Here is a 55,365-nt window from a genome sequence, read left to right on the forward strand (position 1 = left end):
CCGGCTACTCGCCGATCCCGATGCCGGCGATCTGTTCTACCGGCTCACGTACACTGAGGCGGTCGCGTCGGTCTGTCGATGCGTCTACACGCACGGCGGCACAGTACTCGACGCGCAGGTATCGGACGGCCAGTGGACGCTTCGGCTGCTCTTTCCCCATCGCGAGGAACTCTCGACTGCCGTCTCGGACATCGAGGAGCAGGGCGTCCGCATCGACGTCAGGCGCATGGTCGAGGCCGGTCAGGACGAGGCCCTCGAGACGACGGCCGCACTGACCGAACCCCAGCGGGAGGCCATCGCCGAGGCCTATCGGCAGGGCTACTACGACGTTCCTCGAGCGATCTCGCTCGAGGAACTCGCGAACGAACTCGACATCTCCCACCAGGCGCTTTCCGAGCGGCTCCGCCGGGCGAACCGCGTGCTCGCGGGCGAGCAGTTGGACGAACCGACGGGCGAAACGGCGACCCTAGACTAACGCCGAGTGCGACGGCAATCGTCGGCCGGGCGACGAGCAGGGCCGACACGGAAGCGAGCTGAAACTGGGGGACCGGTTCGGTTCAGACGAACGCTACTCATCGATCCATTTGTAACCGATCGTGTTTCGTTCTCCGAACACGATCTCGACCGTTCTCGGCTTCCGATCACTGTCGACATCGATCGTCGTGGTGTCCCCCTCCGAGACCGTCTCCTGATCCTCCCAGCCGCGGGGCTCGCTGTTGGACGGCTCGACGACGACACCGAGGTCGGCGGCATCGATCTCGTCGCCGCCCGCGTGTTCGACGGTTACCGTCTCCGCATCGGCGTCGTATTCGACGTCGAAATCGGCGTCGGGGGTGACGACGTGATCGCTGACCTCGTATGGTTCATCGGGGACGACCCACTCGACGGTAACCTCGGTTCCGTGATCGAAGTGTCCCAGTTCGATCTCGTCGTCGGTCGTCAACGTGTCGTACTGATCGGCCGGCTGAACATCGCTTGGTTCCCCGTCGACTCGGAACTCGAAGGCCTCGGCGTCGCGGTCGTCCTCCCCGCGGTAGACGGCGACGAGCCCGTCCGCCCGATCCTCGAGCGCAAACGCCCGTCGCGGAGCCGGCGTGAAATGATAAATCGACCGGCTGGAAGTGTAGTTGTCTCCCCGCTGAACCAGCATAACGGTAATGCGGTCGTCGGCCGCCACGTCGTCGATCACTACGCTGTCGCCCGTCGTCAGCGTGTCGTACTCCTGGGAGAAGTACTGGAGCCCCTCCCGGTTGTCGGACCGAGAGCGATCACCGCTGGTGTAGTCGATCGACAGCACCGATGGGTCGGCCGGTTGCTCGCCCGTGTAGACGAGTTCGACCGTCTCGGCGTCGGGATCGTAGGTGGCATCGAGCGACTCCTGACCGGCGAACGTCCGGCCCAGAACGTCTTCGGTGTCTTCGGGACCCATCCAGACGAGTTTGACCGCCGCGAACGGAGTGACAGCGGTGCTGATGTCGTCACCTGGTGCGAACGTCTCGTATTCGTCGGCCGGCTGCCGGTCCGCCGGCTCGGTGTTGATCCGTAGTTCGAGGTCGTCGGCGGCGAGTTCCTCTCCTTCCTTGTAGTCGACGACAGCCGTCCCGTCATCGTCGTCGTACGTGATATCGACGTGTGCGTGGGGACGGAGGACCCGCTCTTCGATGACGGCCGGGTCGTCGGGCTCGAGCCACTCGACAGCGACGGTGGTGCCGTGCGGGACTTCGCCGAACTCGAGTTCGGTATCCGAGGAGAGGGTATCGGCCCGATCGGCGAACTGCGTGTCGGCGGGTTCGTCGTCGAACAGCAGGCGAAAGTCGTCGGCGTCGCGTTCCTGCTCGTCGTGATACCCCACGACGAGGGTTCTCTCGTTGCGATGGAGATACAACTGTGGCGGCCGAACGCGGACGTGAGCCAGCGACCGCTGTCCGCGGTTCGGGTTGGGCGGTGCCGTCAACTCGAGGGAGACCTGATCGCCGTAAGTAACGCCGTCGACCGTGATCGTATCGCCCCGAGTGAGCGATCCCGATACGTCCGTCACGGCTGACCGGTCCGTGTCGGGCCGTCGATCGCTCTGGTATTCGTCGCTTTGCCGGTGGACCACCTCGAGACGATCCGGGTCGGCCGCGAGGTCCCCGACGTACGTGATCTCCGCGGTCTCCGTCTCGGCGTCGTAGGTCGATTCGAACGACTCCGCCCCGACGAGCGTCCGATCGTAATAGTAGTAGACGTGCTCGCTCTCGTCGAACCATCGGAGCCCCACGTCGGCGATCGGCCCGGTGTCGAGTTCGACGGCATCGCCCTCGGAAAACGAGTCCCGATCGTCGGCGAGTTGCACGTCCGCGAGTTCGCCGTCGACCCACACCTCGAGCTCGGCGGTGTCGACCGATTCGCCGCCGACATGTTCGATGGTCGCGAGCCCGTCGTCCGCGTGCGAACGAACGCGAATGCGTGCATCGGGAGCCGCATCGCGGTCGCGTTCGGGCGGCTGGTCGATGACCGCGTCGACGTGGACGAACGCGCTCTCCCGAGTGACCGTCGTTTCGACGAACTCGCCCGGTTCGAAGCGCTCGAGGCGCTCGATAGCCCAGTCGTCGTCGACAGTGGCGTCCGATGTGGGTTCGATGACGTACTCCGACTCGACGGTTCCCGGACCCGTATCCCGGGGCTGATCGAATCCGACGGCGAGTGACGCGACCTCACCGTTGAACTCGAAGTGGCGTCCCTCATCGAGATTGGGGAAAAAGACGACGTGGTTCGAATCCTCGAGCCGGTCGAAGACCGGCCCAGTCGCCTCGGGATCGACCAACACGGTGTCCGTCTCGCCGGTGGCGGCGTCGACAACCGTCTCGGCGATGTCGGTCGGGTTCCGCTCTGAGGCGGAGACGGAGACGACGACGAGACGCCCGTCGGCGGACGCGAACGCGGCATCGCTGTCGAGGGTTCCGATCCGCCAGTCACCGCGTTCGACAGCGTTGCCGGACGTCAGCCGGTCGAACGACCCGGTTGCGGCGCTAATCCCGAAGTCATCGCTTCCTGCAATCACCGAAACCGCCGCGGAGGCCGCGTCGATATCGAACTCGCCGTCGATATCGGCGGCGTGGTCCGTGATCTGTCGGGTCAGATATTCGAATTCGGAACTGGACGTCTCATCGAGGCTGACATACCCAAGTCGGCGATAGGTCGCGTCGAGGGCCGATTCTGCGGGGAGCAGTTCGAGGAGGGTCTCGTGATCGGATGACAGTCCCGACCGGTTGGCGTCGGCGGTGTCGTCTGCGACCGCGCCCGCGTACCCGGACAACGCAACGGCCGCGGCGGTTCCGCTTCCGACGAGCAGTTCGCGTCTTCGCATGCCCGGTCGTTGAGTGGTTGCCTCCTTTAACCCTCTGAACTTCTGAAACGTTCGGCAATCATCGCACGGGAGTCGGTCGAGCGACGACGATCTGAGACCGCTCCCTTGCTCGGCGGGGCCGTGACCGAAGTCCCTATTCTGCTGCCGCTCGTATCGGCGGCCGTGACCGAGTACGACGCCGTCGTCTACGACCTAGACGGCACGCTCGTGGATCTCGATGTCGACTGGAACGCCGTCGCCGTCGACGTCCGCGCGGTGTACGACAACGCGAACGTCGAGCCGCCGAGCGACGGCCTCTGGGACATGCTCGAGGCCGCGGACGAGGTCGGACTGGCCGCCGAGGTGGAGTCGGCCATCGCGGCCCACGAACACGACGGGGCGCGAACGTCGCGCCGACTCGTCCGCGCCGACGACCTGCTCGAGCGATCGCCGCCGGCCGGCGTCTGTTCGCTGAACTGCGAACGGGCGTGTCGGATCGCGCTCGAGGAACACGCGCTGACGATGGCGGTCGACGCCGTCGTCGGCCGCGATACGGTCGCGACGTGGAAGCCGGACCCGGAACCGCTGCTCGCGACCGTCCGGGAACTCGAGGCCGACCCCGAGCGGGCGCTGTTCATCGGTGACTCCGCGCGCGACCACCGGACCGCAGAACGGGCGGGGATCGATTTCGAGTACGTCGGCGACGGACCGTCCGGTATCTGACCCCGCACTCCCGCTCGGGTGCTCGAGTCGACTACGTCTGGTTTCGTTTGGCGTACGCGAAGACGACGACCGACGTGACCAGCCAGACGGGAGCGCCGACCCGGATCGCGAACTCGACGCGGTCGGCCCACGTGGGGAGCGCCGTGGTCGCCGACAGAGCGGCGACCAGCGGCGCTCCGACGAGGATGGTGACGACGAACGTCGTCTGCATCACCCAGCCGTAATCGACCCCGTCGGGCGTGGTCGTTTCGACGCGTTCAGGCACGCGTGAGTATGACGACCGGTCCCTCTTAAGCGCGCCGGGTGTGCCCGAAGGCGGGCACGGCGGATGTCGAGACGCTGGAGTGTCGCCGAAGAACAACGACGTTTAATCGTGGGCCCCCAATCTGTGGGTATGCCTAGCGTCCGGGATCTCCGAGCGAAGGCTGGCGAGGAACCGATCACGATGCTGACGGCCTACGACGCGCCAACGGCGTCGATCGTCGACGAGGCCGGCGTCGACGTTATTCTCGTCGGCGACAGTCTCGGAAACACCAGTTTGGGCTACGAAACCACCCTCCCGGTGACCGTCGACGACATGGCTCGCCACACCGGCGCGGTCGCCCGCGCGACCGACGACGCCCTCGTCGTCGCCGACATGCCGTTCCTCTCGGTCGGCGTCGACGAAACGGCGAGCCTCGAGAACGCGGGCCGGATGCTCAAAGAGGAAGACGCCCACGCGGTCAAACTCGAGTGTGGACCCCACACCGTCGATCTCACGGAGAAGCTGGTCCAGCTCGGCGTTCCGGTGATGGCCCATCTGGGACTGACGCCCCAGCACGTCAACCAGTACGGTGGCTATCCCCGTCAGGGAACGGACCAGGAGGCCGCGGAACGCATCCTCGACCTGGCCGCGGCCCACGAGGACGCCGGCGCGTTCGCGCTGGTCCTGGAACACGTCCCGTCGAACCTCGCGGCGGACGTCACGGCAGCGCTGGACATCCCGACGATCGGGATCGGTGCCGGGCCGGACTGCGACGGGCAGGTGCTCGTGGTCGACGACGCGATCGGCCTCAGCGAGTGGTCACCCTCGTTCTCGAAGCAGTTCGGCGACGTCCGCGGGGAGATGGAGTCCGCGATCGGAGCGTACGTCTCGGCGGTCGAGTCCGGCGAGTTCCCCGCCGACGAACACAGCCACGAGGAGAGCGACCTCGAGGACATCTATTGAGCGACCGCCGATCGATCCCGGCCGGCCCCCTCGACACGATGACGTAGAGCCCGTCTCGAGATCGGCGGCGCGGTATCGGCGCGGAGATCACTGGGATCACGGCCGCGCTCGTCTTCCGAGTGGTACTGGAGCCGGAGAGCGCCGTCCGGTCGCGGACCGTTCGTTGCGGCAACCGTTTTCGCCGCGTCGCAGTCTCAATCTCGGTTTCGATCGTCGGCGATCCCCGCCAGAAAGCCCTCGATAACGCCGTTGAACGCAGCGGGCTGCTCGGCCATCGCCAGATGGGCGGCGTCCTCGATCTCGCCGAGGCTGGCCCCGTCGATTTCGTCCGCGAGATACTCGTGGAACCACGGCGGCGTCAGCTGGTCGTACTCCCCGCACACGGCGAGCGTCGGGGTATCGATCTCGGCGACGCGGTCTCGGACGTCGAACTCGTGGCAGGTCAGGAAGTCGCGGCTCGTGACCGCCTGTCCGGTCTCGTGCATTCGTTCCATCGATCGCTCTCGGAGCTCCGGATCGGGGTCGTGAAAGAGTCGGTCCGGACCGTGCAGGAACTCGACCGCCCGCTGGAAGTCGGACTCGAGCCAGGTCAACAGGTCCTCGAGCACGCCGAGTCGCGCACCGGTACCCGTCAGCACGGCCGCTTCGGGGTCGTACTCGCGCTCGAGTAGGATCTGGAGGACGACGGCACCGCCAAGCGAGTTACCGACGAGGTGTTCCGAATCCGTCGCTTCGACCACGGCGAGTACGTCGTCGGCGTAGGCCGACAGCGCCGAGTAGCCGGCGCTCGCGTCGATGTCGTCCGAGTCGCCGTGGCCGCTGAGATCGATCGTAACGATCGGATGAGAGGTCGCCAGCGACCGCTGGCCCGCCCAGATATCGCTCGATCCGCCGCTCCCGTGGACGAAACAGATCGGCGGGCCATCCCCGCCTCGGTCGACGATGTCGTACGCCGTCTCTCGACCGTGGTGCGTTACTGTTTCCATACGCAACGCAACACCGGGGACGGGCATAAAGACTCGATTCGACGGCAACCGGCGACCGCCGGAGCGGGGCGTTGCTCCGTCCGTCATCTCGCCACCCGTACCAGTCGACGCGAGCTTCCGCGTCGGGGTCCGCTGTGAACTGCGAACAAGCACTTCATCGACATCCCTCTTGCCGTCATGCGATTATTCGGCGAAGGGTTTAAATACTAGCGGTGCTTACCTTGGGTTAGTTAGAGCATGACTCTCGACCAATTCACCCCGGAGGAGGGGCAGGTAGCCCGTCGGTACGACTACGACGACGGCACGGTGATGGCCGTCGACTTCGGTACCGAGCAGGCCGACGCGTCGGTCGATATCGTCGACGGCACGGTCATCGTCGTCCTCGCCGACGACCAGTACGAAATCGAACTCCCCGCAGACGCCACGAACCCGCACACGTTTATGAAAAACGGCGTTCTCACTGTCGAACTGGAGGAGAACCGATGAAACTCACCGTCAAACCACTCAAACAGAAAGACGCCGGTCGCGGACTGGCCGCGATCGACCGCGTATCGATGAACGAACTCGACCTCGAGAACGGGGATTACATCGTCATCACGGGCTCGGGCGACGGCCAGGCCGTCGCACGCGTCTGGCCCGGCTACCCCGAAGACGAGGGACGTGGCATCGTCCGAATCGACGGCCGCCTGCGACAGGAGGCCGACGTCGGGATCGACGACAACGTCACGATCGAACCCGCGGACGTCAAACCCGCGAAATCGGTCACTGTCGCGCTCCCGCAGAACCTCCGCATTCGAGGTGACATCGGTCCGCTCGTCCGCGACAAGCTTTCCGGCCAGGCCGTCACTGAGGGCCAGACGGTTCCGTTCTCGCTCTCGTTCGGCCCCATGGCTAGCTCCGGCCAATCGGTGCCGCTGAAGATCGCGAGTACCTCGCCGTCGGGCACCGTCGTTATCACGGACTCGACGAGCATCGAAATCTCCGAGACCCCCGCCGAACAGGTCCAGTCCGGCGGCGGCGCGTCCGCAGAGGGCGTCCCGAACGTCGCCTACGAGGACATCGGTGGTCTGGACGACGAACTCGATCAGGTCCGCGAGATGATCGAGTTGCCGATGCGCCACCCCGAACTGTTCCAGCAGCTGGGGATCGAGCCGCCGAAGGGCGTCCTCCTGCACGGCCCGCCGGGTACGGGGAAGACCCTGATGGCCAAGGCGGTCGCCAACGAGATCGACGCCAACTTCGAGACGATCTCCGGACCCGAGATCATGTCGAAGTACTACGGCGAATCCGAGGAACAGCTCCGCGAAGTCTTCGAAGAGGCCGAGGAGAACGCCCCCTCGATCATCTTCATCGACGAACTCGACTCCATCGCGGCCAAACGCGAGGAAGCCGGCGGTGACGTCGAACGACGCGTCGTCGCCCAGCTCCTCTCGCTAATGGACGGCCTCGAGGAACGGGGCCGGGTGACGGTCATCGCCGCGACCAACCGCGTCGACGCGATCGATCCCGCGCTCCGGCGCGGCGGTCGCTTCGACCGCGAGATCGAGATCGGCGTCCCCGACAAGGAGGGCCGCAAGGAGATCCTGCAGGTCCACACCCGCGGGATGCCCCTCGACGAGGGGATCGATCTCGATCAGTACGCCGAGAGCACGCACGGCTTCGTCGGCGCCGACCTCGAGTCGCTGGCCCGCGAGAGCGCGATGAACGCGCTCCGTCGCATCCGCCCCGAACTCGACCTCGAGTCCGAGGAGATCGACGCCGATGTCCTCGACTCGCTGGAGGTCACCGAGCGCGACTTCAAGGAGGCGCTCAAAGGAATCCAGCCCTCCGCGATGCGCGAGGTCTTCGTCGAAGTTCCCGACGTCACGTGGAACGATGTCGGCGGACTGGGCGAGACCAAAGAGCAACTCCGCGAGACGATCCAGTGGCCGCTTGACTACCCTGAGGTGTTCGAGCAGATGGACATGCAGGCCGCCAAAGGCGTCCTCATGTACGGCCCGCCGGGCACGGGGAAGACCCTGCTCGCGAAGGCCGTCGCCAACGAGGCCCAGTCGAACTTCATCTCGATCAAGGGTCCCGAACTGCTGAACAAGTACGTCGGGGAGAGCGAGAAGGGCGTCCGCGAAGTCTTCGAGAAGGCGCGGTCGAACGCCCCGACCGTGATCTTCTTCGACGAGATCGACTCGATCGCGGGCGAACGTGGCCAGCGCCAGGGTGATTCCGGCGTCGGCGAACGCGTCGTCTCCCAGCTCCTGACGGAACTCGACGGGCTCGAGGAACTCGAGGACGTCGTCGTGATCGCCACGACCAACCGGCCGGATCTGATCGACAGCGCCCTGCTTCGTCCGGGTCGCCTCGACCGTCACGTCCATGTGCCGGTCCCCGACGAGGACGCTCGCAAGGCGATCTTCGAGGTCCACACCCGCAACAAGCCGCTGGCCGAATCGGTCGACCTCGAGTGGCTCGCGGGCGAGACGGAGGGCTACGTCGGTGCCGACATCGAAGCAGTCTGCCGCGAGGCCTCGATGGCCGCCAGCCGCGAGTTCATCAACTCGGTCGATCCCGAGGAGATGGACGATACCATCGGCAACGTCCGCATCGGCAAGCAACACTTCGAGCACGCGCTCGAAGAGGTCAACCCGAGCGTCTCCCCCGACACCCGCGAGCAGTACGAGGAACTCGAGGACGAGTTCCAGCAGGCCGAGCCCGGACAGGACGAGCAGCTCGGACGTACCTTCCAGTAAGGTCGACCACCGCGGTCACGCGTCCCTGCCGTTGCTCGCGTCAGTGAGTGACGTTCGCCGGCTCGAGGTCGGCGAGTACCGCGTCGGCGTGCCCGTCCGGCGAGACGCCCTCGTAGGCTGCCTCGATGTGCCCGTCCGGTCCGACGACGTAGGTATTCCGGAAGACGCCGTCGAACGTATTGCCGAACATCTGTTTCTCGCCGTAGGAATCGTACAGCGTCGCGACCTCACCGAACTCGTCCGATAACAGGTCGAACTCGAGGTCGTAGTCGGCCGCGAAGTCGGCGATGTCGTCGACGGGATCGTCGCTGATACCGACGACCGCGACATCGCGGGCCTCGAATTGCGGGAGCGCATCGTTGAACCCGCAGGCTTCGGTCGTACAGCCGTCCGTGTTGGCGCGGGGATAGAAGTAGACGACGAGCCGTTGCCCCGCGAACTCGGAGCGGGTGACCGTCTCGCCGCGTTGGTTTGGCAGTTCGAACTCCGGTGCTTCGTCGCCGACGTCGAGCATGCATGCGAGTTAGCGACCCGTCGTGTATACGTTACGATTTCACACGGAACGGCCGACGCCGAAACGCGAGGTGTACCGAACGCGGGTTACTCGAGGCGTTCGGCGGCCTCTCGCTCGACGAGGGGTGCCGCGTTTTGCTCCGGGAGCGTGACGACATCGTCGCTCGTCAGGGTATACTCCCGATCGTCGACGCCGAGAATGGAACCGATATCGCTGGTGATTCGGACGGTCGTCCGATCGATCCCGGCGACCGCGTCCCGACCCTCGTCGTCGGCCGGGACGGCGTCGGCGTCCGCGGTCGGCGAGTCGACCGGACGGTCGGTACCGGAATCGGACGCCGCACTCGGTGGCTGGTCCCCCGGGGCAGCCGACGGGCCGATGCCGTCGGTTCGATCCGACCCCGTCCCGTCACTCGCTCCGACCGACGGCTCGGCCCCGCCCATGACGTCTGCGGGGGAGACGCCGCTCGAGCCGTCCGCATCCGCGGCCGCGTCTGCCGCAGGGTCGACGGCCGGCGACGGTGCGTCGGGCGGTGCCGGTGGCGCGTCGTCCGCGGTCGCGTCACCGGCTGGCTGCGTCTCGGCTCGCGCCTCGAGATCGCCGGCGTCGGCGGTCGGCGACGCATCGGACGCGGGCGGCGAGCCAGCGCCTGCATCCGTCTCGGTGACCGGCTCCTCGACGCCCTCGAGAACGTCGAGGACGCGGCTCTTGTTCGATTCGATGCGTTCGACGAGATCGTCGAACAGATCGCCTTCCTCGGCGGTCAGGCCCTCGTCGTCGGCCGGCATGCCGGCCGCCGCGAGACTGGCCTGTTTGACGAGTTTCCCCATTCGGCGCTCGTAGATCGCCTCGACAACGTCCTTGGCGGTCTCGATCTCGTCGGTCAAGCGGCTGACTTCGGGCGAGGAAAAGGGGTCGTCCGTCCGGTCGGCGACGCGGTCGCGTTCGTCCTCGAGATCGGCGATGTACTCGCCGACCTCCTGATAGAAGGACGGGCGCAGGTTCTGGAGGCTGTCCTTCTGGCGCTCCTTGCTCTGGACCGAACGCAGTTCGTCTAAATTCATTCTTTCTCCTTCTCGGCGCGGCCGCGTGCCATCAGGAACACGGCGACGTACTCCGGGAGTGACTGGTCTCCCTCCGAGACCGTAAAGGTGTCTCCTCCGAGTTCGACCTCGCCGCCGTCACTGACATCGACGGTGATCTCGTGGCCCTCGAACGTCTCCGGGACGGCATCGACCAGCGGATCGAAGTCGGCGATCTCGTCGCGCTCGAGGCGCACCGTCTTCAGCCCGCTTCCGCCGTGGAGACTCCCGGGGAGGCGGATGAGTCGGTTCGTGTCGGTCGTGACTGGCTCGTCGATCGGCGCGTTGTCCCGCTCGACGGCCAGACTCGTGAACCGCTCGGCCAACTGCGCGACGGCGGTGTGGACGGTGACGTTGCCCGCCTCGAGTTGCTCCCGATTGTTGCGGGCCGCGTTCAGCGTGGCCTGGGCCTTCCCCTCGCCGATGCCGTCGAACGATTGGAGTCGCTCGAGGGCGGCGTCTTCTTCGAGTTCGAGCAACTCGTCGACGAACGTCATGAAGTGATCGTGGGTCCGAGCGCCCCAGCCGCCCTCGGTCCGGAGCGTGCGCCGCTCCGTCGGGGTCTTCCGCCCCAACCCGGCCACCGTCTCGGTCTCGATCAAGTCGTCGAACTCGAGTCCGATGCCGCGGACGTAGTCGACGATCTCGCGGCGGTGCTCGCGCTCTAAGTGCAGGACGTTCGAATCGCGGACGTGGACGTGATACCCGCGACCGCCCGAGAAGACGATCTCGAGGTCCTCGAAGGCGAAGTCGTTCTCGAGGAAGTCAAGCAGCCGACGCAGGGCATCCTGACACGTCGCGAGCATCTCGCCGTAACTGTCCTCGCCCAGCGTCACGCTGGGCAGGTGATCGGCGTCGAGATCGAAGACGAGATCGGCCGACTGCCACTCTTTCTCGTGCATCGAACTCGCGCCGGGGTCGCGAAAGCGTCCCGCGGAGAAGTAGACGTGTCGCGGGCGCTTTCGGACGAGGAATTCGGAGAGATCGCCCAACTCGAGCAGCGAACGGTGGCGGACCATCGTCGTGTCCGGTCCCTCGGTCCAGGGGATGTACCCCCACTCGCGTTCGTTGGCCGCGGGCGGCGGCGTGATCTCCGTCCGTCGATAGTGGTCGCGGAATCGCCCCCGCAGATAGGCCCTCGTTCGCTCCTCCATACGACTCGGGTAGTCGTGGATGGGGGCGTATAACCTTGCCGAATGTTCGACCTCGTGGGGGGACGACACAGGGAATCCGACCGAGCGTCGCTCGTGTCCCGTGTTGCTTCGCGCCGCGCTCGCTTCGTCACTGGCCGGCGAATCGACGGTCACGTCCCGATCACGTTCGAGGACCGTGTCGACGCGACCGGTCGGTGTCGTAGCCCTCGAGACGATCCTGTACAGTAGTTCCGGCCGTCGGATTCCGTCTCGGCAATCAGTAGCGTCCCGCTTCAGCGCCGTATCAGATCGGAAATCCGGTCGGCGATACCGACGTCAGCCCCGAGTTTCAGGTAGTAGGCGTCGCCGCCGTCCTCGTAGTAGTCGTCGATCCGGCGCTTGATCTCGAAGCCGAGGTGTTCGTAGAACTGGAGCGCGTTCTCGTTGCTCGTCCGAGCGTGACACGTGATCGTGTCGTGATCATCCGCGACGTGGGCGACGAGCCGTTTGCCGATTCCTTCGCCGCGGGCGCCCGGACTTACCGCCAGAAAGAGAATATAGCCGTCGCGTCGAACGGCAGCGAACCCGATGAGATCACCGTCTTGGACGTAACAGTGAACCTTCGACCGTCGATACGCGTCCGTAAAGAAATCGTACCGTTGTTTGAGCACATCCTCCTGACGGTTGATCTTCTCCTTTAGCTGCCAGGCGGCGTCGACGAAATCGTCGCTCCCCGGTGCGACGACGCGACTGTCGATGTTGACGCTCACTACGACAGTCTACCAGCGTCGTCAATATAATTCCACCGGCAGTCGACGCGCGGACCCGTCGGAGACGGGCGACACGTCCGGGAGTTCCCCGATTCGACCTGACACCCGTGCCGGCTACACTGCGCTCGAAACGACGGGCATAGGACCCCAGCCGATCAAACGGGCCCCAATGGGGTACGAACTGCGCAACCACACGGCCGATGTCGCGGTGGCGGCGACCGGTGACTCGCTCGAGGCTGTCTTCGCGGCGGTAGCCGACGGGCTCGCGGCCGCATCGTGTGACGAGATCGCCGGTTCCGGGGACCGGTTTTCCCTCTCCGTCACGGCCGAGAGCCGCGAGGCGCTGTTGTTCGACTATCTCGACGAACTGATCTACCTGCGAGACATCCGATCGGAACTCCCCGTCGACCACCGCGTCGAGTCGATCGAGCCGCCGTCGGCATCCGATCGCTCGGACGACGGTGATGGGGCAGCAGGCGACGGCTTCGACGAGTGGCAACTCGAGGCCAGCGCCCGCGGCGTTCCGCTCTTCGACATCGACGCGCGCGAGATAAAGGCGGTGACGTACTCGGAGATGTGCCTCGAGCGGGCCGGGACGGACGGTGACGACGGGAGCTGGGAGGCGTACGTCGTCTTCGACGTTTGACCGGCTGTGGCTCGCGGGCGGTCGACGCACGTAGGGTGACGTATTTTCCTCTCCCGGACCGTACCGCACGGTGATGAGAGACGGATACCGACGCGTTCGAAAACGGCGACTCGGCGGGGCAGTGGTGGCTCTCCTCGCGGCTTCGAGTGCGGTACTGGGGACGGCCTGGGCTCACGAGGAATACGTCGTCGACGAGGAGCGCGATGTCGTCGTCGGCGAGTTCCTCGCCGAGTCGCTGCGCGATCCGTTCGTCGTCGGCCCGCTCCTGGTAGGTGCGTTCGCCGTCGCCGTCGCAATCGTGATCTACCTCCTCGTTCGCCCGCTGCAGGGGGATCTCGCCGCGTTCCGGGCCGCCATGCGGGAGTATACCGCGTTCGTACCCTGGTTGCTCCGGATCTCCTTTGGCATCCCGCTGATCGGTGCCGGGTTCGGCGGCTATTTCGTCAGCCCCGCGCTCCACGTCGAACTGCGGCTTCTGCAGGTCGCGCTCGGCTTCCTCCTCCTGTTCGGCCTGGCGACGCGCGTCGTCGCGCTGGTCACGCTCGCTGCCTACCTCGTCGGTCTCGCGCTCCGCCCGGTCCTGCTGTTGCAACTCGAGTACGTCGGCGGCATGCTCGCCGTCGTCCTGATCGGGAGCGGGCAACCGAGCGCGGATCACGTTCTCCAGCGGGTCGCCGGCACCTCGGGGACCGTCTACGGCCGGTTCGATCCGGTGTCCGACCGCGCTCGCACGTTTCAGGAGCGGGTTCGCGGGTACCGTCCCCTCGTGCCGACGGTCGTTCGCGTCGGCCTCGGCTGTACGTTCGTCTCCCTCGGGCTGGGCCAGAAGTTGCTGCGGCCCGGTATCGCGCTCGCGGTCGTCGGTCGGTACGATCTGACGGCGGTCGTCCCCGTCAGTCCCGCGCTGTGGGTCCTCGGAGCGGGAGTGGCAGAGATCGCGCTCGGTCTCGCGCTCCTGATCGGGTTTTTTACGCGGGCGAGCGCAGCGACGGCGATCGGCGTGTTCGCGCTCACGCTCTTCGCGCTGCCCGACGATCCCGTCCTCGCCCACGTCGGCCTCTTCGGCCTGGCATCGGTGTTGCTCATCACCGGAAGCGGCCCGTACGCCGTCGATCGATGGCTCGAGACCCGCTGGGCCGACGAACGTGCCGGCAGGGTACTGGAACCCGCGTAAATGAGGTGTGCCCCGCGATTCGACAGTGCTAGTGACTGTCGAAGACGTTGAAGAGACGAACACCTTTCATCGCTGCGGGCCGACTTCCGTGTATGACCACCTTCGACGCCGACGGCATCACGTTAGAGCGGGTGCGCGAGTACGTCTGGGAGATCCCACAGGACGGGGACATGCGCGTCCCCGCGCGGGTACTGGCGAGTGAGGAGTTGCTCGAGGAGATCAAGGAGGACAAGACCCTCGAACAGATCACGAACACGACCCACCTGCCGGGGATCACGAACCACGCGATCTGCATGCCCGACGGGCATCAGGGCTACGGCTTCCCGGTCGGCGGGGTCGGCGCACTCGACGCCGAGAACGGCTGTATTTCGCCGGGCGCGGTCGGCTACGACATCAATTGCGGCGTCCGGATGATGCGGACGAACCTGACGTACGACGACGTGAGAGGCCACGAGGAGGAACTCGTCGAGTCGCTGTTCGCCAACGTCCCGTCGGGGCTCGGCGGCGGCGGCATCGTCGAAGCCGGCGTCGACACCGTCGACGAAATCCTCGCCCGCGGCGTCGACTGGGCGCTCGAGAACGGCTACGCCGTCGCCGACGACCTGCGCCACTGCGAGGACGAAGGCATGCGCGAGGGCGCGGCCCCCGACAAGGTCAGCCAGAAGGCCAAAGACCGCGGGAAGAACCAGATCGGCTCGCTGGGATCGGGCAACCACTTCCTCGAGGTCCAGCGCGTGACCGATGTCTTCGATGCGGACGTGGGCGAGGCCTTCGGACTCGAGGAAGACCAGATCGTCGTGTTGATCCACTGTGGCTCTCGCGGACTGGGCCACCAGACCTGTAACGACTACCTGCGGAAGATCGAACAGCAACACCAGGGCCTGCTGGACCAGCTACCGGACAAGGAACTCGCGGCCGCGCCCGCGGGCTCGCAACTCGCCGCGGATTACTACGGCGCGATGAACGCGGCGATCAACTTCGCGTGGGTCAACCGGCAGCTGATCATGCACCGCACGCGGCAGGTCTTCGAGCGCGTGTTCGATCGCTCGTGGGAGGAGATGGAGATGGACCTGCTGTACGACGTGGCCCACAACATCGCGAAGAAGGAGACCCACACGGTCGGGGCGGACGGGGAAGAGCGAGAGCTCTACGTCCACCGCAAGGGGGCGACGCGGGCGTTCCCCGCCGGCCATCCCGAAGTCCCGTCGGCCTACCGCGAGGTCGGCCAGCCGGTAATCATCCCCGGCAGCATGGGCGCTGGCAGCTACGTCCTCCGCGGGGGCGAGAACTCGATGGATCTCACCTTCGGCTCGACCGCCCACGGTGCCGGCCGGTTGATGAGTCGCACGCAGGCCAAAGACGAGTTCTGGGGCGGCGATGTCAAGCAGGATCTCGCGGACCAGCAGGAAATCCACGTCAAGGCCCAGTCCGGAGCCACGATCGCCGAGGAAGCGCCGGGCGTCTACAAGGACGTCGACGAGGTCGTCCGCGTCTCCGACGAACTGGGCATCGGCGACAAGGTCGCACGGACGTTCCCCGTCTGTAACATCAAGGGCTAGTTGGGACCGCGCCGCGACGTTCCCATCCCGCGACGCTGGATCCGTGCCGTTCGACTCGGCGGAAGGAGACGATCGGCACCGCTTGCGGTCCGGTTACTGCAGCCGGTACGGGTTGTCCTCGTCCCCATCGTCACCCTCGCTCTCGTAGGGTTTCCGCGCGGTGATCGTCACCGTCGCCTCTGGGTCGTCCTCGTCGGCCCACGGGCTGTCGTAGGCCGAAATCTCGAGGTCGGTCACGTCCCAGCCTTCCGCCTCGATGAGTTCGACCAGCCGTCGCTGGTCCTCGAGCATGTCCTCGTCCATGGCCCTGTCTCTTATACACATCTCTGAGCGGGCTGGCANTGTGTATAAGAGACAGATCGACGACCGGTCGGCGGTGGCACTTATCATAGCGGTTTGACAGGGTCTGGAAACCGAAACCGGTTACGCGGCGTCGGAATTCCCGGCGTGCTTAAGCGGATCCGTCTGCAACTCGAACGCATGCTCACCGACGAGTTCGGGCGGGAGGTCACCGGGGTGCGCGTCTCCCTCACCGATCGGTGTAATTTCGACTGCGTCTACTGTCACAACGAGGGGCTAGGGGACACTCGCGGGCCGATGGACCCACAGGACGACGAGATGTCGACCGACGACGTCGTCCGGTTTCTCGAGGTCGCCGCCGAGTTCGGCGTTGACGCGGTCAAGTTCACCGGCGGGGAGCCCATGCTGCGGCAGGATTTAGCGGAGATCATCGAGCGCACCCCGGACCGGATGGAGGTCTCGGTGACCACGAACGGGACGTTCCTCCCCGGCCGCGCCGCGGAGCTCGTCGCCGCCGGGCTGGAGCGAGTCAACGTTTCTCAGGATGCGCTCGATCCGGCGGACTTCGCCGCCGTGACGAAAAGCGGGGCCTACGAAAAGGTACTCGAGGGCGTCGAGGCGGCGCTGGACGCGGGGCTCGACCCGGTCAAACTCAACATGGTCGTCTTCGAGCACACGGCGGGGTACGTGCCGGAGATGGTCGATCACGTCGCGGACAACGACGGACTCCAGTTGCAGTTGATCGAGTACATGCCCGAACTGACGGGCAAGCCCGAATGGAACATCGACATCCAGCGCGTCCACGACTGGCTGGCCGAGCGGGCCACGGAGATCGAACACCGCGAGATGCACGACCGGAAACGGTACTGGGTCGGCGGGAGCGCAGCCGACGGTGGCGAGGCGGGTGATGCTTCGTCGAACGCGTCCGGTGCCGGAATGGTCGAAATCGTCGATCCCGTCGAGAACCCCACCTTCTGTGCGAACTGCCACCGGGTTCGGGTCACCCACGAGGGCTACCTCAAGGGCTGTCTCAACCGCAACGACGACCTCAAGTCGATGGGAGAGATGACGAAACCGGAGATCCGCGAGGCGTTCCGCGATACCGTCGCCGATCGCGTCCCCTACTACGGGGAATACATGGTCCAAAACGACGACGGTCAGTGGGAGCTCAACGAGAAGTATATCGAGGAGTACGCCGGCGCGTAGCATCCGCAGCCGCAGTCGTCGTCTCGTTGTTCGTCGACGCGGGCGGTGTGACACGGGAGAGAAGGACATACGGGACGTCGTGCCCTTTCGTTGCCCTTAAGTAGTAGACGGGGGTACGTTCGGGTGCAATACGTGCAGGGGAGCGATCCCCGAGTCCGAGAGGGCGATGATAGACGAACGGTGTTGTGGTAGCCAAGCGGCCCAAGGCGCATGGTTGCTAACCATGTGGCGTCAAGCCTCCGGGGTTCGAATCCCCGCCACAACGTCGGACACTTCGCTGGCGTTTTCCCGCCAGTCATTTGCAACGCAGGCAGACCAGACACAGATACACGACACATGAGCGCCGAAGAACCTCAAGAACAAGAAGACGACGAAGATCTTCGATACTTCGTCCGCATCGGGCAAACCGACCTCGATGGGACGAAGTCCGTCGAGCGCTCGCTCTCGGAGATGAACGGGATCGGTCGCCGAACCGCCCGACTCATCGCCGAGGAAGCGGGTGTCGACCGAACGGCGACGTTCGGCCGGCTCGACGACGACGTCATCGATGGCGTCATCGAAGTCGTCGAGAACTACGCCGACGAAGTCCCGAACTGGCTCAACAACCGTCAGGACGACTTCTACAGCGGCGAAACGACCCACGAGATCGGCAACGATCTCCAGTTGACTCGACAGCACGACATCAACCGGATGAAGATGATCGACTCCTACAAGGGCACGCGCCACAAGCGCGGCCAGAAGGTTCGCGGTCAGCGAACCAAGTCCACCGGTCGGACGGAGGGCACCATCGGAGTCAACGTCGAAGAGATCCGCGAAGAACAGGCCGAAGAGGCCGCCGAAGAAGAGGGCGAGGGTGAATAATGCCACTCGGCACTGACACCAAGCAATACGAGACGCCGAACCACCCCTACCAGGGTGAACGCATTGCCTCCGAACACTCCCTCGTCGACCGCTACGGGCTCTCCAACAAGGAAGAGCTCTGGCGTGCCCAGTCCGAGCTTCGCTCCTACCGGCGCGAGGCCCGCGAACTGCTCGGCCAGGCCCAGGACGACGACACTGTCGTCCGCCGCTCCGAGGAGTTCCTCGGTCGGCTCAAACGTGTCGGCATCCTCGATGAGACCGACGAACTCGGCGACATCCTGTCGCTCGAGATCGAGGACATCCTCGAGCGCCGACTGCAGACGGTCGTCTACCGCAACGGGTTGGCGAACACGGCCCAGCAGGCTCGTCAGTTCATCACGCACGGCCACATCGTGGTCGACGGGCAGCGCCACCTCGTTCCCTCCTACGTCGTCGACATCGACGAGGAGGACCTGGTGGCTTTCGACGAGAACAGCCCGCTCGCGGACGACCTCCACCCCGAACGCGCGGAGGGTCAGTAACATGAGTCAGGACGACGAAAAATGGGGCATTGCCCACGTACACGCATCGTTCAACAATACTGTCATGACCGTGACCGACCTCACGGGTGCGGAGACGATCGCCAAGTCCTCCGGCGGGACGGCAGTCAAGCAGAACCGCGACGAGGCGTCGCCGTACGCGGCCATGCAGATGGCCGAGTCCGTCGCCGAAGAGGTCAAAGCGGCCGGCATCACGGGCCTGCACGTTCACGTGCGCGGCCCCGGTGGCAACCTGCAGAAGTCCCCCGGTCCGGGCGCACAGGCGACGATCCGTGCGCTCGCCCGCTCGGGCATCAAGATCGGGCGCATCGAGGATGTCACGCCGATCCCACACGACGGATCGCGCGCTCCCAAAGGGAAGGGCGGCTACTAGATCATGAGTGCAGAGTACGACGTCGAGTTCGTCGAACGCGAGGATCGTGAGGCGCGGTTCCTCGTTCGCGGCGTGACACCCGGGTTCGCAAACGGTATCCGTCGAGCGATGGTCGCCGACGTGCCAACGATGGCGATCGATACCGTCCGGTTCGTCGAGAACTCGTCGGTCATGTTCGACGAGCAACTCGCCTTGCGACTCGGCCTCGTCCCGCTGACGACGCCGCCGGTCGGTGAGTTCGGCGAGGACGAGACCGTCACGCTCTCGATCGACGTCGAAGGGCCGGCCACCGCGTACTCCGGCGACCTCGTTTCCAGCGACGAGCTCGTCAAACCCGCCGACGAGAACGTCCCGATCATCGAACTCAAGGACGGTCAACGTCTCGAGGCCGAGGCCGACGCCGTCATCGACCGTGGGAAAGACCACGCCAAACATCAGGGCGGGGTCGCGGTCGGCTACCGACACCTCCAGCGCGTGGAGGTCGAGGGTGACCTGCCGGAGTTCGAGGACGAGGAGAGTCGGATCATCCGCGGCGTCATCGAAGACGACGGCGAACTCGTTTCGACGAGCGAGTTCGATCACGATCTCTCGAACCGGTATCCGGGCAAGGAGGTCCGGATCGAGGACGTGCCAAACGCTTTCGTCTTCCACGTGGAAACCGACGGCTCGTTCCCCATCGAGGAGCTCGTCACGCGGGCCGCGGATACGATCGCGGAACGTGCGACCGAACTCGAAAACGCAGTACAGCTGTAGATATGAACCGACGCCCCAAACCCACTCAGGACGCGCCGCTCGCCGTCGCCGTGAACGACGAGACCGGCGATCGTGCGTCCGACGGAATCGAAAGGGGTTTGAAGGGGCGACGGGTAGACGGAAGTGCGAGCAGGGATAGCCAAGTCAGGCCAACGGCGCAGCGTTCAGGGCGCTGTCTCGTAGGAGTCCGCAGGTTCAAATCCTGCTCCCTGCATCACTTCTCTACGACCGAACGACAGTCAGGAAGCGGTCGGGCAGTTTCCGATCGGTTCAGGACACGGCCCGTTCGGCAGTACAACAATTTCGATTCCACAGTCGACGGCGCGGTTCCTCGCGTCGCCGATCAGTTAGCAGTTGGAGGATACCAATGAGTAGCAAGACTAATCCGAGGCTCAACGATCTTATCGCCGAGCTGAAGTCGACGTCCCGCGAAGCGGACGCCGACGTCTGGCGAGACGTTGCGGATCGACTCGAGAAGCCCCGGCGTACCCACGCTGAGGTAAACCTGGGCCGCATCGAGCGATACGCACGCGAAGAAGAGACTGTCGTCGTTCCCGGCAAGGTGCTGGGCTCCGGCGCACTACAGAAGAACGTTACCGTCGCCGCCGTCAACTTCTCTTCGTCCGCGGAGACGAAGATCGATCAGGTCGGCGAACCGGTACCGCTCGAGCAAGCGCTCGAAGAGAACCCCGAAGGGGCAAACGTCCGGGTGATTCGATGAGTCTCGCAGAGTTCGACGCAGATCTCGTCGTCGATGCCGGTGACTGTATCCTCGGTCGCGTCGCAAGCGAGGTCGCCCAGCGCGCGCTGGACGGCGACCGTGTCGCGATCGTCAACGCAGAGGACGCAGTCATCACCGGCGACAAGGAAGACATCTTCGAGACGTACCGTACGCGGCTGCAGATGGGTTCGGACCGCGGACCCTACTATCCCAAGCGACCGGACACGATCTTCAAGCGCTCCGTTCGCGGAATGCTGCCGTACAAGAAACCCCGTGGCCGCGAGGCACTCGACAACGTCCGCGTCTACGTCGGCGATCCCTACGAGAGCGACGACGACCACGAGTCGGACGTACTCGAGGGAACGTCGCTGGATCGCCTGTCGAACATCCGCTTCGTCCACCTACACGAAGTGTCCGAACAGTTAGGTGCTAACGTCACATGGTAACCAATACGAGTGGCAAGAAAAAGACAGCCGTCGCTCGCGCCACGGTGCGCGAAGGCGAGGGTCGCGTTCGAATCAATTCCCAACCCGTCGAACTGGTCGAACCGGAGATGTCCCGGCTCAAGATGCTCGAGCCGTTCCGCATCGTCGGCGAGGACCTGCGCGGCGAGATGGACATCGACGTTCGCGTCGAGGGTGGCGGCATCAGCGGCCAGGCGGACGCCGTCAGGACCGCCATTGCGCGCGGGATCGTCCAGCACTCGAACGACGCCGAACTCCGTGACGCGTTCATGGAGTTCGACCGCTCGCTGCTGGTCAACGACGTTCGCCAGTCCGAACCGAAGAAATGGGGTGGCCCGGGCGCTCGGGCACGCTACCAGAAGTCCTACCGCTGAGGTGATCCACGCATGATGGTACCGGTCCGGTGTTTCACCTGTGGTAACGTCGTCGCCGAACACTGGGAGGAGTTCGACGAGCGAGCGAACGAGGGCGACGAGGACCCCGAGAAGGTGCTCGACGAGCTCGGCGTCGACCGCTACTGCTGTCGGCGCATGCTCGTCAGTCACAAGGACCTCGTCGACGTCGTCTCCCCGTACCAGTAACAATGCAACAACAACAGCACAACCGCTACGAGAAGGCACGCATCCTCGGCGCGCGAGCGCTGCAGGTGTCCTACGGCGCGCCGGTGTTGATCGAGACGGAGCAGACCCAACCGATCCTCATCGCCGCCGAGGAGTACGACGCCGGCGTGCTGCCGTTTACCGTCAAGCGGGGGTACGACCGGAAATGACGCTCATCACGGACATCCGGCTCCGTCGGATCCTCGACTCGAGAGGGAATCCGACGGTCGAGGCCGATGTCGTGACCGAAAGCGGCGGCTTCGGCCGCGCCGCGGCACCCAGCGGTGCCAGCACCGGCGAGCACGAGGCCGTCGAGCGGCCGCCCAGCGAGGCTATCGCCGCGGCTCGAGAACACGCCGTCCCCCGTCTCGTCGGCGAGGTCTACGCCGGCAATCAGCGCGATGTCGACGCCGCGCTCCACGCCGCCGACGGGACCGACGACTTCTCGGAGATCGGTGCCAACAGCGCGGTCGCGATCTCGATGGCTGCCGCGAAGGCCGGTGCCGACGTGCTTGGTGCCCCGCTGTTCCAGCACCTCGGCGGGACGTTCCGCGGCGACGACTTCCCGATTCCCCTCGGCAACGTCGTCGGCGGCGGCGAACACGCTGCCGACGCGACCGACATTCAGGAGTTCCTGGCCGCACCCGTCGGCGCACCCAGCGTCGCGGACGCCGTCTTCGCAAACGCAGCCGTCCACGCCGCCGTCGCCGATCTGCTCGAGGAACGCGACGTTCCCTGTGGCAAGGGCGACGAGGGCGCGTGGGCACCGTCGATCGACGACGGCGAGGCCTTCGAAATCGTCGCCGAGGCGGTCTCGATGGTCCAGGACGAGGTCGGGTTCAATATCGGCTTCGGGCTGGACGTTGCCGGTGCCGAGTTGTACGATTCCGACTCGGAAACGTACGAGTACAGCGACCGGAGCCGCGACACCGACGAGCAGATCGCGTACATCGCGGAGCTGGTCGAGGAGTACGACCTCGTCTACGTCGAGGATCCCCTCGACGAGGACGACTACGACGCCTTCGCCGACCTCACGGACGAAGTCGGCGATCAGACCCTGATCTGCGGTGACGACCTGTTCGTCACCAACACCGACCGTCTCGTCAACGGGATCGATCGTGGCGCAGCCAACAGCATCCTGATCAAGCCAAACCAGATCGGGACGCTGTCGGACGCCTTTGACGCGATCGAACTCGCGACGGAGAACGGCTACGACTCGGTCGTCTCCCATCGATCGGGCGAGACCGAAGACGCGACGATCGCACACCTCGCCGTTGCGACCGACGCTCCCTTCATCAAGACGGGTGCCGTCGGCGGCGAGCGAACCGCAAAGCTCAACGAGCTCATTCGAATCGCAGACGACGCGACATGACAGAGAACGACGCAACCCAGGAAGGGCTCGACGCCGCCGAGGAGGCGACCGACGAGGAGCCAGCCGAAGGGGCTGGCCCCGCCGGCGACGCCGACGACGTCGAGCCAGTAGACGAACAGCCCGCCGACGCCGAGGGAGCACCCGCGGCCGACGCCGAACAAGCCGACGACACCGACGAGGAGGACGCCGGTCCGACCCTCGACGACGACGTCATGCCCGACGAGGAGGCGGACCTCCTCATCCCCGTCGAGGACTACCTCGGCGCTGGTGTCCACATCGGGACCCAGCAGAAGACCACGGACATGGACCGGTTTATCCACCGCGTCCGAACCGACGGGCTCTACGTGCTCGACATCTCGAAGACCGACGGCCGTATCCGCACGGCCGCGGACTTCCTCGCCAACTACGACCCCGAGCAGATCCTGGTCACCTCGAGTCGCCAGTACGGTCGGTTCCCGGCGGAGAAGTTCGCCGAGGCAGTCGGCGCTCGCGCCCGCACCGGTCGCTTCATCCCCGGAACGCTGACGAATCCGAAGTACGACGGCTACATCGAGCCGGACGTCCTCGTCGTCACCGACCCGATCGGCGACGCCCAGGCCGTCAAGGAGGCTATCACGGTCGGTATTCCGGTCATCGCGATGTGTGACTCGAACAACCAAGTCAGTAACGTCGACCTCGTCGTCCCGACGAACAACAAGGGTCGCAAGGCCCTCTCGGTCGTCTACTGGCTGCTCGCCAACGAAGTTCTCGACCGACGCGGTGCCGAGCCGTCCTACTCGCTCGAGGACTTCGAGAGCGGCGTCTAATTCGGTCGCAGTCGACACTGTTCGTTTTCTCGTAACCCTGCGACGCGTAGCGACGGCAACGGGTGATCGCGTCCGTAACCCGCTGCAAGCGACAGCAACGGAATCGCTAGCGATCTCTGCACCACGCGCGTCCGATCGAACCTACAGGCAAAGCGCGGGAGAGCGGTGACACGGCGTCGTCAGGGTGACGACGCTTCCTCGAGCAAGTCCCCAACCAGGTCGGCGGCGTCGACGGCCGTCGCACCGAAGACGTACGTCGCGGGTTCGATCCCGAACGCGCCGCGGTGGTAGGCGACGGCCGGTACCGCTCCGCGGTCCGCGAACCGGCGTCGGAGGTGTGCGCCGCGGTCCTCGTAGTCGGCATCGAACTCGAGGGGATCGATGTCAAGCGTCCGCGCGGCCGCGAGCAGCTCGTCGTCGGTGGCGATGTTGATCGCGGCACGGCGGTCAGAGCCGACCGAATTCGAAGCGAGGACCGCCGTTGCGACGTGTTTCGACGCGCCGAACTCCGGGTTCGCGGGGATTTCGATCCGCCCACCCATCGCGTAGATCCGGCCGGGAACCGCGGCGACATCGGTCTCGTCGTGGGGATCGGGCAGGCACATCCCGATGTTCGTTCCGACGTTCGGGATGAAGTCGGCCATTCCGGGGGTTGAAGCGAGGGTTCGTGCAGCCGTCCGCACGTTCGTGAGGACGTCCCGTTCGGCGCGTACGTCAGGGTCGAGGCCGCGAACGCACAGATCGCAGCCGAGCCCGCGCAGTTCGGGCATCTCCTCCTCGTGGAGTTCGCAGATCGGACCCCGGTCCTCGAGGGTACGGACGAGCGAGAGGAGTTCGGCGAGGGCGTCGTAGCCGTCCATCTCGCCGGCTGCTAGTCCGTCCGCGATGCGGTCGACGGTGGCGACGGTCTCCGGATCGTCGCGAAAGCGATCGTCGCCGCCGCTGTCGCCACCGATGTACTTGCTGACCGCGGCCTGGGTGACGCCGAGTTCGGTGGCGATCTCCCGTTGGGTCAGCCCGCGATCGGCGAGGCGTGCGGCCAGCATCGCTCGGACCGTCGGCAGGAACCGATCGACGACGAGTTCGCTCGGCAAGACCAGCGACATACGACCGACGTTCGACTGCAGGGATATAAGTCCGCCTCCGATCCGCCCGCGCCCGTCCGACGATTACCGGACGGCGACAAAGATAGCTATTAACCATCGTCGGACGAACGGCCGGGCATGACACTTTCGAGCGCTCCCGGCAAAGTGTATCTACTCGGGGAGCACGCGGTGGTCTACGGCGAGCCGACCGTCCTGTGTGCGATCGAGCAGCGGGCGCGGGTCGGCGTCCAGCGACGCGACGACGGGAAACTCCGCGTCAACGCCGAAGATCTCAGTCTGAACGGATTCACCGTCGAGTACGACGGGACGGCCGACGAGGGGCCGGACATCGATGTCTCGGAATCGCTGCTCGACGCTGCGATGGGGTACGTCGACGGTGCGATCGAGCAGGTCCGGGATGTCACCGGGAACGACGAGGTCGGATTCGACGTGACTATCGAGAGCGACATCCCCCTGGGCGCGGGACTCGGGTCGTCGGCCGCGGTCGTCGTGGCGGCGATCGACGCCGCCACCCGTGAACTTGGCGTCACCCTCGAGATCGACGAACTCGCCGAACGAGCCTATCGAACGGAGTATCAGGTCCAGAACGGGCAGGCCTCGCGTGCGGACACGTTCTGTTCGGCGACGGGCGGCGCGGTCCGCGTCGAGGGCGACGACTGTCGCTCCCTCGCGGCACCGGACCTGCCGATCGTGATCGGGTTCGACGGCGGTGCGGGCGACACCGGGCAACTGGTCGCGGGGGTCCGAACTCTGCGCGACGAGTACGGGTTCGCTGCTGACACGATCGAGGCGATCGGTGACGTCGTGCGCAACGGCGAGGCGGCGCTTGCCGACGGTGACCTCGAGGAACTCGGCCGACTGATGAACTTCAATCACGGCCTGCTTTCGGCGCTGGGCGTCTCCTCGCGCTCCCTGGACACGATGGTCTGGGCGGCCCGCGACGCGGGCGCGTACGGCGCGAAGCTCATCGGAGCCGGCGGGGGCGGCTGTATCGCCGCGTTGGATCCGACGCCGGAGACCGAGACGGCCCTCTCCTTTACCCCGGGTTGTGAAGATGCCTTCCGCGCGGAACTCGCCGAAACCGGGGTGAAACGGCTCGAATGATCGTGCTCAAACTCGGTGGGAGCGTTATCACGGAGAAGAATCGCGCGGAGACCCTCGATGGGGACGCCCTCGAGCGCGCGGCCGACGCGATCGCGGCGGCACGAGCGGGCGATGCCGCGGACCTCGTCGTCGTCCACGGCGGCGGGAGCTTCGGCCACCACAACGCCAGCGAACACGGCGTCACCACGACCGAGGGGACCCGCGACGCGAACGCGGCGCTCGACATCCACGGCGCGATGACGACGTTGAACCGGTTCGTTCTGGGGCGGCTGCTCGAGCGCGACGTGCAGGCGGTGCCGGTCCACCCTTTCTCGACGGCCCACCGCGATGGCGACGGAACTCTCGATCTGCCGACCGGACAGGTCGAAACGATGCTCGCGGAGGGGTTCGTCCCCGTCCTCCACGGTGACGTGATCGCCCACGCCGGTGCGGGTGCGACCGTCGTCAGCGGTGACGAACTCGTCGCGGCGCTCGCCCGGGCCCTCGAGGCCGATCGGATCGGGCTCTGCTCGACGGTGCCCGGCGTGCTGGACGACGAGGACGCGGTCATCGACCGGATCGACGACTTCGAGACGGTCGCCGACGTGCTCGGAGCCAGCGAGGCGACCGACGTAACCGGCGGGATGGCCGGCAAAGTGCAAACGCTGCTCGATCTCGAGGCCGCGGCGTCGGTCTTCGATCTCGCGTCGCTCGCATCGTTCCTCGACGGCGAGAATCCAGGGACGACGATCGACTGAGTGCGGACGCGGAGGGCGGCAAAAAACGGCGAGACGGTTTCAGCGAGTCCAGAAGCCGCCGGTGAACATGACGAGGACGGGAATGATCTCGAGGCGGCCGATCCACATCAGGAACACCATCAGGAGTTTCGACGGGACCGGGAAGGCGTTGTAGTTACCGAAGGGGCCGAGGAACCCGAATCCGGGCCCGATGTTCCCGATGGTCGCGAGACTGGCACTGAAGGCCTCGAGTGCAGTGAACCCCTCGATAGCGGCGACGCGGCTGACGTCCAGTGCGATAACCAGCGTCGCGAGGGCAAAGATGATCAGATACATGAATGAGAACCCGAGAACGCCACGAATCGCGTCTTCGTCGACGATATTGCCGCCGAGTCGAATCGGCCGGACGACCTGAGGATGGGAGGCCGTAAACAGCTCCCGACGCAACACCTTGAACACGATCAGCCATCGGACGACCTTGACACCGCCACCGGTCGAGCCGGCACAGCCGCCGACGAGCATCGCAAAGAGGAGCACGATTTTGCCCGTTGAACTCCAGTCGACGAAATCGCTGGTCGCGTAGCCGGTCGAGGTCAACAGCGACGCGATCTGGAAGGCACTCTGTCGCAACGAGTTCTCGAACACACCCGCCGTCACGCCGCCGAGGTCCCCGAGTGGCGGTGCGGCACCCGTATAGAGGATGCCTGCGAGCAAGACGGTTAGACCGGCGATCGCGCCGATATACGCCCGGAACTCGGAGTTGCGAACGAAGCGATGACCGTCGCCGCTGAAGACGTGCCAGAACAGAGCAAAGTTGGTCCCGGCGATGATCATGAACGGAATGGCGGTCCACTGGACGATCGCGGAGAACGCCGCGACGCTATCGGCCTCCGGCGAGAACCCGCCCGTCGGGAGCGTCGTGAACCCGTGGGCGATGGCGTTGTAGAGGGTCATTTCGTCGGCCATCCCCGCCAGATTGAATCCGTAGAGGATCGCAATGTAGACGACGGTAAAAGCGAAGTAGACGAGCCAGAGGATACGCGCCGTTTCGGCGATGCGCGGCGTGAGTTTCTGCAACTGCGGTCCCGGCGCTTCCGACTCGACGAGTTGTGCCCCGCTGACCGCCAGCTCGGGGAGGATCGCGACCATCAACACGATGATCCCCATCCCGCCGAGCCACTGGGTGAGCTGTCGCCACATCATGATCGCGTGGGAGTGATCGTCAACCGAGATGCTCCCGAGGACCGTTGCCCCGGTCGTCGTAAAGCCGGACATCGACTCGAACAGGGCGTTGACGGGATGTGCGAGCGTCGATTCCGTTCCCCAACCCGCGATCACGTAGGGGACTGCACCGATCATCGCGACGGCCAACCACGATATGGCGACGAAGAGCATGGCCTCCCGGACCTGCAAGTCCGGGTCCGGGCACAGCTGCTCGAGGCCGTGGCCGACGGCGATCGTGAGCGCGATCGTCGCGAGAAACGGAACCACGGGTTCGGCATAGATGAGTGCCACGACGAGGGGAAACACGAGCGGGACGGAGAGGTACTTGAGTACGGTTCCGACGAGCGCGACACTGGCGCGCCAGTCGGTGCGGACCCTCATAGAAACACCTCGCTCAAAGCGTTGCGTCTGGACACGGTATTAACGGCATTTGGAGTAGGTCGTATTAATCCATCGTAAGCGACCCTCCATCGCGGCGGCTCGGTTTCGGATCGACTGGAACCGTGACGCGGCTCGGTCCGGTTTCGCGTGGTAACCGTCGGTCCCCGTCCCCGAGACGAGGATCTATATACGAACCGTACGTAGTATCTACTATGAGCGTTCGATTACCAAGCGTTCGCCACCCGCACTCGTTTTACGACGTCTTCGGCGTCGTCACCGTCGCGGTGGCGATCATGGCCCTCGTCCTCGCCATCCGGTACGGGTCGATCGTCCGACTCGAGACGGCCGTCTTCATGACGGTCATCTTCCTGTGGGCCGGCTGGGCGATCGAACGAATCCTGGGGGAGTCCAAAGACCGAGCGAGACGGCAACAGCAACGAAACCGACCCTGGAAGTGAGTCCGTCGCGATAGCGGGATCGGTCGTCCGTCACGGTCGCTCGAGGACGGGCTCTCCCGCCGGTAACTGCTCGAGTCGAGAGGGCTCGATCGGGGTTACTAAAACGATATATTTTCAATGGTCACGCATCAACACCGACGCAATGTATATCGTCATCGTCGGTGCGGGCGATATCGGAATGCCGCTCATCGATATCGCAACCCGGACGGGGAACGAAGTCGTCGTCATCGAGAACGACCCCGAGCGGGCGGACCGAGTCGCCGGAAAATACGACTGTCTGGTGCTCAACGACGATGCGACGGCTCACGATGCGCTGCTGGACGCCGGGATCGAGAAGGCCGATGCGATAATCAGCACGACCGACCGTGACGCGACCAACATTATGGTCTGTCTGCTGGCCCAGGAACACGAGGTGCCGAATATCGTGTCCGTGGTACACGACCCGGAGCACATGAACGTGTTTCGCCAGATCGGCGTCAACACGATGGAAAACCCGCAGGAACTCATCGCCGAATACCTCTATCGAGCGGTCGCCCGTCCCGCGATCGTCGACTACATGCGAATCGGGGAGACGGCGGAGGTGTTCGAAATCGTGGTCACTGCAGGCGCACCGATCGACGGGAAATCGCTCATCGAGGCGGCGGACGAGGGACTCCTCCCCGAGGACGTTCTGATCGTCGCGATCGAGCGCGAAGGGGAGGACCCACCGATCACGCCGCGCGGGAACACGACGATCAAAGCCGACGATCTCCTCACCGTCTATTCGGCGTTCGGAGCGGAACCCAAGCTCACGGACGTGTTCGGTCACTCGGAAGACCGGGTTCAATGATGATCGGACGACGCGGAGCGCGGCTCCGGGAGTCGCCGTCGAGACTCCCGTCTCGAGCACGGAATCGGTCCGTCGGGAACGCCCTGAATCCGAGTCGGATGGAGGCTGACGGATGAACGAGGCGACGAAAACGATCGGTCGGGACCTGGGGCGCATATTTCAGGCGCTGGCCGGACTCCTGTTCGTCTCCGTCCTCATTCCACTCATCTGGGGGGAGTACTACGCGATTCCGGCACTGGTCGTCTCCGGATTGCTCCCGCTTGGGATCGGGTATCTCCTGACCTCGCGGTTCCGGGAGGCGACCAAGCCCGGCAAACTCCACGGGATGATCATCGCCGCGCTGGGATGGTTCTGCGTCGCGATTTTCGGCTCGCTGCCGTTCTTTCTCATCGCGTGGACGGTCGAACTCGCGCCGCCGATCCTCGGGGAGCCGTCGCAGACGGAGACGCTCGCGGCGTTTACCGAGCCGCTGAACGCGCTGTTCGAGAGCATGAGCGGCTTTACCGGGACCGGGCTGACNGACAACGAGGAAGTCCTGCCGCGCACGCTGCAGTGGTGGCGGTCGTTCATCGAGTGGATCGGCGGCGTGGGCGTGATCGTCCTCACGACGGCGATTCTCGCCCGCCCCGGGAGCGGCTCGCTGACGCTCTACGAGAGCGAAGCCCGCTCGGAGCGGATCCATCCGAGCATCGTCTCGACCGTCCAGACGATCTGGTGGATCTTCATCCTCTTTACGTTCGTCTCGATCCTCCTGCTGTGGGTCGTCAAGATGCCGCTATGGGGCGCGATCAACCACGCGATGACTGGCCTGTCGACCGGCGGGTTCTCGATTACCGACAACTCGATCGCCACCTACGACAGCGCCGCCATCGACTTCGCACTCCTCCCGATCATGCTGTTGGGTAGCATCGCGTTCCCGGTCCACTATCTCATCCTGCAAGGCGATCTGCGGAACTTGTATACGGATCTTCAGACCCGATGGGTGTTCATCTACATGAGTGTCGGGACGGCTCTCCTGACCGCGTTGGTGTACATGGGCGACACCTACGACTCCCTGTTCACTGCCTTCCGGTACGGGTCGTTCCAGTTCGTCTCGGCGGCGACCTGTGCCGGCTTCCAGACCGCCGTTGACGCGACCAACGTCGCGCTGGGCCGGTGGTCGGCACAAGCCCAACTCACTGTCACGTTCGGCATGATCGTTGGCGGTGCAGCCGGTTCGACGGTCGGCGGGATCAAGCTCATCCGAGTGCTCACACTGTTGAAGGGGATTCGATTCCGTATCTCAGACGTCTTCTATCCCGAAACCGCCGTTCGACGATTGAAGATCAACGGTCGCCGACTCGACGAACAGGAAGTGCGTCAGGAATTCGAGGAAGCAGCAATCATCGGATTCCTGTGGTTCGTCTTCCTCGGCATTGGGATGTTCGTGCTCCTCCTTGTACTTCCAGAAGGCGAATACACGCTCGAGAACGTCATTTTCGAGGTCGCGAGCGCACAGGGTAACGTCGGCCTCTCCGCGGGAATCACCGGCCCCGAATCGCTGCCGACGCTTGGCAAACTCATGTTCCTGTTCAACATGTGGATCGGTCGCCTCGAGATCATTCCGGTTTTGGTCACGTTACGGGCAGTCTTCAGCCGGGGAGGGTTCTACCAATGAAACTCAGCGAACTCCCGATCGTCGAAGAGGTGTTCGAATCGGGTGCCAACGACCGGGTCTTCGATTCCCTCTTGCTCATCGGGCCCGTTCTCATCGTCGGGATCGCCATCGTCGGCCGGTCGTTGCTGACGACCGGCATCGCGATCGCGTACGTCCTGTTTTTCGTCGCTTACGTCGTCTATCTCGGCATCAGTAACTGAGCAGGTTCGGGACGATTCGAGACTCGGTCCGGCACGGCAGCAGGGACCGGCCGTTCTAAATAAGATCGACGACGTCGTCGAGGACGGCTGCGTCGACGAAGACGATCACGTGGTCCTCGGGCTGGACGACCGTCGAGCCGCGGGGCGTGATGTGGTCGCCCGCTCGCGAGATCGCACCGATGACGACGCCCGGCGGCAAGTCGTCGGTCGCGTCGGCGATCTCCCGCCCGACGAGGACGCTCCCCGGACCGACTTCGATTTCGATGACCTCCGCGCGGTCGTGCTCGAGCATCGCTACCTTCTCGGTGTGGTCGGTCCGGGTAAAGCGGATGATCTCCTCGGCGGTCTCCTCGCGGGGGTTGACGGCGACATCGACGCCAACGGTCTCGAAGAGATCGGCGTACTCGGGCGTTTCGATGATCGCGACGGTGCGGTCGACGCCGATCCGGTCGGCGAGCAGGGACACGAGCAGGTTCTTCTCGTCGCTGTCGAGGGCGGCGATCACGACGTCGGCCTCGCCGACGTGTTCGCGGGCGAGGAACTCGGCGTTGGTCGCGTCGCTCTCCATGACCATCGTGTTCGGCAGCGCTTCGGCGACCTCGCGTGCTCGGTCGTGGTCCCGCTCGATCAAACGCGGGCGGAAGCCGTGATCCTCGAACTCGCGGGCGGTCTGGTACCCGATCTCGCTGGCACCGACGATGACGACCTCCTCGGCCTCGTCGGGCGTCATCGCGACCTCGTCGGCGAAGTCGTTGATCGAGTCCGGGCACCCGATGACGACGACCCGATCGCCACCCCGAATGACCGTGTCGCCCCGGGTGACGACCATCTCGTCATCCCGGAAGATCGCGGCGAAGGTGAGCGAATCGTAACAGTCGGCCTCCCTGACGGTTCGGTCCGCGAGCGGGCTGGCTGCCGGAACATCGAACTCGGCCATGCGGATGAGCCCGCTTGCGAACGTATCGACATCGTGAGCGCTCGGCAGTCCGGAGATTCGGAAAATCGTTCGCGCGGTCAGCAGATCGGTACAGACCATGAAGTCGACGCCGAACGCACCCTGTGATTCCTGCCACGTCTCGAGCAGCGTCCGGCGACGGACCCGTGCGACGGTGAACGCGTTCGTGGCGGCCTTCGCCGCACCACAGACGACCGCGTTGGTCTCGTCGTTGTCCGTACAGGCGATTACTAGGCTCGCCTGCTCGAGGTCGGCCTCCCGCAGGGTGTCGAGATCGGTGCCATCGCCGTGAATCGTGAGGACATCCAGCGAGTAGGTGAGTTCCTCGACCACGTCGGCGTCGCGGTCGACGACGACCACGTCGTGGGCTCCCTCGAGGTTCGCGGCGATCGACCGGCCGACCTCGCCAGCACCGACGATAATTACGTACACGACGGTCCCTCCGAAAGCATCGTTACTGACACCCGTTTCGAGGCGACCGGCAAATGAATTGCGGTGTCCGAGAGCGGTCGCCGATCGGCGTCCGAACCGCTGGAAACCGCCGAGACGGGCGGTGTCTCGGCCGACGATCCAACCCACTGCGTTTTTAACACCCGGGCGTGTACAGGACACTAGCGAAACCCGCGGGCAAGTGCGTTCGGGGCTTGCGATGTCGCGAGCTATCGAAGACGGAACCGCCGTCGCACCGAGCGCATAGCGGGATGGCCGACGCGCTGCAAGACGCCGGGGCCGTACGACTAGGCGTCCGCGGACCGTTTCGATGAGAGTCCATTCAGCGGCTTTCAGTGCTACGAATCATGGAAATCGAAATCGCAACCATTGGCGGCTACGAAGAAGTCGGACGGCAGATGACTGCCGTTCGCGCCGGCGACGACGTCGTCATCTTCGACATGGGTCTGAACCTCTCGCAGGTCCTGATCCACGACAACGTCGAAACCGAACGCATGCACAGTCTCGACCTGATCGACATGGGCGCTATCCCGGACGATCGGGTCATGAGCGACCTCGAGGGCGATGTGAAGGCCATCGTGCCGACTCACGGCCACCTGGACCACATCGGCGCTATCTCGAAGTTGGCCCACCGCTACGACGCGCCGGTCGTCGCGACGCCGTTTACGATCGAACTCGTCAAACAGCAGATCGAGGGCGAGCAGAAGTTCGGCGTCGAGAACGACCTCGTCAAGATGGAGGCCGGCGAGACGATGTCGATCGGCGACTCCGGAAAGGTCGACCTCGAGTTCGTCAACGTTACGCACTCGATCNGAGAACGACCTCGTCAAGATGGAGGCCGGCGAGACGATGTCGATCGGCGACTCCGGAAAGGTCGACCTCGAGTTCGTCAACGTTACGCACTCGATCATCGACGCTATCAACCCCGTTCTCCACACCCCCGAAGGCGCGGTCGTCTACGGGCTCGACAAACGGATGGACCACACGCCCGTCATCGGCGATCCGATCGATATGGAGCGGTTCCGAGAGATCGGTCGCGAAGGTGAGGGCGTCCTTTGTTACATCGAGGACTGTACCAACGCGAACAAGAAGGGGCGTACGCCCTCCGAGAAAGTCGCCCGTGAACACCTCCGCGACGTTCTCTACAGCATCGAGGACTACGACGGCGGTATCGTCGCCACGACCTTCTCGAGCCACATCGCTCGCGTCAAGTCGCTCGTCGAGTTCGCCGACGATATCGGCCGCCAGCCGGTCCTGCTGGGGCGGTCGATGGAGAAGTACTCCGGAACCGCGGAACGACTGGACTTCGTCGACTTCCCCTCTGATCTGGGGATGTTCGGCCACCGCAAGTCCGTCGACCGCACGTTCAAGCGGATCATGAACGAGGGCAAGGAGAACTACCTGCCGATCGTCACCGGCCACCAGGGCGAGCCCCGCGCGATGCTCACCCGGATGGCCCGCGGCGAGACGCCGTACGAACTGGACGACGGCGACAAGGTCGTCTTCTCCGCACGGGTCATTCCGGAGCCGACCAACGAGGGCCAGCGCTACCAGGCCGAGAAGCTGCTCGGCATGCAGGGCGCGCGCGTCTACGACGATATCCACGTCTCCGGCCACCTCAATCAGGAAGGCCACTACGAGATGCTCGATGCGTTGCAACCCCAGCACATCATCCCGGCCCACCAGGACATGAGCGGGTACTCGAGCTACGTCAACCTCTGTGAGAGCGAGGGGTACAAGATGGGCCGAGACCTTCACGTCACGCGCAATGGGAACCTCATCCAGCTAGTCGACTGATATGACGAGCCCCGAGGCACGCGAAGAGGCGGTGCTCGAGGCGGTTCGGAAGCGCCGCGAGCTGGTCAACGACGCCATTCCGGAGGAGTTGCCGATCAAGCGACCCGAACGGCTCTACGAGGCGTCCCGATACCTGCTGGACGCGGGCGGCAAGCGACTGCGGCCGGCGGTCCTCCTGACGACGGCGGAAGCGCTGGCCGACGTCGAGCCGCTGTCGGCGGCATACCGTTCGTTCCCCGCGATCGACGACAGCGGGCCGATCGACGTGATGGCGGCTGCCGTCAGCGTCGAGGTCATCCAGTCGTTTACCCTGATTCACGACGACATCATGGACGACGACGACCTCCGGCGCGGCGTCCCCGCCGTCCACGAGGAGTACGACCTCGAGACAGCGATTTTGGCCGGCGATACGCTCTACTCGAAAGCCTTCGAGATCATGCTCGAGACGGGTGCCGAACCGGATCGCATCGTCGAGGCGCTTGACGTTCTCGCGACGACCTGTACGAAGATCTGCGAGGGGCAGTCGCTTGATGTCACCTTCGAGGAACGCATCGACGTCTCGCCCGACGAGTACCTGGAGATGGTCGAGCAGAAGACGGCCGTACTCTATGCCGCCTCAGCGTGTCTCCCCGCGATCCTGCTGGGAGCCGACGACGAGACGATCGACGCGCTCTACGGCTACGGGCTCGACATCGGCCGCGCGTTCCAGATCCAGGACGACGTCCTCGATCTGACGGTGCCAAGCGAGCAACTCGGCAAACAGCGCGGCAGCGACCTGGTCGAGAACAAGCAGACGCTGATCACGGTGCATGCCCGCGAGCAGGGTGTCGATGTCGACGGCCTGGTCGATACCGATGACGTCGATGCGGTCACCGAGGCCGAGATCGACGACGCGGTCGCCGAACTCGAGGCGGCGGGTTCGATCTCCTACGCCAACGAGACGGCCCGCGACCTTGTCGAACAGGGGAAAAACCGCCTCGAGGTCGTCCCGGACAACGAGGCTCGTGAATTGCTCTGTGAACTCGCGGATTACCTGATTCAGCGCGGCTACTGAGACCCGGGCGCGATCGGGTCGGCCGGTAGGCGACCGCGCCGTTTTTCGACCGCTCGTCGCGACGCGAGTGACGCGTGGTGTCTCCGATCCGACGGCGATGATCGACAGGGGACGGAGCCGTAGGGACTCGACTGCGAACGCGGACCGGGAGGACACCCCCGAATCGCGAGGGTTTTGGGCCGGGCGCGAATACCGCCCGGTAATGGACGACGAGTTACGCGAGCGTGTCGAGCGCGAAGCCGAAAAGCACGCGCTGTTGAACGCCGTCAAACACGAGAGCGACGCCGCGGTCGGTGCCGTGATGGGGCCGCTGATGGGCGACAATCCGGACTTCCGCGAGCACTCCGACGCCGTCCCCGGCGTCGTCGGCGGCGTCGTGGGTCGCGTCAACGACCTCGACTACGCGGAGAAACGGGCCCGTCTCGAGGACCTCGCACCCGAGGCACTCGCCGAACTCGAGGCCGAGGAGGAGGAAGACGAATACGACCTCCCCGACCTGCCAAACGCCGAAGCGCACGACGAGATTCGAATGCGGTGTGCGCCCAACCCCAACGGCCCGTGGCACGTCGGCCACGCCCGGATGCCCGCCGTCATCGGCACCTACCGCGAACGCTACGACGGCTGGTTCTGCGTGCGTTTTGACGACACCGATCCGGAGACCAAACGGCCGGATCTCGAGGCCTACGACGCGATCCTCGACGATCTCGACTACCTCGGCTTCGAACCCGACGCGACCTACACGGCAAGTGACCGGCTCGAGACCTACTACGACCACGCCCGTGACCTGATCGAACTCGGCGGGGCCTACACCTGCTCGTGTTCGGGCGAGGCGTTCTCGGAGCTGAAGAACTCCGGCGAGCCCTGTCCGCACCGCGACAAAGATGAGGCGACCGTTCGCGAGGAGTTCGAGGCCATGGTCGACGGCGAGTACGACAGCGGCGAGCTGGTCCTTCGCGTGAAAACGGACATCGAACACAAGAATCCCGCCCTGCGCGACTGGGTTGCCTTCCGGATGATCGATACGCCACACCCGCGGGAGGACGCCAGCGAGTACCGCTGCTGGCCGATGCTCGACTTCCAGTCGGGGGTCGACGACCACCTGCTCGAGATCACCCACATCATCCGTGGGATCGATCTCCAGGACTCCGCGAAGCGCCAGCAGTTCGTCTACGATTATTTCGGGTGGGACTACCCGGACGTCATCCACTGGGGACACGTCCAACTCGACGACTACGACGTCACGATGAGCACGTCGACGATTTCGGAACTGATCGAGGACGGGGAGCTCGACGGCTGGGACGATCCGCGAGCGCCGACGCTCAAGAGTCTGCGCCGGCGTGGCATCCGTGGCGAGGCCATCGTCGAGGCGATGACCGGCCTCGGTACCTCGACCACCGATGTCGACCTCGCGATGAGTTCGATCTACGCGAACAACCGGGAGCTGATCGACGAGGAGACCGACCGCCGCTTTTTTGTCCGCGACGGCACCCAGGTCCCCCTCGCCGGGGACCCGCCCGCCGAAGCGAACCCGCCGCTGCATCCCAACCACGAGGACCGCGGGGTTCGTGACATCCCCGTCGGCGACGCCGTCCTGCTCGAGGCCGAGGACATTCCCGATGGGGACGAGAACGGGGAACAGCGCATCTGGCTGAAAGGGTTCGGCTGTTTCCGGTTCGACGACGGCGTCCTTCGATACACCGCCGACGACATCGACGTGGTCCGGGAGGGCGGCGTCGACGTCGTCCACTGGGTGCCCGCCGACGGGAGCGTTCCGGTCCGGATGCGAACGATGGACGGCGACGTGACGGGACACGCCGAACCCGGCGTCGGCGACCTCGCGGCCGACGACATGGTCCAGTTCGAGCGGGTCGGGTTCGCACGGATCGACCGGCACGGAGACGGCAAGGACGCGGAGACGGTCGCGTACTACGCACACCCCTGACGCCCCGCCCACGACGCCGCCGGACGCGCACCGAAAGAATCGTACTGTCACCCTTTGTTCCGGATACTAGAACATGTCACGGCCGCCGACAGTCGGCTGCGAGAGTTCGATCAGCGACGGCATCGCCGCCGGATACACGGGGCGTTCGCTCGCATCAACGCGGCGCGGTCTCGAGGTCGCCCGGCCCCGCCGATCGAATCACCTGCAGGACGAGACCGCCCGCGACCCGTGACGGTGACCGAGGAGTCCCCGAGCGGCGTGTCCCGGGCGCAGGTGGGACGGATCGTCGCCGGATTCGCCGTCGCGAGCGTGCTGCTGGCAGTCATCGCTGCCGGCGTGGGCATCAACGAAGTGCGGGGTGCGCTCGCGACGGCCAGTCCCGGGTGGCTCGTCGTGGCCTGTTGTTCGATGTGTCTGTGTCTCTGTCTGTGGACGCGCAGTTGGCAGGTCATTCTCGGCGTTACCGGCGTCGACGAGTCGTATCGGACGCTGCTCGTGACCTACGCGGCGGCGACGTTCGCCAACTACGTCACGCCGATGGGACAGGCGGGTGGCGAGCCGTTCATCGCGTACGTGCTCTCCCGGGAGACGGCGGCGAGCTACGAGGAAAGCCTCGCGAGCGTCGTCACCGCGGATCTGTTGAACCTGATCGCGTCGGTCGGGATGGCGATTCTCAGCCTGGGCGTCCTCGTCTGGCGATCCGAACTCCCGACCGCGCTCGCGCCGGTCGCCGGCGGGCTGGTCGTCACGGCCGCGGGCGTGCTGGCGGTCGCGACGGTCGCGATTCGGTTCCGAGCGACCGTCGAACGGTCGCTGATGAAACTGGTGGCACCGATCGGCCGGCTGGTCCCCAGGCTGACGGTCGACGGCGTTCGAGAGCGACTGGGTGAGTTACGAGCGGCGTTCGATCGGCTCGCCGCCGATCCTCGAGCACTCGGGCGGGCGTTCGCGCTCTCCGTGCTCGGCTGGACGCTGTTCGTTCTGCCGCTGTTCCTCGCCGGGCGCGCGCTCGGGCTGACCGTCGACCCCGTCGTCGTCTCGTTTACCGTCTCGGCGAGCATGCTCGCCGGATACGTCCCCTCGCCGGGCGGACTCGGGAGTATCGAAGTCGCGCTGACCGCACTCCTCGTCGCCCTGGTCGGCCTCTCCTCGGCGAACGCCTACGCGGTCGCGCTCCTCTATCGGCTGACCACCTACTGGTTCGCGATCGGAGTCGGCGGGCTCGCGGCGCTGGCTGTCGTCCGCCGCCAGTAGCCGCGATCGGCGACGGCAACTCACTCGAGTAAGTCCCCGCTCCGGTCGGGAAGCGGGTCCGCGACGATACCGTCCCGTCGCCCCAGCACGCGGGCGTGGGGGGCACAGACGAGCCGGTTCTCGTCCCAGGGCACGTGTAACTCGACTGCGGCGGGACGCTCGCAGTCGGACTCGGCACACTCCATGTAGTCGTGTGAACGCTGCCCACGGATTCAGTCTTTCCGGTGCTCAGAGCAGGAACACGGCGATGACGAATCCGAGCAGGATCGACGCCGTCAGCAGGACTTGGACCGCCGTCGACGCGAGGGCCCCGACAGTCGTATAAGCCGCCGAGCGCGCGCTGCCCTCGAGTTCCCCCTGTCGAACGAACTCGAGGGCGAAAACGGTCCCGAAGAGGCCGGCAAGCAGCCCCAGCGGGCCGGTGGCGAGCATGAGGACGATCCCGACGACGGCAGCGACGGCGGTGGTCAGCCAGGACGCGCCGCCGGCCCGGGCGGCGATCGAGCCGCCGAAGAATTCGACGAGCGCGGTGACGACGGCGATGAGGACGAGGACGGCGAAGGTGATCGCGCTCAGTTCCGCGGCTCCGGCTCCCACCCAGTAGACGACGAGGCCGGCCAGCGAGAGCAGGCCGCTTGGCACCATCGGGACGGCCGCGCCGACGATTGCACCCACGAGCAACGCGATAGCGACGACGAGAACGGCATCGACCATATCGGGAGGACGGCTGACCGCGGCAAAGACGTACCGCCTTCAGTAGCAGTAGGTGGCCACCTCCGAAGTTGTGGCTATGGCAACCGCTCGCGGAGCGATCAGCGTTGGCGCGTCGTCGGGTCTCGGGGACGCTGGTCCGGCGATGCCGTCGGCCGACCTCGTCGTCAGCAGCGACGGGGTCACGATAGCCGATCCGGACCGCGAGTGGGCTGAGGGGTGACGGGCGATCGACGTCACCGTCCGGGGGTACTGCGATCGCGATGGCCGCGATGGACGCGTTCGAGCACACTCCAGAGCACGCGAGCGAGACGGATGGCCACCTCGTGGATCTCTCCTCGGTTGCAGGGTCGTTGCGGGGGGATGATTGCCGTCCACGGGCTATTGTCTCGAACGGGTAGGTGCCGAAAAAATCGACGGCCCACCGAAACTGGCAATGGAACTGCGGCTCAGGCGATCTGGTCCTCGTACTCCTCGGCGGTCAGCAACACCTCGAGTTCGTCGGGGTCGTCGGCCTCGATCTCGAGCATCCAGCCCTCGCCGAAGGGGTCCTCGTTGACGAGTTCGGGGGCGTCGAACAGGTCGGCGTTGATCGCGACGACCTCGCCGCCGACGGGGGCGTAGAGATCGGAGACGGCTTTGATCGATTCGACGACGCCGAACTCCGTCCCTTGCTCGAGGTCGTCGCCCTCGTCGGGGAGTTCGACGAAGACCACGTCGCCGAGCTCGTCCTGTGCGAAGTCGGAGATGCCCACGCGGACGACGCCGTCGGTCTCGAGTGCCCACTCGTGCGATTCCAGGTACCGTCTTTCGTCGGGAACGTCGAAGCTCATTATACTGTATCGATAAAGGGTGTGGTTTCGACTCTTGCTTTCTTCGATTGGCCGCGGACGACGACCTGCAGCGTGGTCCCCGGCTCCGCGTACTCGACCGGCACGTAGCCGAGCCCGATCGGCTTCTCGAGGGTCGGACTCATCGTCCCGCTGGTGACGGTGCCGATCACCCGGCTCTCGGTCGTCGTGATGTCATAGCCGTGTCTGGGGACGCCGCGGTCGATCAGTTGGAAGCCGACGAGTCGCTCGTCGACGCCCGCCGCGTCGACCGCCGCCAAGGCGTCCCGGCCCACGAACTCGGTCTCGAGTGCGACGGTAAAGCCGATGCCGGCTTCGTAGGGCGTCCGCGGGTTGTCCTCGTGATCGAAGTCCTGTCCGGCAAGCAGTAAGCCGGCCTCGATGCGGAGCGTGTCCCGCGCGCCGAGGCCGCAGGGTTGGCAGTCGAGCGCCGTCCAGATCTCAGCGGCGTCCGCCCAGGGGACGATCAGTTCGAAGCCGTCCTCGCCGGTGTAGCCCGTCCGGGCGGTCCAGCAGTCGACGCCATCGATCGTCGCGTACTGGGCCTCGAACCGCTCGAGATCGCCGACGGGGTCCGCAGTGATGCTCGCCACCAGATCGACCGCGTTCGGCCCCTGTACGGCGAACATCGCGTATTCGTCGGTCCGGTTGTCGACGGTCGCCTCCAGGTCCCACTCGTTGCGGTAGCTGAGCCACCGTTCGTGGGTCGCCTCGTCGGTGCCCGCGTTGGGGACGAACAGATAGGTCGGCTCCCCGTCGGCGGCGTCGCCGTCTCCGTGGGACTCCTGGGGCGTCTCGTCATCGTCGGGCAGCCGATAGACGACGGTATCGTCGATGACGATCCCGTCCTCGTCCGTGATCGCGGCGTACTGGGAGTCGCCGACTGAGAGCCGGGAGACATCGTTCGACGTCAGCCGTTGCATCAACTCGGTCGCGTCCGGGCCGGTCACATGAATCTGCCCCATGTGTGAGACGTCGAAGATTCCGACGTCCTCCCGGACGGCCGCGTGTTCCGTTTGAATGGAATCGAACTCGACCGGCATGTCCCAGCCGCCAAACTCCGTAAACTTCGCTCCACGTTCGTCGTGAATCCCACGTAACGGCGGCGTCTGAAGCGGCATGGTCGAGACATCTCCCGCGGTGTAGTAATGTCTTTTCGTCGGCTGACTGCGACGACGGGTCCCTGTTCCCTGCCGAGTCGGCGGACCCAACGGCTACCCGTCCCTCGCGACCACTCGATAACCGATTCCGGTTACAACTGCTCTGCCTATCATCTCCGGTTGCCGAAAACATATGGCCGGAACGGACCTACGAATCGATACATGAGTACGCCAGCACTCGACCCACGCGCCGACTGGGACCAGATATACGTCGACGGCGAATGGCGGGACGCAGCGAGCGGCGAAACGATCCCCGTCGAAAACCCGGCGAAACAGGAGGCCTTCACCGAGGTCCCCGCGGGGACGGAGGCCGACGTCGACGCTGCCTACGAGGCAGCCGAGGCGGCCCAATCCGACTGGGCGGCGACGCCGCGGGCAGAGCGCAACGAGATCGTTCAAAACCTGCTGGACGAACTGAACGCACACGTCGAGGAGATCACCGGGCTGCTCGCGACGGAGGCTGGCACCCCTGGCTACCGGGCCATGGGCGAGTTCGCGACCACGACCGGCGACGTAGAGATGGCACTCGAGCTCGAGCCACCCGAAGAGGAGGTTCGGCCCTCGCCATCGGTCGAGGGCAAGGACAACCACATCGTCCACGAACCGGTCGGCGTCGTCGGCGTCATCTCGCCGTGGAACTTCCCGCTCCATCTCACCATGCGCGCGGTCGCGCCCGCGATCGCGCTGGGCAACACGGTCGTCCTGAAGCCGGCGACCGACACGCCGATCACGGGCGGGCTGCTCATCGCGAAGCTGTGCGAGGCGGCCGGCCTTCCGGACGGCGTTCTCAACGTCGTCACCGGCCGTGGCTCCGATATCGGCGATCGGATCGCCGGCCATCCGACGCCACGGGTCGTCTCCTTTACCGGCTCGACGGCCGTCGGCAAGGGCGTCGCCGAGCAGGCCGGCGCGAGTCTCGCCTTGCCCGCCCTCGAACTCGGCGGCAACGCGCCGTTTATCGTCACCGACGAGGCCGACCTCGAGAAGGCCGCCCGCGCCGGCGCGTTCGGCTCGTTCTTCCATCAGGGGCAGGTCTGTATCTCGATCAACCGCCATCTGGTCCACGAGGACCTCTACGACGAGTACGTCGACCTGCTGGTCGAGCACGCCGAATCGCTCACCATCGGCGACCCCTCCGAGAACGACGACGTCACGTTCGGCCCGGTCCAGAACGAAACCCAGCGCGACGATCTGGTCGACTTCATCGAGGGCTCGCTCGAGGCGGGTGCCACCCTCGAGACGGGCGGCGAGGCCAACGGGCTGTTCGTCGAGCCGACGGTCCTCTCGGACTGTACCAACGACATGCCGACGGCGTGTAACGAGCACTTCGGCCCCGTCGCGCCCGTGATCCCGTTCTCGGACGACGAGGAAGCGATCGAGTTGGCGAACGACACCGAGTACGGGCTCTCGGCGTCGGTTTTCTGTGAGGACGCCGAGCGCGCCCGCGACCTCGCCGATCGGGTCGAGGCGGGGATGGTCCACATCAACGACCAGCCGATCAACGAGGACCACAACGCGCCCTTCGGCGGCGTCAAGCAGTCCGGCCTCGGTCGCTACCACGGCGAGTGGATCACCCGCGAACTCACTGAGCCCAAGTGGATTTCCGTCCAGGACGAGGAACGCGATTACTTCGTCTTCGAATAATAGCGACTGCAACTGCGCGGTCCTCGTTCAGTCTGCGGCGTGGGTTCTCGATTCGACTGTCGCGCCGGAGGCCTCAAATCCGGCGAGAGCGGATCGCTGCACAGGTTTCCGCCCGCAGAAACCCGGCCCGAGTGATACTCGGGCGTTTCGTGTAAGGGTCACGCCTCGTGGGGCAGGGGTGCTTTTCACCGTCTGCGACATCGCATCCTTCGTCCCAACCATGGGTTCGCGTCCGCCGTTGGTCCGATTTCACTGCTTTATCGACCGCGTTCCTCGAGTCGGAGCGTGTACTCGCCGCTCCCGCTAACCGCGTGTACCTGGAGCCGGATCTCCTCGTCGCCCTCGAGCGGGACCGTGATCGATTCGCTCGTGCCCGCGCCCGCGGACGACGCGTCATGCTCCCATCTGGTGGGTTTGCTGCCGTCCGTGGTCACGTAGAGATCGAAGTCAGCGTTGGCAGGCCCCTCGAGCGTGATCGTCGCCGAACAGGGGGTGGCGGTGTTCAACGAGTAGCTATAGCGGTCGCTCTCGCCCCACCAGCCGCTGCCATCGAGGGAGCCGCTCGCGCTCGCGGTGATCGCCTCGTCGCCACACTCCCCAGGTTCCTCGTCGGGGTCGCTCTCGTCCGGGAACGGATCGGTCTCGACCGCTGCAGCCGCATCGACGCGACCGTACCCCTGTTGGGTATCGCGGAGGCCGAGATCGGCTGCGGTCGCCCGAAGGTGCTCGCGGAGTTCCGTCCGCGAGAGATCGGGATAGGCGGAGAGCACGAGGCCGGCGACGCCGGCGACGACCGGCGCTGCCATCGACGTCCCCGACATTCGCGCGTACTCGTCGCCGGTCACGCTCGAGACGAGCCGGCTGCCCGGGGCAGCGAGTTCGATCGCCGAGCCGGTGTTCGAAAACGAAGCGAGCGAATCGTCGCTGTCGACGGCCGAAACGGCGACGACGCTGTCCTCCGCGGCCGGCGAGTAGACGCGGTCGCTCCCGTCGTTGCCGGCCGCACCGACCAGCAAGACGCCGTGGTCGGCCGCGTACTCACAGGCCGCAGTCAGCGTGTCGTAGGAGCCGTCGACCCCCAGCGAGAGATTGACGATATCGGCCCCGGCGTCGGCGGCCCACTGAATCGCGTCGGCGATATCGGAGAGCGATCCCACGCCGTTTTCGTTGAGCGCACGGACCGAGAGCAGCGAGCAGTCGCTGATTCCGGCGTGGCCGGTGCCGTCGTCCGATCCGCCAGCCGCGATACCGCCCACGTGCGTGCCGTGGTCCGCCCCGCTGGCGGGATACGGATCATCGTCAGCGTCGAGGAGATCCGTCCCGATCCGGTCGTCGACGGTCGCCTCGAGCGCGGGATGATCGTACTGAATTCCCTGATCGACAACGGCGATAACGACGTCCTCGCTGCCACGGGTCGTCTCCCAGGCCGTTTCGCAGCCGATCTGTTTGGGGGCATGCTGAAAGTCGTAGTAGGGATCGTTCGGCTTGAGTAGCGACGCGACCGTCACGTTCGGTTCCGCGTACTCGACCGCGGGGGAGCGAGTGACGGCATCGATGACGTCCTCGCGAGCGTGAGCAGGTGCATCCGATGGAAACGAAACGACGGCGTAGTGGATCGACTCGTTCGCGTGGACGACATCGGCATTGCCGGGGACGGCGGCACGGGCCTCACCGGCCACGTCCGTAGCCGACGGCGAAATCCCCAGAATGAGTTCGTCGTCCTTCGGCCCCGGTTCGCGGCTCGGGGTCGCGGTCACGACGCCACTCGAGCCGATTACGCTGCCGATACCGATCGAACCGGCACCGGTCAGGATCGAGCGGCGATCGTACGCGCGAGCGGGGTCGTCCGGGTGATCGTTCTGTGTCATGGAACGACAGTCAGCAAGCCCTGAAATTAGTAAAGCGTTATCGAATCATCTGTGGATTTATTTTGGAAAGAAGACGCTAAATGGTGACAAGAATGGTATTTGTTGGGTATAAAGTGTGGACGTGTGAACTCAGTGTTTTATCACCGAGCGTGTGGACACGAGAACCGGTTCGGAGTTTCCGGGACTAACGCGGCCACGGGGGGACGGTTTGCCGTCGGTCGGCCGCGTGACCGGGCCTCCGCTGCTCATCTGAGCCCGCGGCTGTGCTACGGTTTCGTCACGCGAGCCCGGATCGTGACAGTCCCTGCGGTCTCCGTCGCCGAACTCCGAGCGGTCGGCAGCATGCTCGGAGCAGTCGGCAGCGGCCGCCGCTCGATCTATCGACCGCGTTCGTCGATAGTCATGGAGTAGGAGCCGCTTCCGCTGTACCGGGTGACGAGGACACCTAATTCTTCGTCGCCCGTGAGGTCGAGTTCGATCGTTTCGCTTGCGCCCTGGCCCGTCGAGCGCTCGTCGTAGTCGTACATCGACGGCGTCCGTCCGTCGAGCGTCATGTAGAGGTCGAAGTCAGCGTCGGCCGGTCCCTCAAGCGAGACGGTGGCACTGCAGGGGTCGGCCGTCTGAAGCTGGTAGGTGTAGGTATCGTTCGGGTTGCCGCCCCAGCCACCACTGAGTTCGCCCTCTTCGCTTGCAGTGTTGACCTCGTCACCGCACTTACCGGGCTCCGGGTCCGGGTCCGGGTCGGGGTCCGGAGAGGTACCCGGTTCGGTGGTGACGGCATTGCCGGCGTCAACGCGGCCGCTGCCCTGTTCGTTCGCCGAAAGGCCGACATCGACGGCGGTTTGCTTGAGATGGTCTCGCAGCTGATCGTTCGAGAGGTTCGGCCACGCCGAGAGCGTGAGTCCGGCGACGCCGGCGACGACCGGCGACGCCATCGAGGTACCGGAGAGGGTCTCGTAGTCGCCCCAGGGAACGCTCGAGAGGACGTTGCCACCGGGTGCGGCCAGTTCGATCTCCGGGCCGACGTTCGAGAAGTCGGACAGCGTTTCACCCTGGTCCAGCGAGGAGACGGCGAGGACGGTGTCGTAGGCGGCCGGGTACGAGACGCTGCTGCCGTAGTCGTTACCGGCCGCTGCGACGACCAATGTCCCCTGCGAGGCGGCGTACTCACAGGCCTCCCGCATCAGTTGCGTAGCACCGCCGCCACCGAGGGACATGTTGATGATGTCGGCACCCTGGTCGGCCGACCACTGGACCGCATCGGCGATGTCGGAGAGCGAACCGCTGCCCCCGCCACCGAGCGCGCGGGCCGAGAGCAGCGAACAGTTCGAAATACCGGCATGGCCCGTCCCGTTGTCGGTGCCACCGGCTGCGATCCCAGCCACGTGCGTCCCGTGGTTCTCGCTCGCGTCTGCCGGGTACGGATCGCCGTTATCATCGACGAAGTCGGACCCACCGTTCGAGACGCTGTTGTCCATGTTCTCCGCGAGATCCGGGTGGTCGTACTGGACCCCTTGGTCGACGATCGAGATCGTAACCTCCGGATCGCCGAGGGTCGTGTTCCAGGCTTCCGGCGCGTTCACCTGCTGTGGCGCGTACTGACTCCCGAAGTCCGGGTCGTTCGGGGTATAGAGCGGCGACGCCGTCTCGCCATCGCTTTCCAATTCCTGTGGTTCCGCCTCGATGGCCTCGTAGGTCACGTTGTCTTCGGAGTAGGTCACCTCGTCGGCATCGAGGACGCTCCGCTTGACGGATTCCTTGGCCTGAATGGAAGCCTGATCGGCGATCTCCACTGCGGCATAGCCCAGCGTCTCGTTCGTGTGGACAATGTTCGCGTTGCTCGGAATCTTCGGCTCCACGGCCGCTTCGATGTTCGAGACGTCGGGGTCGACCCCGACGATCAGCTCGTCTTTCTTCGGCCCCGGCTCCCGTCCCGGCGTCGCGGACGTGATACCACCCAGGCCGACCAGCGCACCGAACGCGCCGACTGTTTGTAAAAGCGATCTTCGATCCATGTGTTGGTTATTGTCACCGGACATAACGCAACCGAAGAAATTCCAGCACGCTATTAAATTCTTCCTAAACATCAAGAAATACAATAAATTTCGAACACTAATATTATAATCGGGTATGTGAGGGTCGAGTACCCATGATGAGGGTTACCAAGTGTAATAGTAATAATTGTATGCTACTGAAATGAACTTAGGGAATGTTTATTCCACAACTCTTGTGGCTAATTATGGGGTGATTCGGACCATCACCGTCGCAATCACTATTCTTTATCTAACTATTCGCCGATGGGGTCGGTGCTGCTATCGTTTCGTCACACCTATTTCCGTGCACGGGAAAAGCCGGGCAACTGACCATGTTTGACCGCGTTCGCGCACGTCTCGTGCCTGACACCGCGACCGAACCGGCAGTCGGGTTGTTCGTTGACGGGCCGAACGTCTTCCGCGACGAATTCGATGTCGATCTCGATGATCTCCGCGATACCGCTCGCCGGCTCGGTCGCGTCGGCGTGATTCGGCTCTATCTCGACGAACACGCCACGCCCGGTCTCATTCAGGCCGCGGAAGCGCGCGGCTTCGAAGTCATCATTACCAGCGGCGACGTCGACGTGAAACTGGCCGTCGATGCAACCGCAATCGTCGGCGATGGGACCATCGACCGGCTCGCGATCGTCTCCCGAGATACGGACTTCAAACCCGTCCTCGAGTACGCGGGCACCGCCGGCGTGGAAACGATCGCGATTGCACCGGGCTCGCACGGCCGCTCGGACGCGTTACAGAACGCCGCCGACGACGCGGTCACGCTCGACCGGTGAGAGACCAACCCGGCTACCCGGCGCTTGAGGACGACTTCTCACGGCGCGACCTCGAGTTGGAACGCCGAAACCGACCGTTCCAGCCGTCACGATGAGCGGCCGGGGAGAGCGGACGGAGCGCTGATCGACGAGCGACTCGGGCCCGGCGTTTCGTGAGCGGATCACGTCCCTCGGTGAGCGCTCCCCGTTCGCGGCGACGACGCGTCGAGGCGACGGGGTCGATTGTGCTGTTGCTGCGTTGCGTTGGCCGGGTTGCGTCGCAAAAAAGACAGGCGGTTCCGGCTCGGTCCGGGTCGTTATTCGGCGTAAGAACTCTCGCCGACGACTTCGACGAACTCGCCGCGACCGCTCGCGGTTGTCTCGTCGAATTCGGTTACCCGAACGCGGACCTGCTTTTCGATCGTTTCCGGGCCGGCACCCTCGATGATGAGTTCGGTATCGCCGACGTACGCACGACCGGACGTGCCGTTCGACTCCGCGATGAAGATATCGACTTCGCTTCCCACTTCGAACGACGGCCGAGACGTCCGGAGACGCCAGCCAGCGAGGTATTTGTCGAAGACGCTCATACGCGCGCCACCTCCTCGGTCTCACGGTCGGTTACGTACTCACGGCCGAAGCCGGTCAGTGCGGCGATGACGAAGACCGCGACCAGCAGCCAGCCCTGAAAGACGAACGGAACGACGTCGATCGGCGTGACGAGCATCGCCTGGTCGAGCCATTCGTACTCCCCGGGGAGGTTCTGCATCGCGCCGTACCCGGCGAGGACGCCGCCGGACCACGGGAAGATGTAGCCCATGGCGGCAGTCTGACCGTCGAGGATGTTCGCTCGTCGGTAGCCGTTCAGATTGAAGCGTTCACCGATCTTCGAGATGTAGGGGCCGATCGCGACTTCGGCGGCCGTATTGATCGTGATGATCGAGTTGATCAGCGCCGCGGTCGCGACCATCGTGAGTTCGGCGTTGCGAACGTTGGTCGCGAGGTTCTCGAGCGACCAGTTCAACAGCACCTCGAAGGCACCGCCGCGGATCATGATCTGGGCCGCACCGATGATCAGGAGCACGAGAATGGAGAGTTCGAAGAACCCGGACACCCCGCTCATCAGACTCCCGGTGACGCCGACGGCGTCGGCCGAGTCGACGACCGTGAGGACCGGCAGTGACTCCAGCGGACCGGCAAACGGCGCGTCGCTGGGTGCGTTGAACATGACGATGTCTCCGAGGGATGCCAGCCCGAAGATGAGGTTGAACGCGATGGCGATGACGATCCCCCACGAAATCGCCTCGACGATGTGACGGCCCGCAACCGCCGCGCCGATCACTGCGAGCATCGGGATCACGTGGACGAGACCGATCGCCTCGCTGCTCTCGAGGAAGATCGTCTGGGCTTCGCCGCTGATCTCGAGGCCGTCCATCGAACTGCCGGCGACGATGTAGCCAACGAAGGCGACGGCGGCGGCGATGATGATGTACTTGAACCGCGAGGCGACGACGCCGCCGATATCGGCATCCTGCGTGACGGCGCTGACGATCGTCGTGTCACTGACCGGTGCGAGGTTGTCGCCGAAGATAGCCCCCGAAAGGATCGCCCCGAACAGGAGGACCGGGTTCGCACCGAGCAATATGCCGGCCGGGAAGAACAGGCCGACGAAGGCGACGCTCGCGCCGTATCCCGTCCCGATCCCCGTTGTGAAGACGGCGGCGAGGACGAACGTAATCGCCGGGAACAGCGTCGCGCCGACGCCGGCGGTGTCGGCCAGCCAGACGAGGCCACCGACGAAGCCGCCGTCCTGCAGCAACTGGGCGAACATGCCGGCCCAGATCCACGCTACGATGGCAGTCACCGCGACGGGTTGAGTCATCCCCTCGAAGATGGTGTTGGCGTAGGTTTTCCAGTTCCCCCGCACGAAGAACATCCCGAGGATCAGTCCTACTAGGATACCGACGATAAGGCCCCCCGTATCGCCGATCCGCCAGAGTGCGGTCTGGATGATCGCCCACACGATGAAAAACGCGATCGGGAACGCGCTCATCCCGCGGCCGCCGTAGAACTCGACTCGAGGACCCTCATCGTTGTCCCCGCCGATGAACTGGTCGGACGGGTCCTCGCCGGGAGCGGTTGCTCCGTTTTCGCTCATAGTTGATCACTCATACTGGAACACACTCGTGCTGATTCGGTTGAAACATAATAACTATTGTTGATAAACCCGGATCGGTGTGGTAGTTGTTCGGTATCGATCCGCTCGGTAATACGCCACACGACCACCATTTATCTATCGGATCGCTCTCGCGAGCACGATCGTGTTGTGAGCGCCGTCCGCGCCGGATCGGAGCACTTTCGAGTGTCACCGACCCACTGGCGAGTATGATCGACGATCGGCCGGTGATGGACGATCACCTCCACCTCGATCCGGACGCCCATCGTGGCATCGACGCCGTCAGGGATTTCGCTCGCGTCGGCGGCACACATCTACTCGTAGTGAACAAACCCTCCTGGCACCTCGGCGTCGAGGCCGAGACCGGTTCGGACTTCCGGACGGTCTTCGAACGAACGATCGAGATCGTCGACGAGGCCGCGAACGAACTCGAGGGGAACGCATGGCCCGTCCTCGGCGTGCATCCGGGGTTGATAACGCGTCTGGTCGACGACCGCGGGTTCGATCCCGAGGAGGCCCGCGACCTCATGCAGGCCGGGATCGACGTGGCGGCCGAGTACGTCGATTCGGGCGAGGCGCTGGCACTGAAATCGGGACGGCCCCACTACGAGGTCGATGACGACGTCTGGGCGGCTTCGAACGCGGTCATGCGCCGGGCCTTCGAGCACGGGGCCGATCTGGACTGTGCCGTCCAACTGCACGCCGAAGCCAGCGAGGACATGACCGCAGTCGCCGACTGGGCTACCGATGCCGGCCTGCCGTCCCATCGCGTCGTCAAACACTACGCGAGCGGCCGACTCGAGGGGCCGACTCCGAGCGTCATGGCCGATAAGGATCGCCTGCAGACCGCCGCCGAGCGCGGCGAGCCGTTCCTGATGGAGACCGATTACATCGACGATCCCGATCGGCCGGGGGCGGTACTCGGCCCCAAGACGGTCCCCCGACGAGTCCGGTGGCTCCTCGAGAACGGCTTCGAAGAGGCCGTTCGGATAGCCCACGTCGAGACGCCAAAGCGGGTCTACGGCATCGATACGGAAGCGACGCTCGAGCGCGACTGAAAGGGACCGATAAGAACCGATTCCGATCGCTCGATCGCGGGTACGCCGAGACGCCGATGGCTCTAACAGGGATCTGAGCGGCTGTAAGCTGCTATTGGTCGGTCGTCCGGTTTTTCCAAACGTTCGCTTTCGGCGGCTAGTGTAGAGAAAGGCATTTCAAGCGGCCGGTGTAGGTGTCTGTATGAGCAATCCCCCGACCGAGTTCTACTCGGAGGAACGCTGGCAGAACTGGATCGATCGCATCAAAGACGAAGACATCGATCCGGAAGACGAAGACTCGGCCCGACTCCTGTTGAACCTGCAGGACGATACGGCGATCGCGATCGCCAAGATCGTCGCCGCGTACGACGACGGGGAACTCGACCAGGAGGAGACCCTCGAGGAAATCGACGACGTTCGCGAGATCGTCCTCAGCGAGATCGATATCGAAGACGAGGAGAAACTCATCCTCGTCGACGGCGTCCAGACGAGTCTGGTCTGTGTCTTCTTCGCGGCCGAGGAGTACGTCGCGAACGGGCCGGCCGACGAGGGGACCGTCGGCGATTACCTCAGCGCCGCGGCCGATGCCGAGGCCGAAGAGGATCTCGACGCCGCGCTCGGATATGCGGCACAGGCAGGGACCCTCATCATCGACGAGCAGGAACTCGATATGAGCGTCGCGGAGGACCTCGAGTACGGACTCGTTACGGAGTGGATCAACGGCCTTGACAGCCTCCAGAGCGCGATGAGCGATCCGGAAGTCGTCGAGGAAGACGAGTAGTTCTGTCGACGGAGTCGATCACGTTTTCGGCACGCGGTAGCCACCGGCCGATTCCTCTCGGTGACTCGCTCCGCAGACTTAGACAGGAGACGACCGTCTCGTGACTGTCCGGAGTCCCAACCGAAACGAGTCACACACTGATCGGACGGGTATCGCGCGAGAAGGTGTGCGGTGACGGTCAGTAGCGACTATCGTTGAGGTTACCTCTCCGCCCGCGATCCTCACGTTCGTGTCCCTTCAGAGTCGTCCCGCGGAGAACCAGGGGCAACAGCGACGACACCCAACAGGCACGCGCGGCGCTGTAGCAGGCGCTGGGACATGCGATCGCGGCTCGCGATCGATTTCGCCCGGTTACCGGCGATAATTTCTCGACGGTTGTCGAAACATCGAACGACAATATCTTGTACCATCGCCCGTATTGACGAGGTATGACTGCAGTCGGCATCGACGCCGTCGAAATTTGGACCGGGAACCTCAAACTCGACCTTCCCGGCACGTTCGCCCCGGAGAAGGGCGAAGACCCGGAAAAGTACACGAAAGGGCTCGGCCTCAACGCCAGTTCCTTCCCCGACAGCTACGAGGACATTGTCACGATGGGGGCCAACGCCGCCCACCGGCTGATGGAGCGCAAAGGCCTCGAGCCCGACGATATCGGTCGCATCGACGTTGCGACCGAGAGCGCGTTCGATAACTCGAAGCCGGTTTCGACGTACGTCGCTGGCTGTCTCGAGCAGGTCTACGAGGGTGACTTCCACCACGCGAACAAAGGCGAGCGGAAGTTCGCCTGCATCGCGGGGACCCAGAGTTTGGACGACGCGTACAACTGGATCCGTGCGGGCCGGAATCGCGGCCGCTCGGCGCTGGTCATCGCGACCGACACGGCGCTGTACGCCCGCGGCGACGACGGCGAGGCGACGCAAGGAGCCGGAGCCGTCGCGATGCTCATCAGCGAGGACCCGAACCTGGTCGAACTCTCCGCCGAACAGGGCTACGGCTCGGCCGACGAGACCGACTTCCTCAAGCCCAACCAGCAGTTCCCGTCGGTCGACGGCAAACGCTCCGTGCAGGTCTACCTCGCGCGGATGCGCGAAGCCCTCGAGGACTTCGAGAGCGTCGCGGGCGCGGTCCACGAGGAGGACTTCGTCTACGCACCGTTCCACACGCCGTTCCCGGGCATGGTCCGGAAAGCCGCCCTGCTCGCGTTCCGCCACGTGACGCGGGACACCGAAGTCGAGGACGAACTCGCCGACGAAATCGGTCGCCAGCCTCGCCCCGAGGCGTTCGACTCCGACGACGACTACCGCGACGCCCTCCGGGAGTACATGGATCTCCTCAAGGGCACCGACCGCTACGCCGAGTGGTACGACACGACGATCGCTCCCACGCTGACGATCTCCCGCGAGGTCGGCAACTGGTACACCGGATCCGTCCACGTCGCCCGCGCGAGCGCGCTCAAACACGCTCTCGAGAACGACCGCGACCTGGCCGGCAAGAAACTCCTCGTCGGCTCCTACGGCAGCGGTGCACAGGCGGAGATCCACGCCGAGACGATTCGGGAGGGCTGGGCCGAGGAGATCGACGCCCTGAACGTCGACGCCCAACTCGCCGAGCGCTACGAGATGGAGTGGGACGACTACGAGGAGATCCACGACGCCCACAACCACGAGATGGACGTCGACATCGAGGAGTTCACGACGCCCAGCGAGGAGTTCGTCTTTGACGGCTGGGGCCGCATGGGCGAGCGGAAGTATCGGTACGTGGACTAGTTGGGGGTATCGGTCCGTCTCCGACAGACGCAAGGACCGCCGGAACGGCGGTTAGTTCTCCCCGGGATCGACCCAGCGGTCTTGGCCGCAATCCGACGCCAACTGCAGGTCCCAGCGCCGTTCGCCGGGGCGATCGAAGCTTTCGTTACAGAAGTTCGTCGTTTTCTCCGGGCCGTTCATGCCGAGGGGCGTCACGAAATGATACGATTGGGACCAGGCTGAATCGTTCGTTTTCGTGACTTCGCCCGTCGTGTGCCCGCTGTGGGGGAAATCGTAGTCCCGTTTGCGTTTTTCGTCGGCCTCCGGATCGAACTCGAGCATCTGGTGTCCGATCTCGTGCATGATCGTCTGCATATCACCATGCCCGCGTCCCGTATTGTACCGCTGATAGGTATCGGGAGCCTCGTCGACGTGTTTCGCCTCGGCGACGATATAGGTCTCGCCATTATCATCGGCAGTGACGCCGCCGCCGCTTTCGTTCGTCAACAGGATGTGACAGTCGTCCGCTTGCATGTACGATGGGCTCTCACATTGAACCCAGTCACGGAACCAGCCGTTCATCCAGGTGTACGCTCTCTGCTCTCCGCAGACCGTGTCATAATGTTTTCGCCTTCTGACACAATCGTCGTCGGAGTTCGTCTCCAGACACTCGCTTACATAGTTCTCGATCGGCGGATCAGGTAAATCGCTGGCAGCAGGTGCGTACACTTTCACGGACGCAGTGTGAGGGGACGAATCGAACGCATGTTCAATATAGTCTTTCACTTTACCGAGGAACTTCCCAGTCCCCTTCGCCTCGTAAAGCGACCGCGACATCGTGACGGTGAATTCGTACTCGCTCATCTAGATCACCCGTTTCGAGACTTTGAGTTCATCGTTTGGCGAAACGTCAACGTGGTACCCTGCCGCGGCCGAGAACCCGTCGCCGAAGACGGTCAGCCGCCTCTCGATCTGCTGGTCGCCGTACGTTGCGACTATCTTGTAGTCTCCGGAGTCGTCGATGCCGATATCCGCGATCGTCGCGAGCTGTTCGTCCTGTGTTTCGGTCGTGTAGGTGAAAACCTCCGTCCCCGACCCTTCGTCGGTCACGGTGACGCTTACGTGTTCGTTCGGATCGGGACTATCTCGGACGTGGAGATCCGGCGTTTGCATCTCCTCATCCGATCGGTTGTCGTGACCCTCACGGGTCGTCGCTTCCGTTGCGCTTGCGACGCCCGTCAGTCCACTCGCCGCCGCCGTTCCGGCGCTCGCTTTCAGCACCTTTCTTCGAGTGTGCTTTGGCATGCATGTATGATGTTAAACCCATTAATTATAAGGTTTTTCTAGGGTATATTATAATTGGAGAGAGTGGGAGTGAGATTACCGATATACTGTAGAATACCACGTCGGTGTAGTATCCGTTTTCCCCCTCACACAGTCATTTGAGCGGAGCGAGCCTCGAGTTACGCCACCCGATGCGTGACGGACCGGGATCGGAAGCGAGGACAGCCAGGGACCGTCCGACCCCGACGGCACGTCGGAGTCGGTCGTCTCAGCACTTAATGTCCGTCGCGGTCGCACGTCCCTGTATGGTTGACCGTG

At 64.8% G+C, this 55,365-nt stretch carries 58 protein-coding genes, 2 tRNA genes and 1 pseudogene (2 of these 61 running past the window's edge); 40 read left to right on the forward strand and 21 right to left on the reverse strand.

Going from position 1 to position 55,365, the window contains the following annotated elements:
- On the forward strand, positions 1-475 hold the 3' portion of the coding sequence (locus C486_RS02520) for a helix-turn-helix domain-containing protein (protein ID WP_008452691.1). 206 nt of this gene lie to the left of the window's left edge; 475 of the gene's 681 nt are visible here — the last part of the coding sequence; the start codon falls outside the window, past its left edge; the stop codon is at positions 473-475.
- Positions 476-568: 93 nt separating this feature from the next.
- Here C486_RS02520 and C486_RS02525 read toward each other — a convergent pair whose 3' ends face one another.
- The gene (locus C486_RS02525; RefSeq protein ID WP_008452693.1) at positions 569-3,349 is read right to left on the reverse strand and encodes a type IV pilin N-terminal domain-containing protein; all 2,781 of its coding nucleotides are present in this window, start codon (positions 3,347-3,349) and stop codon (positions 569-571) included.
- 162 nt (positions 3,350-3,511) lie between these two features.
- Here C486_RS02525 and C486_RS02530 point away from each other — a divergent pair, with 162 nt between their 5' ends.
- Positions 3,512-4,051 carry an HAD family hydrolase gene (locus C486_RS02530; RefSeq protein WP_049910071.1) on the forward strand — a complete coding sequence of 180 codons (540 nt, stop codon included), beginning with the start codon at positions 3,512-3,514 and terminating at the stop codon, positions 4,049-4,051.
- A gap of 31 nt (positions 4,052-4,082) precedes the next feature.
- On the opposite strand, the gene C486_RS02535 is transcribed toward C486_RS02530, so the two are convergent.
- On the reverse strand, positions 4,083-4,316 hold the full coding sequence (locus C486_RS02535) for a DUF5822 domain-containing protein (RefSeq protein WP_008452696.1): 234 nt from the start codon (positions 4,314-4,316) through the stop codon (positions 4,083-4,085).
- 129 nt (positions 4,317-4,445) lie between these two features.
- Between C486_RS02535 and panB the strand changes: the two genes are divergently transcribed.
- Entirely contained in the window at positions 4,446-5,258 is an 813-nt protein-coding gene (gene panB, locus C486_RS02540; protein ID WP_008452699.1) for a 3-methyl-2-oxobutanoate hydroxymethyltransferase, read from the forward strand.
- A gap of 194 nt (positions 5,259-5,452) precedes the next feature.
- Here the strand turns inward: panB and C486_RS02545 are convergent, their stop codons facing one another.
- Complete coding sequence (locus tag C486_RS02545; protein WP_049910063.1) at positions 5,453-6,244, reverse strand: alpha/beta fold hydrolase; 792 nt, start codon at positions 6,242-6,244, stop codon at positions 5,453-5,455.
- Positions 6,245-6,481: 237 nt separating this feature from the next.
- Here C486_RS02545 and C486_RS02550 point away from each other — a divergent pair, with 237 nt between their 5' ends.
- On the forward strand, positions 6,482-6,730 hold the full coding sequence (locus tag C486_RS02550; RefSeq protein WP_008452702.1) for a DUF7127 family protein: 249 nt from the start codon (positions 6,482-6,484) through the stop codon (positions 6,728-6,730).
- Entirely contained in the window at positions 6,727-8,988 is a 2,262-nt protein-coding gene (locus C486_RS02555; protein ID WP_008452704.1) for a CDC48 family AAA ATPase, read from the forward strand. Before C486_RS02550 ends, C486_RS02555 begins: the two co-directional genes overlap by 4 nt.
- Positions 8,989-9,028: 40 nt before the next feature.
- Here C486_RS02555 and bcp read toward each other — a convergent pair whose 3' ends face one another.
- The 4 genes from bcp to C486_RS02575 all read right to left on the reverse strand — a co-directional run bounded on the left by bcp (position 9,029) and on the right by C486_RS02575 (position 12,487).
- Positions 9,029-9,502, reverse strand: a complete 474-nt coding sequence (bcp, locus tag C486_RS02560) for a thioredoxin-dependent thiol peroxidase (protein ID WP_008452707.1) — start codon at positions 9,500-9,502, stop codon at positions 9,029-9,031.
- Positions 9,503-9,588: 86 nt separating this feature from the next.
- Positions 9,589-10,566 carry a DNA replication complex subunit Gins51 gene (locus C486_RS02565; protein WP_008452708.1) on the reverse strand — a complete coding sequence of 326 codons (978 nt, stop codon included), beginning with the start codon at positions 10,564-10,566 and terminating at the stop codon, positions 9,589-9,591.
- The gene (gene priS / locus C486_RS02570) at positions 10,563-11,738 is read right to left on the reverse strand and encodes a DNA primase small subunit PriS (RefSeq protein WP_008452710.1); all 1,176 of its coding nucleotides are present in this window, start codon (positions 11,736-11,738) and stop codon (positions 10,563-10,565) included. The genes C486_RS02565 and priS overlap by 4 nt, the downstream gene beginning before the upstream one ends.
- A 272-nt stretch (positions 11,739-12,010) precedes the next feature.
- Positions 12,011-12,487, reverse strand: coding sequence for a GNAT family N-acetyltransferase (locus tag C486_RS02575; RefSeq protein WP_008452712.1), 477 nt, complete (start codon positions 12,485-12,487; stop codon positions 12,011-12,013).
- A gap of 169 nt (positions 12,488-12,656) precedes the next feature.
- Here C486_RS02575 and C486_RS02580 point away from each other — a divergent pair, with 169 nt between their 5' ends.
- The 3 genes from C486_RS02580 to C486_RS02590 all read left to right on the forward strand — a co-directional run bounded on the left by C486_RS02580 (position 12,657) and on the right by C486_RS02590 (position 15,866).
- Positions 12,657-13,133, forward strand: a complete 477-nt coding sequence (locus C486_RS02580; RefSeq protein ID WP_008452715.1) for an archease — start codon at positions 12,657-12,659, stop codon at positions 13,131-13,133.
- A 73-nt stretch (positions 13,134-13,206) separates the two neighbouring features.
- A complete protein-coding gene (locus C486_RS02585) occupies positions 13,207-14,307 on the forward strand; it encodes a DoxX family protein (RefSeq protein ID WP_049910065.1) in 1,101 nt (366 codons plus the stop codon).
- 92 nt (positions 14,308-14,399) lie between these two features.
- Positions 14,400-15,866: an RtcB family protein gene (locus C486_RS02590; RefSeq protein ID WP_008452718.1), complete on the forward strand. Its 1,467-nt coding sequence runs from the start codon at positions 14,400-14,402 to the stop codon at positions 15,864-15,866.
- Between the two features lie 93 nt (positions 15,867-15,959).
- On the opposite strand, the gene C486_RS02595 is transcribed toward C486_RS02590, so the two are convergent.
- Complete coding sequence (locus C486_RS02595) at positions 15,960-16,169, reverse strand: hypothetical protein (protein ID WP_007109456.1); 210 nt, start codon at positions 16,167-16,169, stop codon at positions 15,960-15,962.
- A 177-nt stretch (positions 16,170-16,346) separates the two neighbouring features.
- Between C486_RS02595 and moaA the strand changes: the two genes are divergently transcribed.
- The 14 genes from moaA (at position 16,347) to rpsB (ending at position 23,860) form a co-directional block, all read left to right on the forward strand.
- Positions 16,347-17,372, forward strand: a complete 1,026-nt coding sequence (moaA, locus tag C486_RS02600) for a GTP 3',8-cyclase MoaA (RefSeq protein ID WP_008452722.1) — start codon at positions 16,347-16,349, stop codon at positions 17,370-17,372.
- A gap of 182 nt (positions 17,373-17,554) precedes the next feature.
- Positions 17,555-17,637, forward strand: a tRNA-Ser gene (locus C486_RS02605).
- 71 nt (positions 17,638-17,708) lie between these two features.
- A complete protein-coding gene (locus C486_RS02610) occupies positions 17,709-18,233 on the forward strand; it encodes a 30S ribosomal protein S13 (RefSeq protein WP_008452725.1) in 525 nt (174 codons plus the stop codon).
- Positions 18,233-18,754 (forward strand): 30S ribosomal protein S4, encoded by a 522-nt coding sequence (locus C486_RS02615; RefSeq protein WP_006184687.1) that lies wholly within the window; start codon positions 18,233-18,235, stop codon positions 18,752-18,754. The genes C486_RS02610 and C486_RS02615 overlap by 1 nt, the downstream gene beginning before the upstream one ends.
- Position 18,755: 1 nt before the next feature.
- Positions 18,756-19,145, forward strand: a complete 390-nt coding sequence (locus C486_RS02620; RefSeq protein WP_008452727.1) for a 30S ribosomal protein S11 — start codon at positions 18,756-18,758, stop codon at positions 19,143-19,145.
- A gap of 3 nt (positions 19,146-19,148) precedes the next feature.
- Positions 19,149-19,898 (forward strand): DNA-directed RNA polymerase subunit D, encoded by a 750-nt coding sequence (locus C486_RS02625; RefSeq protein ID WP_008452729.1) that lies wholly within the window; start codon positions 19,149-19,151, stop codon positions 19,896-19,898.
- A 129-nt stretch (positions 19,899-20,027) separates the two neighbouring features.
- Positions 20,028-20,112, forward strand: a tRNA-Leu gene (locus C486_RS02630).
- 153 nt (positions 20,113-20,265) lie between these two features.
- Complete coding sequence (locus C486_RS02635; protein ID WP_006184684.1) at positions 20,266-20,619, forward strand: 50S ribosomal protein L18e; 354 nt, start codon at positions 20,266-20,268, stop codon at positions 20,617-20,619.
- Positions 20,616-21,065: a 50S ribosomal protein L13 gene (locus C486_RS02640; RefSeq protein WP_008452732.1), complete on the forward strand. Its 450-nt coding sequence runs from the start codon at positions 20,616-20,618 to the stop codon at positions 21,063-21,065. The genes C486_RS02635 and C486_RS02640 overlap by 4 nt, the downstream gene beginning before the upstream one ends.
- Positions 21,059-21,457: a 30S ribosomal protein S9 gene (locus C486_RS02645; protein ID WP_007109449.1), complete on the forward strand. Its 399-nt coding sequence runs from the start codon at positions 21,059-21,061 to the stop codon at positions 21,455-21,457. Before C486_RS02640 ends, C486_RS02645 begins: the two co-directional genes overlap by 7 nt.
- A gap of 12 nt (positions 21,458-21,469) precedes the next feature.
- Positions 21,470-21,664 carry a DNA-directed RNA polymerase subunit N gene (locus C486_RS02650; RefSeq protein WP_007109448.1) on the forward strand — a complete coding sequence of 65 codons (195 nt, stop codon included), beginning with the start codon at positions 21,470-21,472 and terminating at the stop codon, positions 21,662-21,664.
- A gap of 2 nt (positions 21,665-21,666) precedes the next feature.
- Entirely contained in the window at positions 21,667-21,852 is a 186-nt protein-coding gene (locus C486_RS02655; protein ID WP_006184680.1) for a DNA-directed RNA polymerase subunit K, read from the forward strand.
- Entirely contained in the window at positions 21,849-23,054 is a 1,206-nt protein-coding gene (gene eno / locus C486_RS02660) for a phosphopyruvate hydratase (RefSeq protein ID WP_008452737.1), read from the forward strand. The genes C486_RS02655 and eno overlap by 4 nt, the downstream gene beginning before the upstream one ends.
- The gene (gene rpsB, locus C486_RS02665; protein WP_008452739.1) at positions 23,051-23,860 is read left to right on the forward strand and encodes a 30S ribosomal protein S2; all 810 of its coding nucleotides are present in this window, start codon (positions 23,051-23,053) and stop codon (positions 23,858-23,860) included. The genes eno and rpsB overlap by 4 nt, the downstream gene beginning before the upstream one ends.
- 179 nt (positions 23,861-24,039) lie before the next feature.
- Here rpsB and C486_RS02670 read toward each other — a convergent pair whose 3' ends face one another.
- The gene (locus C486_RS02670) at positions 24,040-24,966 is read right to left on the reverse strand and encodes a thiamine-phosphate synthase family protein (protein ID WP_008452741.1); all 927 of its coding nucleotides are present in this window, start codon (positions 24,964-24,966) and stop codon (positions 24,040-24,042) included.
- Positions 24,967-25,083: 117 nt separating this feature from the next.
- Between C486_RS02670 and mvk the strand changes: the two genes are divergently transcribed.
- Together mvk and C486_RS02680 are read left to right on the forward strand one after the other, a co-directional pair.
- Positions 25,084-26,070 carry a mevalonate kinase gene (mvk, locus tag C486_RS02675; RefSeq protein WP_008452743.1) on the forward strand — a complete coding sequence of 329 codons (987 nt, stop codon included), beginning with the start codon at positions 25,084-25,086 and terminating at the stop codon, positions 26,068-26,070.
- Positions 26,067-26,807 carry an isopentenyl phosphate kinase gene (locus tag C486_RS02680; protein ID WP_008452745.1) on the forward strand — a complete coding sequence of 247 codons (741 nt, stop codon included), beginning with the start codon at positions 26,067-26,069 and terminating at the stop codon, positions 26,805-26,807. Before mvk ends, C486_RS02680 begins: the two co-directional genes overlap by 4 nt.
- Before the next feature lie 39 nt (positions 26,808-26,846).
- On the opposite strand, the gene C486_RS02685 is transcribed toward C486_RS02680, so the two are convergent.
- A complete protein-coding gene (locus C486_RS02685; RefSeq protein WP_008452747.1) occupies positions 26,847-28,391 on the reverse strand; it encodes a TrkH family potassium uptake protein in 1,545 nt (514 codons plus the stop codon).
- Positions 28,392-28,603: 212 nt separating this feature from the next.
- Here C486_RS02685 and C486_RS02690 point away from each other — a divergent pair, with 212 nt between their 5' ends.
- The 4 genes from C486_RS02690 (at position 28,604) to C486_RS02705 (ending at position 31,535) form a co-directional block, all read left to right on the forward strand.
- The gene (locus C486_RS02690; RefSeq protein WP_008452749.1) at positions 28,604-28,849 is read left to right on the forward strand and encodes a hypothetical protein; all 246 of its coding nucleotides are present in this window, start codon (positions 28,604-28,606) and stop codon (positions 28,847-28,849) included.
- A 142-nt stretch (positions 28,850-28,991) separates the two neighbouring features.
- The gene (locus C486_RS02695; RefSeq protein WP_008452751.1) at positions 28,992-29,678 is read left to right on the forward strand and encodes a potassium channel family protein; all 687 of its coding nucleotides are present in this window, start codon (positions 28,992-28,994) and stop codon (positions 29,676-29,678) included.
- A gap of 112 nt (positions 29,679-29,790) precedes the next feature.
- Positions 29,791-31,335, forward strand: a complete 1,545-nt coding sequence (locus C486_RS02700) for a TrkH family potassium uptake protein (protein WP_008452753.1) — start codon at positions 29,791-29,793, stop codon at positions 31,333-31,335.
- Positions 31,332-31,535, forward strand: a complete 204-nt coding sequence (locus tag C486_RS02705) for a hypothetical protein (protein WP_008452755.1) — start codon at positions 31,332-31,334, stop codon at positions 31,533-31,535. The genes C486_RS02700 and C486_RS02705 overlap by 4 nt, the downstream gene beginning before the upstream one ends.
- Positions 31,536-31,590: 55 nt before the next feature.
- On the opposite strand, the gene trkA is transcribed toward C486_RS02705, so the two are convergent.
- The gene (gene trkA / locus C486_RS02710; RefSeq protein WP_014863393.1) at positions 31,591-32,922 is read right to left on the reverse strand and encodes a Trk system potassium transporter TrkA; all 1,332 of its coding nucleotides are present in this window, start codon (positions 32,920-32,922) and stop codon (positions 31,591-31,593) included.
- Between the two features lie 365 nt (positions 32,923-33,287).
- Here trkA and C486_RS02715 point away from each other — a divergent pair.
- The 5 genes and pseudogenes from C486_RS02715 (at position 33,288) to C486_RS02730 (ending at position 38,987) form a co-directional block, all read left to right on the forward strand.
- Positions 33,288-34,737: pseudogene (locus tag C486_RS02715) on the forward strand (MBL fold metallo-hydrolase).
- A 1-nt stretch (position 34,738) separates the two neighbouring features.
- Complete coding sequence (idsA3, locus tag C486_RS02720; RefSeq protein WP_008452758.1) at positions 34,739-35,791, forward strand: geranylfarnesyl diphosphate synthase; 1,053 nt, start codon at positions 34,739-34,741, stop codon at positions 35,789-35,791.
- A 202-nt stretch (positions 35,792-35,993) separates the two neighbouring features.
- Positions 35,994-37,733, forward strand: coding sequence for a glutamate--tRNA ligase (locus C486_RS02725; RefSeq protein WP_008452760.1), 1,740 nt, complete (start codon positions 35,994-35,996; stop codon positions 37,731-37,733).
- A 73-nt stretch (positions 37,734-37,806) separates the two neighbouring features.
- Positions 37,807-37,965, forward strand: coding sequence for a hypothetical protein (locus C486_RS22140; RefSeq protein WP_008452762.1), 159 nt, complete (start codon positions 37,807-37,809; stop codon positions 37,963-37,965).
- Between the two features lie 2 nt (positions 37,966-37,967).
- Positions 37,968-38,987, forward strand: a complete 1,020-nt coding sequence (locus tag C486_RS02730) for a lysylphosphatidylglycerol synthase transmembrane domain-containing protein (RefSeq protein WP_241432457.1) — start codon at positions 37,968-37,970, stop codon at positions 38,985-38,987.
- 20 nt (positions 38,988-39,007) lie between these two features.
- Here C486_RS02730 and C486_RS21510 read toward each other — a convergent pair whose 3' ends face one another.
- The gene (locus C486_RS21510) at positions 39,008-39,172 is read right to left on the reverse strand and encodes a hypothetical protein (RefSeq protein WP_008452767.1); all 165 of its coding nucleotides are present in this window, start codon (positions 39,170-39,172) and stop codon (positions 39,008-39,010) included.
- Positions 39,173-39,215: 43 nt separating this feature from the next.
- On the reverse strand, positions 39,216-39,701 hold the full coding sequence (locus tag C486_RS02735) for a DUF456 domain-containing protein (RefSeq protein WP_008452769.1): 486 nt from the start codon (positions 39,699-39,701) through the stop codon (positions 39,216-39,218).
- A gap of 76 nt (positions 39,702-39,777) precedes the next feature.
- On the opposite strand from C486_RS02735, the gene C486_RS21515 reads away from it, so the two are divergent.
- Positions 39,778-39,921, forward strand: a complete 144-nt coding sequence (locus tag C486_RS21515; protein ID WP_008452770.1) for a hypothetical protein — start codon at positions 39,778-39,780, stop codon at positions 39,919-39,921.
- A 226-nt stretch (positions 39,922-40,147) separates the two neighbouring features.
- On the opposite strand, the gene gcvH is transcribed toward C486_RS21515, so the two are convergent.
- Both gcvH and gcvT read right to left on the reverse strand, forming a co-directional pair.
- Positions 40,148-40,531 carry a glycine cleavage system protein GcvH gene (gene gcvH, locus C486_RS02740; protein ID WP_008452772.1) on the reverse strand — a complete coding sequence of 128 codons (384 nt, stop codon included), beginning with the start codon at positions 40,529-40,531 and terminating at the stop codon, positions 40,148-40,150.
- Complete coding sequence (gcvT, locus tag C486_RS02745) at positions 40,531-41,670, reverse strand: glycine cleavage system aminomethyltransferase GcvT (protein ID WP_008452774.1); 1,140 nt, start codon at positions 41,668-41,670, stop codon at positions 40,531-40,533. The genes gcvH and gcvT overlap by 1 nt, the downstream gene beginning before the upstream one ends.
- A 201-nt stretch (positions 41,671-41,871) precedes the next feature.
- Between gcvT and C486_RS02750 the strand changes: the two genes are divergently transcribed.
- Positions 41,872-43,353 (forward strand): aldehyde dehydrogenase family protein, encoded by a 1,482-nt coding sequence (locus C486_RS02750; protein WP_008452777.1) that lies wholly within the window; start codon positions 41,872-41,874, stop codon positions 43,351-43,353.
- A 257-nt stretch (positions 43,354-43,610) separates the two neighbouring features.
- Here the strand turns inward: C486_RS02750 and C486_RS02755 are convergent, their stop codons facing one another.
- The gene (locus tag C486_RS02755; protein ID WP_008452779.1) at positions 43,611-45,221 is read right to left on the reverse strand and encodes a S8 family serine peptidase; all 1,611 of its coding nucleotides are present in this window, start codon (positions 45,219-45,221) and stop codon (positions 43,611-43,613) included.
- A 377-nt stretch (positions 45,222-45,598) separates the two neighbouring features.
- The gene (locus C486_RS02760) at positions 45,599-47,260 is read right to left on the reverse strand and encodes a S8 family peptidase (RefSeq protein ID WP_049910067.1); all 1,662 of its coding nucleotides are present in this window, start codon (positions 47,258-47,260) and stop codon (positions 45,599-45,601) included.
- A 326-nt stretch (positions 47,261-47,586) separates the two neighbouring features.
- Between C486_RS02760 and C486_RS02765 the strand changes: the two genes are divergently transcribed.
- Entirely contained in the window at positions 47,587-48,045 is a 459-nt protein-coding gene (locus C486_RS02765; protein WP_008452785.1) for an NYN domain-containing protein, read from the forward strand.
- Positions 48,046-48,341: 296 nt separating this feature from the next.
- On the opposite strand, the gene C486_RS02770 is transcribed toward C486_RS02765, so the two are convergent.
- Together C486_RS02770 and C486_RS02775 are read right to left on the reverse strand one after the other, a co-directional pair.
- A complete protein-coding gene (locus C486_RS02770) occupies positions 48,342-48,614 on the reverse strand; it encodes a DUF7513 family protein (protein ID WP_008452787.1) in 273 nt (90 codons plus the stop codon).
- On the reverse strand, positions 48,611-50,182 hold the full coding sequence (locus tag C486_RS02775) for a Na+/H+ antiporter NhaC family protein (protein ID WP_008452790.1): 1,572 nt from the start codon (positions 50,180-50,182) through the stop codon (positions 48,611-48,613). Before C486_RS02775 ends, C486_RS02770 begins: the two co-directional genes overlap by 4 nt.
- 227 nt (positions 50,183-50,409) lie before the next feature.
- On the opposite strand from C486_RS02775, the gene C486_RS02780 reads away from it, so the two are divergent.
- The 3 genes from C486_RS02780 (at position 50,410) to hmgB (ending at position 53,784) form a co-directional block, all read left to right on the forward strand.
- Positions 50,410-51,258 carry a TatD family hydrolase gene (locus tag C486_RS02780; RefSeq protein WP_008452791.1) on the forward strand — a complete coding sequence of 283 codons (849 nt, stop codon included), beginning with the start codon at positions 50,410-50,412 and terminating at the stop codon, positions 51,256-51,258.
- 181 nt (positions 51,259-51,439) lie between these two features.
- Positions 51,440-52,018, forward strand: coding sequence for a DUF2150 family protein (locus tag C486_RS02785; RefSeq protein ID WP_008452793.1), 579 nt, complete (start codon positions 51,440-51,442; stop codon positions 52,016-52,018).
- Between the two features lie 428 nt (positions 52,019-52,446).
- Positions 52,447-53,784 carry a hydroxymethylglutaryl-CoA synthase gene (gene hmgB, locus C486_RS02790; protein ID WP_008452794.1) on the forward strand — a complete coding sequence of 446 codons (1,338 nt, stop codon included), beginning with the start codon at positions 52,447-52,449 and terminating at the stop codon, positions 53,782-53,784.
- Between the two features lie 51 nt (positions 53,785-53,835).
- Here hmgB and C486_RS02795 read toward each other — a convergent pair whose 3' ends face one another.
- Both C486_RS02795 and C486_RS02800 read right to left on the reverse strand, forming a co-directional pair.
- Positions 53,836-54,627, reverse strand: a complete 792-nt coding sequence (locus C486_RS02795) for a hypothetical protein (protein WP_008452796.1) — start codon at positions 54,625-54,627, stop codon at positions 53,836-53,838.
- Positions 54,628-55,068, reverse strand: coding sequence for a hypothetical protein (locus C486_RS02800; RefSeq protein ID WP_241432458.1), 441 nt, complete (start codon positions 55,066-55,068; stop codon positions 54,628-54,630). It lies immediately after the preceding gene.
- 284 nt (positions 55,069-55,352) lie between these two features.
- Here C486_RS02800 and C486_RS02805 point away from each other — a divergent pair, with 284 nt between their 5' ends.
- A protein-coding gene (locus C486_RS02805) for an AI-2E family transporter (RefSeq protein ID WP_049888491.1) crosses the window boundary here: on the forward strand, positions 55,353-55,365 show its start. 1,163 nt of this gene lie beyond the right edge of the window; 13 of the gene's 1,176 nt are visible here — the first part of the coding sequence; its start codon is at positions 55,353-55,355; the stop codon falls past the right edge of the window.

It is taken from the genome of Natrinema gari JCM 14663 (assembly GCF_000337175.1).
Taxonomy (GTDB): Archaea; Halobacteriota; Halobacteria; order Halobacteriales; family Natrialbaceae; genus Natrinema; species Natrinema gari.

Bases quoted from the DNA above. Each gene is read 5' to 3' on its own strand.
- C486_RS02770 (WP_008452787.1), bottom strand. From the start codon at position 48,614: ATGAGCGTCTTCGACAAATACCTCGCTGGCTGGCGTCTCCGGACGTCT.
- C486_RS02555 (WP_008452704.1), top strand. From the start codon at position 6,727: ATGAAACTCACCGTCAAACCACTCAAACAGAAAGACGCCGGTCGCGGA.
- C486_RS21515 (WP_008452770.1), top strand. From the start codon at position 39,778: ATGGCAACCGCTCGCGGAGCGATCAGCGTTGGCGCGTCGTCGGGTCTC.
- C486_RS02580 (WP_008452715.1), top strand. From the start codon at position 12,657: ATGGGGTACGAACTGCGCAACCACACGGCCGATGTCGCGGTGGCGGCG.
- C486_RS22140 (WP_008452762.1), top strand. From the start codon at position 37,807: ATGTCACGGCCGCCGACAGTCGGCTGCGAGAGTTCGATCAGCGACGGC.
- moaA (WP_008452722.1), top strand. From the start codon at position 16,347: ATGCTCACCGACGAGTTCGGGCGGGAGGTCACCGGGGTGCGCGTCTCC.
- hmgB (WP_008452794.1), top strand. From the start codon at position 52,447: ATGACTGCAGTCGGCATCGACGCCGTCGAAATTTGGACCGGGAACCTC.
- C486_RS02705 (WP_008452755.1), top strand. From the start codon at position 31,332: ATGAAACTCAGCGAACTCCCGATCGTCGAAGAGGTGTTCGAATCGGGT.
- rpsB (WP_008452739.1), top strand. From the start codon at position 23,051: ATGACAGAGAACGACGCAACCCAGGAAGGGCTCGACGCCGCCGAGGAG.
- gcvH (WP_008452772.1), bottom strand. From the start codon at position 40,531: ATGAGCTTCGACGTTCCCGACGAAAGACGGTACCTGGAATCGCACGAG.
- mvk (WP_008452743.1), top strand. From the start codon at position 25,084: ATGACACTTTCGAGCGCTCCCGGCAAAGTGTATCTACTCGGGGAGCAC.
- C486_RS02760 (WP_049910067.1), bottom strand. From the start codon at position 47,260: ATGTCCGGTGACAATAACCAACACATGGATCGAAGATCGCTTTTACAA.
- C486_RS02640 (WP_008452732.1), top strand. From the start codon at position 20,616: ATGAGTCTCGCAGAGTTCGACGCAGATCTCGTCGTCGATGCCGGTGAC.
- C486_RS02795 (WP_008452796.1), bottom strand. From the start codon at position 54,627: ATGAGCGAGTACGAATTCACCGTCACGATGTCGCGGTCGCTTTACGAG.
- C486_RS02615 (WP_006184687.1), top strand. From the start codon at position 18,233: ATGCCACTCGGCACTGACACCAAGCAATACGAGACGCCGAACCACCCC.
- C486_RS02610 (WP_008452725.1), top strand. From the start codon at position 17,709: ATGAGCGCCGAAGAACCTCAAGAACAAGAAGACGACGAAGATCTTCGA.
- C486_RS02780 (WP_008452791.1), top strand. From the start codon at position 50,410: ATGATCGACGATCGGCCGGTGATGGACGATCACCTCCACCTCGATCCG.
- C486_RS02650 (WP_007109448.1), top strand. From the start codon at position 21,470: ATGATGGTACCGGTCCGGTGTTTCACCTGTGGTAACGTCGTCGCCGAA.
- bcp (WP_008452707.1), bottom strand. From the start codon at position 9,502: ATGCTCGACGTCGGCGACGAAGCACCGGAGTTCGAACTGCCAAACCAA.
- C486_RS02725 (WP_008452760.1), top strand. From the start codon at position 35,994: ATGGACGACGAGTTACGCGAGCGTGTCGAGCGCGAAGCCGAAAAGCAC.
- gcvT (WP_008452774.1), bottom strand. From the start codon at position 41,670: ATGCCGCTTCAGACGCCGCCGTTACGTGGGATTCACGACGAACGTGGA.
- panB (WP_008452699.1), top strand. From the start codon at position 4,446: ATGCCTAGCGTCCGGGATCTCCGAGCGAAGGCTGGCGAGGAACCGATC.
- C486_RS02525 (WP_008452693.1), bottom strand. From the start codon at position 3,349: ATGCGAAGACGCGAACTGCTCGTCGGAAGCGGAACCGCCGCGGCCGTT.
- eno (WP_008452737.1), top strand. From the start codon at position 21,849: ATGACGCTCATCACGGACATCCGGCTCCGTCGGATCCTCGACTCGAGA.
- C486_RS02645 (WP_007109449.1), top strand. From the start codon at position 21,059: ATGGTAACCAATACGAGTGGCAAGAAAAAGACAGCCGTCGCTCGCGCC.
- C486_RS02595 (WP_007109456.1), bottom strand. From the start codon at position 16,169: ATGGACGAGGACATGCTCGAGGACCAGCGACGGCTGGTCGAACTCATC.
- C486_RS02690 (WP_008452749.1), top strand. From the start codon at position 28,604: ATGAGCGTTCGATTACCAAGCGTTCGCCACCCGCACTCGTTTTACGAC.
- C486_RS21510 (WP_008452767.1), bottom strand. From the start codon at position 39,172: ATGGAGTGTGCCGAGTCCGACTGCGAGCGTCCCGCCGCAGTCGAGTTA.
- C486_RS02655 (WP_006184680.1), top strand. From the start codon at position 21,667: ATGCAACAACAACAGCACAACCGCTACGAGAAGGCACGCATCCTCGGC.
- C486_RS02750 (WP_008452777.1), top strand. From the start codon at position 41,872: ATGAGTACGCCAGCACTCGACCCACGCGCCGACTGGGACCAGATATAC.
- idsA3 (WP_008452758.1), top strand. From the start codon at position 34,739: ATGACGAGCCCCGAGGCACGCGAAGAGGCGGTGCTCGAGGCGGTTCGG.
- priS (WP_008452710.1), bottom strand. From the start codon at position 11,738: ATGGAGGAGCGAACGAGGGCCTATCTGCGGGGGCGATTCCGCGACCAC.
- C486_RS02755 (WP_008452779.1), bottom strand. From the start codon at position 45,221: ATGACACAGAACGATCACCCGGACGACCCCGCTCGCGCGTACGATCGC.
- C486_RS02620 (WP_008452727.1), top strand. From the start codon at position 18,756: ATGAGTCAGGACGACGAAAAATGGGGCATTGCCCACGTACACGCATCG.
- C486_RS02625 (WP_008452729.1), top strand. From the start codon at position 19,149: ATGAGTGCAGAGTACGACGTCGAGTTCGTCGAACGCGAGGATCGTGAG.
- C486_RS02800 (WP_241432458.1), bottom strand. From the start codon at position 55,068: ATGCCAAAGCACACTCGAAGAAAGGTGCTGAAAGCGAGCGCCGGAACG.
- C486_RS02670 (WP_008452741.1), bottom strand. From the start codon at position 24,966: ATGTCGCTGGTCTTGCCGAGCGAACTCGTCGTCGATCGGTTCCTGCCG.
- C486_RS02785 (WP_008452793.1), top strand. From the start codon at position 51,440: ATGAGCAATCCCCCGACCGAGTTCTACTCGGAGGAACGCTGGCAGAAC.
- C486_RS02765 (WP_008452785.1), top strand. From the start codon at position 47,587: ATGTTTGACCGCGTTCGCGCACGTCTCGTGCCTGACACCGCGACCGAA.
- C486_RS02685 (WP_008452747.1), bottom strand. From the start codon at position 28,391: ATGAGGGTCCGCACCGACTGGCGCGCCAGTGTCGCGCTCGTCGGAACC.
- C486_RS02695 (WP_008452751.1), top strand. From the start codon at position 28,992: ATGTATATCGTCATCGTCGGTGCGGGCGATATCGGAATGCCGCTCATC.
- C486_RS02550 (WP_008452702.1), top strand. From the start codon at position 6,482: ATGACTCTCGACCAATTCACCCCGGAGGAGGGGCAGGTAGCCCGTCGG.
- C486_RS02565 (WP_008452708.1), bottom strand. From the start codon at position 10,566: ATGAATTTAGACGAACTGCGTTCGGTCCAGAGCAAGGAGCGCCAGAAG.
- C486_RS02680 (WP_008452745.1), top strand. From the start codon at position 26,067: ATGATCGTGCTCAAACTCGGTGGGAGCGTTATCACGGAGAAGAATCGC.
- C486_RS02545 (WP_049910063.1), bottom strand. From the start codon at position 6,244: ATGGAAACAGTAACGCACCACGGTCGAGAGACGGCGTACGACATCGTC.
- C486_RS02635 (WP_006184684.1), top strand. From the start codon at position 20,266: ATGAGTAGCAAGACTAATCCGAGGCTCAACGATCTTATCGCCGAGCTG.
- C486_RS02775 (WP_008452790.1), bottom strand. From the start codon at position 50,182: ATGAGCGAAAACGGAGCAACCGCTCCCGGCGAGGACCCGTCCGACCAG.
- C486_RS02590 (WP_008452718.1), top strand. From the start codon at position 14,400: ATGACCACCTTCGACGCCGACGGCATCACGTTAGAGCGGGTGCGCGAG.
- C486_RS02735 (WP_008452769.1), bottom strand. From the start codon at position 39,701: ATGGTCGATGCCGTTCTCGTCGTCGCTATCGCGTTGCTCGTGGGTGCA.
- C486_RS02585 (WP_049910065.1), top strand. From the start codon at position 13,207: ATGAGAGACGGATACCGACGCGTTCGAAAACGGCGACTCGGCGGGGCA.